The 56,981-nt window shown below is 68.7% G+C and carries 55 protein-coding genes (2 of these 55 only partly in view); 42 read left to right on the top strand and 13 right to left on the bottom strand.

What is annotated here, in order from left to right; translation table 11 throughout:
- The 7 genes in view from ABD231_RS06065 to hrpB are tightly spaced (at most 24 nt apart) and all read left to right on the top strand, a layout consistent with a single transcriptional unit that may run on beyond the window.
- Nucleotides 1-564: the 3' portion of a VgrG-related protein gene (locus ABD231_RS06065; protein WP_344146283.1), read on the top strand. It extends 1,269 nt beyond the left edge of the window; 564 of the gene's 1,833 nt are visible here — the last part of the coding sequence; its start codon lies beyond the left edge, outside the window; its stop codon occupies nt 562-564.
- Between the two features lie 10 nt (nt 565-574).
- Complete coding sequence (locus ABD231_RS06060; protein ID WP_132401897.1) at nt 575-850, top strand: PAAR domain-containing protein; 276 nt, start codon at nt 575-577, stop codon at nt 848-850.
- A 1-nt stretch (nt 851) separates the two neighbouring features.
- Entirely contained in the window at nt 852-1,274 is a 423-nt protein-coding gene (locus ABD231_RS06055) for a GPW/gp25 family protein (RefSeq protein WP_344146276.1), read from the top strand.
- Entirely contained in the window at nt 1,271-3,217 is a 1,947-nt protein-coding gene (locus ABD231_RS06050; RefSeq protein WP_344146273.1) for a putative baseplate assembly protein, read from the top strand. Before ABD231_RS06055 ends, ABD231_RS06050 begins: the two co-directional genes overlap by 4 nt.
- A gap of 5 nt (nt 3,218-3,222) precedes the next feature.
- Nucleotides 3,223-3,768 carry a phage tail protein gene (locus ABD231_RS06045; RefSeq protein ID WP_344146270.1) on the top strand — a complete coding sequence of 182 codons (546 nt, stop codon included), beginning with the start codon at nt 3,223-3,225 and terminating at the stop codon, nt 3,766-3,768.
- A complete protein-coding gene (locus tag ABD231_RS06040; RefSeq protein WP_344146267.1) occupies nt 3,752-4,909 on the top strand; it encodes a zinc ribbon domain-containing protein in 1,158 nt (385 codons plus the stop codon). Before ABD231_RS06045 ends, ABD231_RS06040 begins: the two co-directional genes overlap by 17 nt.
- A 24-nt stretch (nt 4,910-4,933) precedes the next feature.
- Entirely contained in the window at nt 4,934-7,438 is a 2,505-nt protein-coding gene (gene hrpB, locus ABD231_RS06035; protein WP_344146264.1) for an ATP-dependent helicase HrpB, read from the top strand.
- A 48-nt stretch (nt 7,439-7,486) separates the two neighbouring features.
- Here hrpB and ABD231_RS06030 read toward each other — a convergent pair whose 3' ends face one another.
- The 3 genes from ABD231_RS06030 to ABD231_RS06020 form a co-directional block, all read right to left on the bottom strand.
- Nucleotides 7,487-8,821: a COG1470 family protein gene (locus ABD231_RS06030; RefSeq protein WP_344146261.1), complete on the bottom strand. Its 1,335-nt coding sequence runs from the start codon at nt 8,819-8,821 to the stop codon at nt 7,487-7,489.
- Nucleotides 8,822-8,894: 73 nt separating this feature from the next.
- Entirely contained in the window at nt 8,895-9,524 is a 630-nt protein-coding gene (locus ABD231_RS06025) for an NAD(P)-dependent oxidoreductase (protein ID WP_344146258.1), read from the bottom strand.
- Between the two features lie 2 nt (nt 9,525-9,526).
- The gene (locus tag ABD231_RS06020; RefSeq protein WP_344146255.1) at nt 9,527-10,435 is read right to left on the bottom strand and encodes an EamA family transporter; all 909 of its coding nucleotides are present in this window, start codon (nt 10,433-10,435) and stop codon (nt 9,527-9,529) included.
- A 72-nt stretch (nt 10,436-10,507) separates the two neighbouring features.
- Between ABD231_RS06020 and ABD231_RS06015 the strand changes: the two genes are divergently transcribed.
- On the top strand, nt 10,508-11,005 hold the full coding sequence (locus ABD231_RS06015; protein WP_344146252.1) for a MarR family winged helix-turn-helix transcriptional regulator: 498 nt from the start codon (nt 10,508-10,510) through the stop codon (nt 11,003-11,005).
- A 2-nt stretch (nt 11,006-11,007) separates the two neighbouring features.
- Nucleotides 11,008-11,841, top strand: a complete 834-nt coding sequence (fxlM, locus tag ABD231_RS06010) for a methyltransferase, FxLD system (protein WP_344146249.1) — start codon at nt 11,008-11,010, stop codon at nt 11,839-11,841.
- Here the strand turns inward: fxlM and ABD231_RS06005 are convergent.
- Entirely contained in the window at nt 11,807-12,604 is a 798-nt protein-coding gene (locus tag ABD231_RS06005; protein WP_344146246.1) for a hypothetical protein, read from the bottom strand. The genes fxlM and ABD231_RS06005 overlap by 35 nt on opposite strands.
- A 129-nt stretch (nt 12,605-12,733) precedes the next feature.
- Between ABD231_RS06005 and efp the strand changes: the two genes are divergently transcribed.
- The gene (gene efp / locus ABD231_RS06000; protein ID WP_344146243.1) at nt 12,734-13,297 is read left to right on the top strand and encodes an elongation factor P; all 564 of its coding nucleotides are present in this window, start codon (nt 12,734-12,736) and stop codon (nt 13,295-13,297) included.
- A gap of 9 nt (nt 13,298-13,306) precedes the next feature.
- Entirely contained in the window at nt 13,307-13,717 is a 411-nt protein-coding gene (nusB, locus tag ABD231_RS05995; RefSeq protein ID WP_344146240.1) for a transcription antitermination factor NusB, read from the top strand.
- 270 nt (nt 13,718-13,987) lie between these two features.
- On the opposite strand, the gene bldD is transcribed toward nusB, so the two are convergent.
- Entirely contained in the window at nt 13,988-14,503 is a 516-nt protein-coding gene (bldD, locus tag ABD231_RS05990; RefSeq protein WP_132412303.1) for a transcriptional regulator BldD, read from the bottom strand.
- Between the two features lie 207 nt (nt 14,504-14,710).
- Between bldD and pyrR the strand changes: the two genes are divergently transcribed.
- From pyrR to ABD231_RS05945, 9 genes are all read left to right on the top strand, one after another.
- Nucleotides 14,711-15,277 (top strand): bifunctional pyr operon transcriptional regulator/uracil phosphoribosyltransferase PyrR, encoded by a 567-nt coding sequence (gene pyrR, locus ABD231_RS05985; RefSeq protein ID WP_344146234.1) that lies wholly within the window; start codon nt 14,711-14,713, stop codon nt 15,275-15,277.
- On the top strand, nt 15,277-16,218 hold the full coding sequence (locus ABD231_RS05980) for an aspartate carbamoyltransferase catalytic subunit (protein ID WP_344146231.1): 942 nt from the start codon (nt 15,277-15,279) through the stop codon (nt 16,216-16,218). Before pyrR ends, ABD231_RS05980 begins: the two co-directional genes overlap by 1 nt.
- On the top strand, nt 16,215-17,558 hold the full coding sequence (locus ABD231_RS05975; RefSeq protein WP_344146228.1) for a dihydroorotase: 1,344 nt from the start codon (nt 16,215-16,217) through the stop codon (nt 17,556-17,558). Before ABD231_RS05980 ends, ABD231_RS05975 begins: the two co-directional genes overlap by 4 nt.
- Nucleotides 17,555-18,046, top strand: a complete 492-nt coding sequence (locus tag ABD231_RS05970; protein WP_344146225.1) for a PH-like domain-containing protein — start codon at nt 17,555-17,557, stop codon at nt 18,044-18,046. Before ABD231_RS05975 ends, ABD231_RS05970 begins: the two co-directional genes overlap by 4 nt.
- On the top strand, nt 18,043-19,164 hold the full coding sequence (carA, locus tag ABD231_RS05965; RefSeq protein WP_344146222.1) for a glutamine-hydrolyzing carbamoyl-phosphate synthase small subunit: 1,122 nt from the start codon (nt 18,043-18,045) through the stop codon (nt 19,162-19,164). Before ABD231_RS05970 ends, carA begins: the two co-directional genes overlap by 4 nt.
- Entirely contained in the window at nt 19,164-22,466 is a 3,303-nt protein-coding gene (gene carB / locus ABD231_RS05960; protein ID WP_344146219.1) for a carbamoyl-phosphate synthase large subunit, read from the top strand. Before carA ends, carB begins: the two co-directional genes overlap by 1 nt.
- A complete protein-coding gene (locus ABD231_RS05955; protein WP_344146216.1) occupies nt 22,459-23,517 on the top strand; it encodes a quinone-dependent dihydroorotate dehydrogenase in 1,059 nt (352 codons plus the stop codon). Before carB ends, ABD231_RS05955 begins: the two co-directional genes overlap by 8 nt.
- A complete protein-coding gene (pyrF, locus tag ABD231_RS05950; protein ID WP_344146213.1) occupies nt 23,514-24,356 on the top strand; it encodes an orotidine-5'-phosphate decarboxylase in 843 nt (280 codons plus the stop codon). Before ABD231_RS05955 ends, pyrF begins: the two co-directional genes overlap by 4 nt.
- A gap of 113 nt (nt 24,357-24,469) precedes the next feature.
- Nucleotides 24,470-25,429, top strand: coding sequence for a DUF4037 domain-containing protein (locus ABD231_RS05945; protein ID WP_344146210.1), 960 nt, complete (start codon nt 24,470-24,472; stop codon nt 25,427-25,429).
- A 122-nt stretch (nt 25,430-25,551) separates the two neighbouring features.
- Here the strand turns inward: ABD231_RS05945 and ABD231_RS05940 are convergent, their stop codons facing one another.
- On the bottom strand, nt 25,552-26,403 hold the full coding sequence (locus ABD231_RS05940) for a LysR family transcriptional regulator (RefSeq protein ID WP_344146207.1): 852 nt from the start codon (nt 26,401-26,403) through the stop codon (nt 25,552-25,554).
- A 68-nt stretch (nt 26,404-26,471) separates the two neighbouring features.
- On the opposite strand from ABD231_RS05940, the gene ABD231_RS05935 reads away from it, so the two are divergent.
- The 10 genes from ABD231_RS05935 (at nt 26,472) to ABD231_RS05890 (ending at nt 36,022) form a co-directional block, all read left to right on the top strand.
- Nucleotides 26,472-27,575 carry an EamA family transporter gene (locus ABD231_RS05935; protein ID WP_344146204.1) on the top strand — a complete coding sequence of 368 codons (1,104 nt, stop codon included), beginning with the start codon at nt 26,472-26,474 and terminating at the stop codon, nt 27,573-27,575.
- Between the two features lie 69 nt (nt 27,576-27,644).
- A complete protein-coding gene (locus ABD231_RS05930; RefSeq protein WP_344146201.1) occupies nt 27,645-28,016 on the top strand; it encodes a hypothetical protein in 372 nt (123 codons plus the stop codon).
- 88 nt (nt 28,017-28,104) lie between these two features.
- On the top strand, nt 28,105-28,476 hold the full coding sequence (locus ABD231_RS05925) for a hypothetical protein (protein ID WP_344146198.1): 372 nt from the start codon (nt 28,105-28,107) through the stop codon (nt 28,474-28,476).
- Between the two features lie 83 nt (nt 28,477-28,559).
- Nucleotides 28,560-28,874 carry an integration host factor, actinobacterial type gene (gene mihF, locus ABD231_RS05920; protein WP_171678710.1) on the top strand — a complete coding sequence of 105 codons (315 nt, stop codon included), beginning with the start codon at nt 28,560-28,562 and terminating at the stop codon, nt 28,872-28,874.
- Between the two features lie 65 nt (nt 28,875-28,939).
- Entirely contained in the window at nt 28,940-29,551 is a 612-nt protein-coding gene (gmk, locus tag ABD231_RS05915; protein WP_344146750.1) for a guanylate kinase, read from the top strand.
- Between the two features lie 2 nt (nt 29,552-29,553).
- Nucleotides 29,554-29,856, top strand: a complete 303-nt coding sequence (rpoZ, locus tag ABD231_RS05910; protein WP_132166639.1) for a DNA-directed RNA polymerase subunit omega — start codon at nt 29,554-29,556, stop codon at nt 29,854-29,856.
- A 129-nt stretch (nt 29,857-29,985) separates the two neighbouring features.
- Entirely contained in the window at nt 29,986-31,257 is a 1,272-nt protein-coding gene (coaBC, locus tag ABD231_RS05905; RefSeq protein ID WP_344146193.1) for a bifunctional phosphopantothenoylcysteine decarboxylase/phosphopantothenate--cysteine ligase CoaBC, read from the top strand.
- Nucleotides 31,258-31,296: 39 nt separating this feature from the next.
- Nucleotides 31,297-32,397, top strand: coding sequence for a winged helix DNA-binding domain-containing protein (locus tag ABD231_RS05900; RefSeq protein ID WP_344146190.1), 1,101 nt, complete (start codon nt 31,297-31,299; stop codon nt 32,395-32,397).
- A gap of 187 nt (nt 32,398-32,584) precedes the next feature.
- Nucleotides 32,585-33,778, top strand: a complete 1,194-nt coding sequence (metK, locus tag ABD231_RS05895; RefSeq protein ID WP_344146187.1) for a methionine adenosyltransferase — start codon at nt 32,585-32,587, stop codon at nt 33,776-33,778.
- Between the two features lie 216 nt (nt 33,779-33,994).
- Complete coding sequence (locus ABD231_RS05890; protein WP_344146184.1) at nt 33,995-36,022, top strand: primosomal protein N'; 2,028 nt, start codon at nt 33,995-33,997, stop codon at nt 36,020-36,022.
- 258 nt (nt 36,023-36,280) lie between these two features.
- Here the strand turns inward: ABD231_RS05890 and ABD231_RS05885 are convergent, their stop codons facing one another.
- Nucleotides 36,281-37,270 carry an ArsR/SmtB family transcription factor gene (locus ABD231_RS05885; protein ID WP_344146181.1) on the bottom strand — a complete coding sequence of 330 codons (990 nt, stop codon included), beginning with the start codon at nt 37,268-37,270 and terminating at the stop codon, nt 36,281-36,283.
- 92 nt (nt 37,271-37,362) lie between these two features.
- On the opposite strand from ABD231_RS05885, the gene ABD231_RS05880 reads away from it, so the two are divergent.
- A complete protein-coding gene (locus ABD231_RS05880) occupies nt 37,363-38,577 on the top strand; it encodes an MDR family MFS transporter (protein WP_344146178.1) in 1,215 nt (404 codons plus the stop codon).
- Here ABD231_RS05880 and ABD231_RS05875 read toward each other — a convergent pair.
- On the bottom strand, nt 38,510-39,832 hold the full coding sequence (locus ABD231_RS05875) for an MFS transporter (RefSeq protein ID WP_344146175.1): 1,323 nt from the start codon (nt 39,830-39,832) through the stop codon (nt 38,510-38,512). The genes ABD231_RS05880 and ABD231_RS05875 overlap by 68 nt on opposite strands.
- Before the next feature lie 118 nt (nt 39,833-39,950).
- Between ABD231_RS05875 and ABD231_RS05870 the strand changes: the two genes are divergently transcribed.
- Together ABD231_RS05870 and ABD231_RS05865 are read left to right on the top strand one after the other, a co-directional pair.
- On the top strand, nt 39,951-40,901 hold the full coding sequence (locus ABD231_RS05870) for an Lrp/AsnC family transcriptional regulator (RefSeq protein ID WP_344146172.1): 951 nt from the start codon (nt 39,951-39,953) through the stop codon (nt 40,899-40,901).
- 10 nt (nt 40,902-40,911) lie between these two features.
- Complete coding sequence (locus ABD231_RS05865; RefSeq protein WP_344146169.1) at nt 40,912-41,529, top strand: HAD family hydrolase; 618 nt, start codon at nt 40,912-40,914, stop codon at nt 41,527-41,529.
- A gap of 3 nt (nt 41,530-41,532) precedes the next feature.
- Here ABD231_RS05865 and ABD231_RS05860 read toward each other — a convergent pair whose 3' ends face one another.
- Nucleotides 41,533-42,660 (bottom strand): hypothetical protein, encoded by a 1,128-nt coding sequence (locus ABD231_RS05860; RefSeq protein ID WP_344146166.1) that lies wholly within the window; start codon nt 42,658-42,660, stop codon nt 41,533-41,535.
- Nucleotides 42,661-42,665: 5 nt separating this feature from the next.
- Complete coding sequence (locus ABD231_RS05855; protein ID WP_344146163.1) at nt 42,666-43,955, bottom strand: C39 family peptidase; 1,290 nt, start codon at nt 43,953-43,955, stop codon at nt 42,666-42,668.
- Between the two features lie 159 nt (nt 43,956-44,114).
- Between ABD231_RS05855 and def the strand changes: the two genes are divergently transcribed.
- The 5 genes from def to ABD231_RS05830 all read left to right on the top strand — a co-directional run bounded on the left by def (nt 44,115) and on the right by ABD231_RS05830 (nt 49,076).
- Complete coding sequence (gene def / locus ABD231_RS05850) at nt 44,115-44,663, top strand: peptide deformylase (protein WP_344146160.1); 549 nt, start codon at nt 44,115-44,117, stop codon at nt 44,661-44,663.
- Between the two features lie 22 nt (nt 44,664-44,685).
- Nucleotides 44,686-45,612, top strand: a complete 927-nt coding sequence (fmt, locus tag ABD231_RS05845) for a methionyl-tRNA formyltransferase (protein ID WP_344146157.1) — start codon at nt 44,686-44,688, stop codon at nt 45,610-45,612.
- Nucleotides 45,590-46,984: an RsmB/NOP family class I SAM-dependent RNA methyltransferase gene (locus ABD231_RS05840; protein WP_344146154.1), complete on the top strand. Its 1,395-nt coding sequence runs from the start codon at nt 45,590-45,592 to the stop codon at nt 46,982-46,984. The genes fmt and ABD231_RS05840 overlap by 23 nt, the downstream gene beginning before the upstream one ends.
- Before the next feature lie 70 nt (nt 46,985-47,054).
- A complete protein-coding gene (locus ABD231_RS05835) occupies nt 47,055-48,044 on the top strand; it encodes a DMT family transporter (protein ID WP_344146151.1) in 990 nt (329 codons plus the stop codon).
- A 156-nt stretch (nt 48,045-48,200) separates the two neighbouring features.
- The gene (locus ABD231_RS05830) at nt 48,201-49,076 is read left to right on the top strand and encodes a type IV toxin-antitoxin system AbiEi family antitoxin domain-containing protein (RefSeq protein WP_344146148.1); all 876 of its coding nucleotides are present in this window, start codon (nt 48,201-48,203) and stop codon (nt 49,074-49,076) included.
- A 59-nt stretch (nt 49,077-49,135) separates the two neighbouring features.
- Here the strand turns inward: ABD231_RS05830 and ABD231_RS05825 are convergent, their stop codons facing one another.
- A complete protein-coding gene (locus ABD231_RS05825; protein WP_344146145.1) occupies nt 49,136-50,095 on the bottom strand; it encodes a DMT family transporter in 960 nt (319 codons plus the stop codon).
- A 122-nt stretch (nt 50,096-50,217) separates the two neighbouring features.
- On the opposite strand from ABD231_RS05825, the gene ABD231_RS05820 reads away from it, so the two are divergent.
- The 4 genes from ABD231_RS05820 to ABD231_RS05805 are packed head-to-tail and all read left to right on the top strand — an operon-like array spanning nt 50,218 to nt 55,503.
- Complete coding sequence (locus ABD231_RS05820; RefSeq protein WP_344146142.1) at nt 50,218-51,414, top strand: cysteine desulfurase-like protein; 1,197 nt, start codon at nt 50,218-50,220, stop codon at nt 51,412-51,414.
- Nucleotides 51,415-51,442: 28 nt separating this feature from the next.
- Nucleotides 51,443-53,005 (top strand): alpha-amylase family protein, encoded by a 1,563-nt coding sequence (locus ABD231_RS05815; protein ID WP_344146139.1) that lies wholly within the window; start codon nt 51,443-51,445, stop codon nt 53,003-53,005.
- Complete coding sequence (locus ABD231_RS05810; protein WP_344146136.1) at nt 53,002-54,225, top strand: ROK family transcriptional regulator; 1,224 nt, start codon at nt 53,002-53,004, stop codon at nt 54,223-54,225. Before ABD231_RS05815 ends, ABD231_RS05810 begins: the two co-directional genes overlap by 4 nt.
- Nucleotides 54,226-54,234: 9 nt before the next feature.
- Complete coding sequence (locus ABD231_RS05805) at nt 54,235-55,503, top strand: glycoside hydrolase family 125 protein (protein ID WP_344146133.1); 1,269 nt, start codon at nt 54,235-54,237, stop codon at nt 55,501-55,503.
- Here ABD231_RS05805 and ABD231_RS05800 read toward each other — a convergent pair.
- The gene (locus tag ABD231_RS05800) at nt 55,496-56,341 is read right to left on the bottom strand and encodes an ABC transporter permease (RefSeq protein WP_344146130.1); all 846 of its coding nucleotides are present in this window, start codon (nt 56,339-56,341) and stop codon (nt 55,496-55,498) included. The two genes, ABD231_RS05805 and ABD231_RS05800, sit on opposite strands and share 8 nt — an antisense overlap.
- Nucleotides 56,331-56,981, bottom strand: the 3' portion of a protein-coding gene (locus ABD231_RS05795; protein ID WP_344146127.1) for an ABC transporter ATP-binding protein. 270 nt of this gene lie beyond the right edge of the window; 651 of the gene's 921 nt are visible here — the last part of the coding sequence; its start codon lies beyond the right edge, outside the window; it ends in the stop codon at nt 56,331-56,333. Before ABD231_RS05795 ends, ABD231_RS05800 begins: the two co-directional genes overlap by 11 nt.

Raw genomic sequence — 56,981 nt, 5'->3', positions numbered from 1 at the left:
AACGACGAGGTGCTGGTCGCGTTCGACCACGGCGCCATCGACGCGCCGTACGTGCTGGGTGGTCTCTACAGCGCCAAGAACCTCCCGTACGCCGCTCAGTCGGAGAGCGTGGACTCGGGCGCGGGCCAGGTGAGCCGGCGCGCGATGGTCAGCCGCACGGGGCATTCGCTGGAACTGCTCGAGGCGGCGGCGCAGAACGGCATCTGGCTGCAGACCGGTGACGGCAAGCTGAAGGTCTCGATGGACGCCGGGAACGGACCAGTGATCACCGTGCACAGCGACGGCAAGGTCGTGGTGGAGGCCAAGGACAGCGTCGACATCACGGCCCAGAACGGCAGCGTCAAGATCACCGGCGGAGACAAGATCGCGCTCTCCGCGCGGTCTGGGATCACGCTCGACGGCGGGACCGGCGATGTGAACGTCAAGGGCGTCAAGGTCGCTCTGCAGGGGACCGCGGAGGCGTCGCTGTCGGCGGCGAAGGTCGGGGTCAAGGGCCAGGCCGCGACCGAGATCACCGGCGGCGCGGCACTCACCCTGCAGGCCGCACTCGTGAAGATCAACTAGGGAGCCGGGTATGCCAGGACCAGCCGCCCGGGTGGGCGACCCGACCGGACACGGCGGCGCGCTCGGACCACCGGGAGTGCCGACGGTACTGATCGGCGGGATGCCGGCCGCGACGGTCGGGACCCCGCACATCTGCGCGATCCCACTGCATCCGCCGTCGGCCGTCGTACCGCCGGGATCGATGACCGTGCTGATCGGCGGCCTGCCCGCCGCCCGGCTGGGGGACATGACCGCCTGCGGCGCACCCATCGCGATGGGCGCGCCCACTGTGATGATCGGAGGATGAGGTGAGCTCGGAGTTCGTCGGCGCCGGCTGGGCCTTCCCGTTGCGTACGGACGCGACCGGCCGGGTCGCGCTGGTCCGGGCCGACCGGGAGATCGAGGAGAGCATCCGGCTCATCCTCGGGACCGCACCCGGTGAGCGGCCGATGCGGCCGGAGTTCGGCTGCGGGATCCAGGACCACATCTTCGCGCCCGCGAACGCGACCACGGCCGGCAAGATCGTCGCCGACGTCCGGATCGCGCTGGACCGCTGGGAGCCGCGGATCGACCTGCTCGACGTCCAGGTGCACTTCGATCAGGTCGACGAGGGAGCGCTCTATATCGATCTGCACTACACGATCCGCGGCAGCAACAACCCGCGGAACCTGGTCTTCCCCTTCTACCTGATCCCCGAGCACATCGAGATCGACGCCGGAGCCAACTCATGACCTTGACTGCGCCGAATCTCGACGACCGCCGGTTCCAGCAGCTGGTGGATGATGCCAAGCGGATGATCCAGCAGCGCTGTCCGGAGTGGACCGACCACAACGTGTCCGATCCCGGCGTCACGCTGGTCGAGGCGTTCGCCACGATGGTCGATCAGTTGATGTATCGGCTGAACCGGGTGCCGGAGCGCAACTACCTGCGCTTCCTGGACCTGATCGGGGTGAAGCTGTTCGCGCCGGTCGCGGCTCGTGCCGACGTCACCTTCTGGCTGTCTGCGGCCCAGCCCGAGACGATCACTGTCCGGGCCGGTACCGAGGTTGCGACGCTGCGCACCGAGCACGACGAGGCGATCGGGTTCAGTACGGTCGACGACCTGCCGATCGTGACCACCGCGCTGCAGACCGTTGCTACCGGCAACGTTGGTGGCGGGGCGATGGACCGGACCGTCGAGCTGCAGGACGGTGTCGGGTTCGACTGTTTCCCCGAGCCGCCGACGCCGGGGAGCGCTCTCTACATCGGTCTCACCGAGGCAGCGCCGTCCTGCGCGGTCCTGCTCCGGATGGACTGCGAGGTCGAAGGAATCGGCGTCGACCCACTGGACCCGCCGCTGCGCTGGGAAGCCTGGAACGGCGAGGACTGGGTCCCGTGCGAGGTCGACCGCGACGGTACCGGCGGTCTCAACCGGGCCGGCGACATCGTGCTGCACATCCCGCGCGACCACGTTCCGTCCGTGATCGCGCAGCAGCGGGCCGGCTGGCTGCGTTGCGTTCTGACCGAGCCGGACGTCGATCAGCCGTTCTACAGCGAGTCCCCGAAGCTGCGTTCGGTCGAGGCCTCGACGATCGGCGGTACGGCGACCGCGGAGCACGCCGAGGCCGTCCTGTTCGAGGAGATCGGGCGTAGCGATGGCAGTGCCGGTCAGCGGTTCGTTCTCGAGCGTCGCCCGATAGCGCTCTCTGCGGATCCCGAGATCTTGCGCGTCGGAACCGACGACGGCTGGCAGGAATGGACGCTGGTCGACAGCTTCGCCGCGTCGACCGCCGAGGACCACCACTTCGCCCTCGACCGACAGACCGGACAACTGCTGTTCGGCCCGGCGGTACGGCAGCCCGACGGCGCACTCACGTCGTACGGCGCGGTGCCGCCGAAGGGCGCCGTACTGCGGATCGACCGGTATCGGATCGGCGGCGGCAGCGCGGGAAACGTCGCAGCACACGCTCTCCGCGTTCTGAAGAGTTCTCTCCCGTTCGTGTCCGAGGTCGACAACCGGCGCCCCGCGATCGGTGGCGTCGACGGTGAGCAGGTGTCCGACGCGATGCAGCGGGGACCGCTCTCTCTGCGTACGGCGTCGCGCGCGGTCACGGCCGAGGACTACGAACTGCTCGCCCGCGAGGCGACTCCCGAACTCGGCCGTGTGCACTGTGTTCCGGGGGACGAGAGTGAGCCGAATGTCGTTCGCCTGCTGGTGATTCCGCGTCTCTCTGGTGACCCGGAGGCCCAGACCGACTTCGGTGCGCTGCGACCCTCCGACGAGGTGTTGCAGCGGCTCGCCGAACACCTGGAACCGCGCCGGATGCTCGGCGCCCGCCTGCTGATCGAACCGCCGTACTACCGGGCGGTGACGGTCGTCGCCCGGCTCACGGCAGCAGCGGACGCGTCGTCGGAGCGAGTACGCCCGGCAGCGCTCTCTGCGGTCTACCGCCTGCTGCACCCGCAGGTCGGCGGTCCGCGCGAAGACGGCTGGCCACTCGGCCGCGCCGTACAGACCGGTGACATCCACGCTGCCCTGCAGCGCGTGCGCGGTGTCGAGTCGGTGGAGGACGTGCGGCTGTACCTGGCGGACCCGGTCCTCGGGACGCGCAGTGAGACGCCGGTCGAGCGGATCGACCTGGCCCGGACGGAGCTGGTGTTCTCGTTCGAGCACCAGATCCAGGTGCGGAGGTAGTACCGATGCGCGGCCTGGTCGACGGTCTGCACAACCCCCATCCCTTGCTGGCGATCCTGCCCGGCCTGTACGCCGAGGACGACCTCGCGGCGCGGCTGACCGGGGTCTTCGACGATGCGCTGGCGCCGGTGGTGTCCACACTGGACAACTTCCCGGCGTACCTGGATCCCGCACTGGCTCCAGAGGACTTCGTGGAGCTCCTCGGGTCCTGGGTAGCGGCGTTCACCGACCCACGTATCCCGGCTGACCGGCAGCGGTTGCTGGTCGCGGCCGCGGTAGAGCTGCACCGCTCCCGCGGCGCGGCCGCCGCGCTGCGCGAGACGCTGCGGCTGGCCTGCGGGGTGGAGGCCGAGGTGACGGAGTCCGGCGGTACGGCGTGGTCCGCGCGAGCGCAGTCGGCCCCACCGGGCTCGGATCGGCCGCGACTCGTCGTACGGGTGCCGCAAGAAGCAGAAGGCGCGGTCGTGCACCGCGTGGTCGAAGCGCTACGGCCGGCGAATCTGCCGGCCCGGATCGAGGTCATGGAGGTCGGCAATGATCTTGTGCAGTGATTGTGGAGAGCAGAACGAGGACGGGACTGTCTTCTGTGCGCGCTGCGGTGTCTTCCTGGAGTGGGAGGGCGAGAAGGTCGAGAAGCCGGGTGCTGTGCCGACGCAGGTCGTCGTACAGCCCCAAGAGACTCCGGCTGTCGCACAGCCCGCGGCGGAGGCACCAGTAGTGGCGCAACCCGCGGCGGCAGCAGTGGCGCAGCAGACCGCGCCGCTCACGACGGTGCCGGCTCAGGAGATCACTGGATCCCAGAGGCCGGTCCCGGTGCCCGCACCGGAGCAAGTGGCCAGGCAACCGGAAGTGCAGCAACCTGCGCGTCAGCCGGGCTCGCGGCAACCGCAGACGGTCAAGCGGAAGATGCCGCGGCGGTCCAAGTCGCCGGTGATCATTCCGACCGGCTCCCGGATCTGTGGCGGCTGTGGGATGCCGAACGAGGGCACCCGGCGGTTCTGCGCCAAGTGCGGGTTCAGCCTGGTCGATGCGAAGGTGATCAAGAAGACCGCTTGGTGGCGGCGCTTCCTCGGCCGCGAACGCATCTATGCCGCGGGCACCCGGTTCCGGCCGAGCAACGCGCGGCGCCGGTTCCGCGGTGCGACGCGAATTGGCGTCGTACTGGCGCTCCTGGCGGGTGGCGGCATCCTCGCGTTTCCCCAGCGCCCGCTGGTGATGCGTGCAGTGCATGCGGTGCAGGACATGGTGACTGATCCGCAGCCGGTGCATCTGACGAAGATCAAGGGCAGTGGAGCGGTGGGCAAGCAGGTGCCGGCGCTCGCGTTCGACGGCGCGAAGAACACGTACTGGGGAGCCCCGCGGGTCGGCAAGAACGCAGTGGTCGGGCCGTACCTGACCGGCACGTTCCAGCAGCCGGTTCGGCTCACACAGTTCGGGATCTACGCGGGGGTGTCGGACCAGACGCCGAAGTTCGTCGCAGGGCCGCGGCCGGCCGAGCTGGAGATCACGGTGTTCACTGGCGACAAGCCGGTGATCAAGCGGTTCCGGCTCGCGGACAGCTCGAAGTACCAGAAGTTCAAGCTGAAGGTCGACGATGCGCGCGGTGTGCAGATCGCTGTCGTCCGGAGCACCAATCCGAGCCGTGCGACGCTGACTGCGATCGCTGAGATCGAGCTCTTCGGTAAGCCCTGACAGGCGGTCGGCTAGCGTCAGGGCGTGCTGCTGCCTGACTTGTCGGTGCCTGGGGCGGATCTGCCTGTCCGGGCGGTTCTGCCTGCCACGGTTGAGGCGGTGCGCTCGCACGGTACGGCGGTGCTGGTCGCGCCGCCCGGATCGGGGAAGACATCGCTGTTGCCGCTGGCGCTGGCCGACGCGCTTGGGGGGACCGTCATCGTCGCCGAGCCGCGGCGGATGGCCACTCGGGCCGCTGCGGCTCGGCTGGCGACGCTGGTCGGGGAGCCGCTTGGTCAGCGGATCGGTTACGCGATGCGGGGTGAACGCAGCGGCGGTAGTGGAGTCCGGGTTGAGGTGGTGACGACAGGGCTTCTGGTACGGCGTTTGCAGCAGAACCCGGAGTTGCCGGGCGTGGCCGCGATTGTGATCGACGAGTGTCACGAGCGGCACCTGGATGCGGATCTGCTGCTCGCGTTCTGCCTTGATATTCGGGCGAATCTTCGCGAGGACCTGGCGATCGTGGCGACGTCGGCGACGGCGGACACGGTGAGGTTGAGTCGTGCGTTGGGTTCGGCGCCGGTGGTCACTGCGTCGGCTGCGCTGTTCGACGTAGGGGTCGAGTGGGCGCCGCCGCCGGTCGCAGTGCCGCTGCTTCCGGGTGGGCGGGTTGATCCGCGGCTGCTGGATCACGTTGCGGCCGTCGTACGGCGTGCGCTGGCGGAGAACGAGGGGGATGTCCTCGTGTTCGTGCCGGGGGAGGGCGAGATCAACGGGGTGACTCGGCGGCTGGCCGGCGAGAATGTGCTGCCGTTGTTCGGTCGGCAGTCCAGGGCGGAACAGGAGCGGGCGTTGGCGCCGGGCGCTGCTCGGCGGATCGTGGTCACGACGTCGGTGGCGGAGAGTTCGCTGACTGTGCCTGGGGTGCGGGTGGTGGTCGACTCGGGTCTTGCCCGGGAGCCGCGGACTGATCAGCCGCGTGGTCTTGGGGCGTTGGTGACTTGCCGGGTTTCGCGATCGTCGGCTGAGCAGCGTGCGGGTCGCGCGGGGCGTGAGGCGCCGGGGCGGGTGTATCGGTGCTGGTCTGCTACCGATCACACACACCTCGACGATCATCCGGCGCCGGAGATCGCGATCGCCGATCTGGCTGCTTTCGCTCTGGACCTCGCGGCGTGGGGTGCGCCTGCTGGTGCTGGTCTGACGCTGCTCGAGGCGCCGCCGGCGGTGGCGATGAACGCGGCCACTGACTTGTTGCGTCGTCTGGATGCCGTTGACGACGACGGGCGGATCACTGAGCGCGGACGGCGGATGGCGGCGGTCGGGGCACATCCGCGGTTGGCGCGCGCGTTGCTCGACGGTGCGCCGCGGGTTGGTGCTGACCGGGCTCGCGAGATCGTCGCGATGCTGTCGGACGACTCGGGCCGCGACTTCGGCGAAGACCTACCTGCCCGCTGGCGATCCCTCCGCCGAGGCGACGACCGCGGCGCGACGGCCCGCTGGCGAGAAGAAACCAAACGCCTCAGCCGAGGCACATCGAGCGCCGAGCCGGTGGGTGGGGGGAGTGAGGGCTCGGTGGCTGGAGGGGGCGGCGTGCCTGACGATCTTGAGGTGGGGGTGGTGGTGGGGCTGGCTTATCCGGATCGGATTGGGCGGGTTCGGGGGGCCGAGTCGGCGTCGTACCAGATGGCGGGTGGGACGGGGGCTGTGTTGGATGAGCAGTCGGCGTTAAGGACGAGCGGCTGGTTGGCGATTGCGGTTGCTGATCGGGCGCCTGGGCGGGCTGATGCCAGGATCCGGTCGGCGGCGCCGATTGATGAGCAGACTGCGCGTGATGTTGCCGGTGATCTCGTGTCGACGACTGACCAGGTTCGGTGGGAGGGCGGGCGGGTTGTGGCGCGGCGGGTTGAGGCGCTGGGGGCGATTGTGCTGAGCGATGTGCCCTTGGCGAAGCCTGATCCGGTGCTGGTGCAGGCGGCGGTTCGTGAGGGTATTCGGCGCAGTGGGCTGTCGGTATTGCGTTGGTCGGAGGCTGCGGTCGCTTTGCGGGAGCGGCTGGCGTTCTGTCATGCGCACCTGGGCAGTCCGTGGCCGGCGGTTGACGACGAAGCGCTGTTGGGCAATCTCGACGAGTGGCTGGGTACTGAGCGGGATCTCGCTCGCATCGACGTGGCGTCGGCACTCCGGCGACTGCTGCCGTGGCCGGCGGCAACCAGGTTCGATGAGCTCGCACCGGAGAAGCTGCAGGTGCCCTCGGGGTCCGAGGTGCGGCTCGTGTACGACGGTGTGGAGCCGCCGGTGCTCGCAGTGAAGCTGCAGGAGGTGTTCGGCTGGACTGCGACTCCAGCTGTCGCAGATGGTCGTGTGCCGGTCGTACTGCACCTCCTGTCGCCCGCACGGCGTCCGGTCGCGATCACTAGCGACCTTGCGTCGTTCTGGAAGCAGGGCTATCCGCAGGTGCGGGCTGACCTGCGGGCGCGCTACCCGCGCCACCCGTGGCCGGAGGACCCGCTGGCCGCCGTACCGACCAAGCGAGTGAAGCCACGCAAGTAGAAGCCCGGCCCTCGACGAGGAGGACCGGGCTTCTGGTGGGGAGTGGGGTCAGCTGGTGGCGGCGGGCTTCGCCGGCGGTACGGCGACCAGGTTGCCGCCGACCATGATCGCGTTCTCGCAGATGGTGGCGCCCGGCGCCGGTGCGTCGCACTTCAGGTGGACGACGACCTTGTCGCCGGGCTGCAGGATCGCCAGCGGCGCGATGTAGCGGTAGTCCTGGATGTTGCGGAAGTACTGCGGAGCGACGCCGCCCAGCGACTCCTTGTTCTTGCGCAGGTCGAGGTAGCCGGTGCTGCCCTGGGACTCGAAGTTCACGTCGGTGATCCGCAGGATCTTGCCCTTTGGGACGATGTACGTCGCCTGATCGGACCCGCCCGCTTTCGCACTCAGCGGCCAGCGCTGGGCGAACGGCGTACCGACGGCTGCGGCGGCCTGGGCGGCCAGCTGCTTGTCGCGCTCGGTCTGGGCCTTGTTCTGGTTGTTCTGGCCGTTCTGGGTGTTATTGGACTGCTGCTGCGCGACCTGGGCCTTCTCCTCGGCCTTGACCGCCACTTCCTTCGCCACGGCAGTCTCCTTCTTCACCGCCGCCAGCGGCTTCTCGATCGCGTTCTGCGCGACGGACTCCACCGACGGCCGCAGTACGGCGAACCACAGGCCGGTCAGCAACGCAGCCGCGGCGAGTGCGCCGACGATCGCCTTGCCGGTCCACGACGGCAGGATCGGGTCCTGGACCATCATGCCTTCGACCTTGGTGATGGTCGCGCCGGGTCGATTGCCCCGCGCCACCTGCGTGACGACGATGCTGAACTGCCGCGTCTTCGGCGTACCGCGCCAGATCCGGTCCAGCGGCCGCGCCTTCACCTTGGCGAACGCGGCAGCACCGGGCTGCACCTCGATCGTGCTGGGGGAGAAGCGGATGTCCATCACGGCGTCCGGGTCCTTGCCGGTCAGTTCCACCGTCACCGGCTGGTTGCCGCGGTTGTCGATCGACACCGTGTGCCGGCCGACGCGCGAGCCGTGCGACGTCCGCGGTGTGAGCTCCGCAGACAGGTCGCTGAACGGTTCCACATGAACCATGGCCTCCGGCACCGCAGTGTCGGCCGGGTGCTCCTTCGGCTCGACCAGTACGCCGAACGGCACGTCACCGGCCTGTACGACGGCCTCCTGGGGGACCGTGATCGTCACCGTGGCGCTGCCCTCGGCGTCCGGGTACAGCGACAGCACGGCGGGTTCGATCACCGCATACGCGGCCAGATCGCCGACCGGCGTCAGCGTGTAGGCCTCGACCACAGAGCCGCGGTTGGCCACCGTGACCCGGCACTGAGCCGCCACACCTGGCACCACGACGAGTTCCGCAACATCCAACCGCGCTGAAGTAGACACCCATCAAGCATCGAGTCAGACGCGCCCCAGCGCAGCGAGCCGCAGTGCAGCCAATCGGGCAGCCCGAATAGCCCTAGTAGCCCACTGTGAACCGGCGACCACGGTGATCCGCCAGCTCTGCCTCGTCGACGAGTGCGATGGCGAAGTCCTCCAGCGAGATGGACGAGGTGCCGTCCGCAGCGACCACCAGCTCGTCGGTACCCAGTCGATAGTTGCCGGTCCGGGCGCCTGGTTCAAGGAGGTCCGGGGGACTGACGTAGGTCCAGTCCACGTCAGCGGAGGCCCGGACCAGGTCGAACTGCTCAAGGCAGGCGTCCGCAATCGGACGGTACGCCGCAGGGAAGTCCGGCTGCTCGACCAGCGTCCGACCGGTGCCAGGGACCGTCAGACTGGCTGCACCGCCCACCACGATGAGACGGGGGCCGCCGGATCGCAGTCCGTCCAGGAGGCCCTTGGTGGCGTGAGCCAGCTCGCCTTCGTGGCCGGCTCGGGGCCTGGTCGCGCTGATGACCACGTCGTGGCCCTGTGCCAGCTCTGCCACGGCGGTGGCGTCAGAGGCGTCGCCCTGCCGCGTGTGAACGGTGGATGGGAACGTGCCGGGTGTCGTGCGGCTCACAGCGGTGACCTGATGTCCGCGGTCAGCGGCTTCGTGGGTGACGCGGGTGCCGACTGCGCCCGTGGCGCCGAAGACGAGGATGCGCATGGTCAGCACCTTCCAGAAGTCGCTAGGAGCACCGGAGTGCTGGGCTGAACTGGGCGCTCGCGCTTGCGGAGCTGGGCGGTGGTCAGAGCGACCAGGACGATCAGACCGCCGACTAGCTGGGCGGTGGAGAGGCGCTGGTCCAGTACTAGCCAGCCGAGCAGGGTGGCGACCACTGGGCTGAGTAGGCCGAGGAAGGTCGCGTCGGTCGGGCCCAGGGCGCGCAGTCCACGGAACCAGAGGGCGTAGGCCAGTGCTGAGCCGATGATGGTCAGGTAGGCGTAGCCGCCGACGTTCGCGAGGGTCAGATGGGCCGGGGGTGCGCCTTCGACCAGGTAGGCGACCGGGAGCAGGACCAGGCCGCCGGCCACGAGCTGCCAGCCAGTGGTGGCTAGCAGAGGAGCGGGAGACGTCCAGCGCTTGCTCAGTACGACGCCGAACGCCATCACGACCGCACCACCGAGTGCCGCGAGCACGCCCCAGGTGTCGAGCCTCGCATCCGCCCGCAGCACCAGCAGGCTCACTCCGAAGACTCCGGCGATCGCAGCCAGCACCTTCCGCGTCGAGAGCCGCTCTTTGAGCAGACCGGTCGACAGCATCATCACCACGAGCGGCTGGATCGCACCGACCGTGGCGGCGACGCCGCCGGGGAGCCGGTAGGCGCCGACAAACAGCAGGGCGAAGAAGGCGCCGATGTTCAGCGTGCCCAGCACGAGGGAGCGCCACCACCAGTTGCCGCGGGGCAGCGTCCGGGTGATCGCGATCAGCAGCAGGCCGGCCGGCAGCGCGCGGATGACGGCGGCGAGCAGCGGGCGGTTCTGCGGAAGCAGTTCCGTCGTGACCAGGTACGTCGTACCCCACAGGATCGGCGTGATCGCTGTGACGAGAAGGAGAGCCAGTCGATTGTTTAGCACTAAGATAAAGTAGCTCAGCGCTAAGATAGATTCAATAGCTCAGCGCTAAGCAATCTGGACTACTCTGGAGCCATGCCCGATCACGTCGACCTGATCCTCGAGCAGTGGGGTGAGCAGCGCCCGGACCTGGACGCCTCACCGATGGCCGTGGTTGGCCGGCTCAAGCGACTGGCCCAGGTGGCCGACACCGAGCTCCGGCGGAACTTCGCCCGGCACGACTTGGACTCGGCATCGTTCGACGTGCTGGCGACACTGCGCCGGAGCAACTCCGAGCACCGCCTCACGCCGGCCGGTCTGATGCGGTCGTCGATGGTTACCTCTGGGGCGATCACCCAGCGGCTGGACCGCCTGGAGGCGCGCGGTCTGGTCACCCGCACGCCCAGTGAGACCGACGGGCGCGGCGTGCAGGTGACACTCACCGCCGAGGGACTCCGGCTGATCGACGATGTCCTGCCGGGGCATCTGCAGACCGAAGAGACTCTGCTCGCCGCACTCTCCAAAGCCGAGCGCGAGCAGTTGGCGGACACTCTGCGGACGCTGCTCGAAGCGCTCGGCGACAGAACGGACTGACCATGACTGCGCGCAGGGACACCCCAGGACGGGCTGTCTCGCTGCGCGCGCGGCTCACTCGGCACCTGATCGCCGAGGGCGCCATCCGGGACGAGCGGGTGGCCGACGCCTTCCGGGCAGTCCCACGACACCTGTTCGTCCCGCGCGTGCCACTCCGGATCGCGTACGCCGACGACGTGGTGCTGATGAAACGCGACGCCGAAGGCATGGTCATCAGCTCGGTGTCGCAGCCAAGCATCATCGCGGTCATGCTCGAGCAGGCCGCGATCCGGCCGGGGGACCACGTTCTGGAGATAGGTTCTGGCGGCTACAACGCCGCACTGCTGCGTGAGCTGACCGGACCGGCCGGACAGGTGACCACAGTCGACATCGACCCGGATGTGGTCGGGCGGGCTCGCGAAGGACTACTACGAGCCGGGTACGACGATGTCCACGTCATCCAGGCGGACGGCGAATTTGGTGCACCCGGCAACGCGCCGTACGACCGGATTGTCGTGACAGCGACCGCCTGGGACATCCCGCCGGCATGGGTCGACCAACTGCGGCCGGGCGGGCGCATCGTCGTGCCGCTGCAGTTGGGAAGGCAGACACGAGCCATCGCGTTCGAGGAGGTCGGTGGACATCTGGAGAGCTCGTCTGCCGTGATGTGCGGGTTCGTGAACATGCAGGGCGTCGGTGCGCACCCGGAGGACGACGTACCGGAGTTGGCTGTGTGGCAGGGCGCTGCGTTGTCGGTGCAGGCGCATCGGGTCGGTGCCGAGGTGCCGCCGGGATTCCACCTGGTCCGGCGGCATCACATCTTTACGGTGCGCCGGTTGGCCGGGGCGGGTTCCTGACGGTCTGCCAGAGCTCGTCGATGTCGCTGCGGTCCTCCGGCTCCGGAGTGTCCACCCAGCCGCTGGCCCAGGTGTCCTCCTCCGGGTCCAGGTTGAAGATCGACTCCGCGAACGCCGCCGAACCGACGTACCGCGACTCTTCTTCCGCCGCCGGTGCGGCAGCGGCCTCGGTGGCGGTGCCTGGTGAGACCAGGCTGCGCGCGTACTGCTGGGCTTCGAGCAGACCGAGGTCCCGCTCGTCCGACAGCAGCCGGACCGCGCCCACCTCGTTGCCGGCCTGCATCAGCTCGCGCACCCGGGCGTCCAGGTTCGGCTTCGGCGTCGGCCCGCGCTGCTGGTACGACGGCTGCTGGTACGCCGGTTGCCACGTCGCCGGCGGCTGATAAGTCGGCTGGTACGGCCCCGGCTGGTAGGGCTGGGGCTGGTACTGCTGAGGCTGGCCGGGGGACGACCACTCACCAGGACGGGCAGGCTGCCGCCCGGCCTGCATCAGCGCCTGCAGCGCGGCCGCGACCTGCTGGCTGCCCTGCACCTGTCCGGGGATCTGCCCCGGCGGCGGGCTCTGCACATGTCCGGGCTGGCCCTGCGGCTGGGTGAACTGGCCCTGGAACTGGATCGGCTGGTTCCCGCCCTGCTGGGCCTGGATGCGCTCGATCAGCTTCTGCACGCGCGGGCTCGGAGCGCCGTCCGGCCCCCGCTGCTTCTTGGCGGCGCTCACGATCGCGACGACGATCATGATCACGACGAAGATCGCGAATTCCACGCCCGGCCTCCCGGTGGTCAAGGTCCCGGACCTCAGCGTAAGCGCTGCGAGTGGCGCAAGTCGGAAGATACGGTCCGCGACCGCTACAATCCGGTGTTACCGCTGATCGATTTCGAAGGGTATACCCGCGTGGCTTCGACGAACGACCTCAAGAACGGCATGGTGCTCAACCTGGATGGGCAGCTGTGGTCTGTCGTCTGGTTCCAGCACCACAAGCCCGGTAAGGGCGGTGCGGTCATGCGCACCAAGCTCAAGAACGTGCTGAGCGGCAAGGTCGTCGACAAGACCTTCAACGCCGACGTCAAGGTCGAGGTGGCCAACGTCGACAAGCGCGACATGACGTACCTGTACAACGACGGCGGCTCCTACGTCTTCATGGACAGCTCCACCTACGAGCAGGTGCACATCACCCCCGAGGTCGTCGGCGACGCCTCGCACTTCCTGCTGGAGAACCAGGACGCCATCGTGGCCGTCCACGAGGACCTCCCGCTGTACGTCGAGCTCCCGGCCTCGGTCGAGCTGACCGTCGAGTACACCGAGCCCGGCCTGCAGGGCGACCGCTCGACCGGTGGCACCAAGCCGGCCAAGCTCGAGACCGGGTACACGATCAACGTGCCGCTGTTCCTGACCACCGGCGAGAAGGTCAAGGTGGACACCCGGACGGGCGACTACCTCGGCCGCGTCACGTCCTGATCCGCGGCGATGTCGGCCCGGAGCAAGGCCCGGAAACGGGCACTGGACGTCCTGTTCGAGTCCGAGGTCAGGGGGCTGCCGGTCGGCGGCACCCTGCCTGACCGGATCGAGGACAACGACCCGCCGGTGAACGAGTTCACCGTCGCACTGGTCGAGGGCGTCGCGAAGAACATCGGTGCGATCGACGACCTGCTGTCGGCGCACTCGGTGGGCTGGACGCTGGACCGGATGCCGGCCGTGGACCGCAACATCCTGCGGATCGGCGCCTACGAGCTGCTGTACGACGACCAGGTGCCGGACGTGGTCGCGGTGAGCGAGGCGGTGGCGCTGGCCCGGGATCTGTCGACCGACGAGTCCCCGGCCTTCGTGAACGGGCTGCTGGCCCGGCTGCTGCAGCTCAAGCCGACGCTGGGCATCTGAGCTCAGCCAAGAATGTGAAGGGATGAGGGGGGCGAGCCCTCTGACACTCCTTCTTCGGTGGCCCGGTGACCGTCTCGGTACGGTCCCGGGCCGGCGCTTGCGTCCCCGTTCTGATGGCGCGGGGGGAACGGCCCCGGCCTCGGTCGGCAGGTGAGGTGGAGATCCTGCCGATTGATGGTGCTGGTACTGCGGTGTTTCGGGGTTACTGCGGTTGAGCGGAGCGGGCGGCCGCGGGCAAGCTGCTACGAGCCCCGACCGACACTACGCCGCTCAGGCGCCGGCAGCCTCGGCTGCGTCTTCGACGTCACCCTTCGCCTCGGGGTTCAGAACTCCCCAGGAGATGAAGCGCTCGGTCAGAGTCGTCGGCGACTCGTCGTAGATGACCGCCAGGGTGCGCATGTCGTCCTGACGGATCGACAGCACCTTGCCGTTGTAGTCGCCCCGCTGCGCCTGGATGGTGGCTGCGTAACGGGTCAGCGGACCCGCCTCGCCGGCGTCCAGGTGGTGCAGGGCCTCCAGGTCGAGGATCAACCGGGGCGGAGCCGCCGCGGCAGCTGCCGCCTTGGCCGAACCCGGGAGCAGTTCGCCGACCGGGACGCCGTAGAAATCGGCGAGCTCGGCAAGCTTCTGGACGGTGACAGCACGGTCGCCCCGCTCGTACGAGCCGACCACTACCGCCTTCCAGCGACCCTTGGACTTCTCTTCCACGCCATGCAGCGACAGCCCTTGCTGCTGGCGGATGGCGCGTAGCTTGCCACCCAGTGTCTTCGCGTATTCGCTCGGCACTCTGGTTCTTCCCTCCGACTAGTTTCTTATGGTCCGGACCGCCGGAACGGAACCCGGATGGTGAAACCCCCCTCGGTTACACAGAGTAACAATATTCCGGGCCAGAGGCCAGAGTCAAGACGGCGTGTCACATCCGATACCATGTCAAGCGGTCCGAACGTCCTTTAAAGACCTGTCCCGAGAGGCAGGAAAGGAGGAACGGTAGCGATGAGCCCTGCCCCGGTACCCGTACCGCGCACAGTGCTGGATGCTTCCGACATTTCCCGGGCACTGACCCGGATCGCGCACGAGATCCTCGAGCGCAACCGGGGTGCCGACCCCGTCGTACTCCTCGGCATTCCCACCCGCGGGGTGGGACTGGCCGCCCGCATCTCCGAGCGGATCGCGGCCGTCGAAGGGCAGAGCGTGCCCACAGGGTCACTCGATGTGACGATGTACCGCGACGACATCGGGCTGAAACCGGCCCGCGCCCTCGAGCACACCGACATCCCGCCGGGCGGGATCGACGGCAAGGTCGTGGTCCTGGTGGACGACGTGCTGTTCTCCGGCCGCACCATCCGCGCCGCGCTCGACGCGATCGGCGACATCGGTCGGCCGAAGGCGGTCCAGCTGGCGGTCCTGGTCGACCGCGGCCACCGCGAACTGCCGATCCGCGCCGACTACGTCGGCAAGAACCTGCCCACCTCACTGCTCGAGCGGGTCACCGTGCACCTGACCGAGTACGACGGTGCCGACGCCGTACTGATCGCCGACAAGACGGGAGCGACGGTCTGATGCGCCATCTGTTGAGTGCCGGCGACCTGAGCCAGGACGAGGCCACTCTGATCCTGGACACCGCCGAAGAGATGCGGTCGCTGGCCGACCGCCCGATCAAGAAGCTGCCGGCCCTGCGCGGCCGGACCGTGGTGAACCTGTTCTTCGAGGACTCCACCCGGACCCGGATCTCGTTCGAGGCGGCGGCCAAGCGGCTGTCGGCGGATGTGATCAACTTCTCCGCCAAGGGCTCTAGTGTGAGCAAGGGCGAGAGCCTGAAGGACACCGCGCTGACCCTGCAGGCGATGGGCGCCGACGGTGTCGTCTGCCGGCACGGCTCATCCGGTGCGCCGCACCTGCTGGCCACCTCCGGCTGGATGACCGGTGCGGTCGTGAACGCCGGTGACGGTACCCACGAGCACCCGACGCAGGCCCTGCTGGACGCCTTCACCATGCGCCGCCACCTCGGCTCGCTGGACGGCCGCCGGATCACGATCGTCGGCGACGTCCTGCACTCCCGGGTCGCACGGTCCAACGTGCTGCTGCTCTCCACGCTCGGCGCCGAGGTCACGGTGGTCGCTCCGCCGACCCTGCTGCCGGTCGACATGTCGCGCTGGCCCTGTACGACGTCGTACGACTTCGACTCGGTGCTGCCCAAGAGCGACGCGGTGATGATGCTGCGCGTCCAGCGCGAGCGGATGGGCGACGCGTACTTCCCGAGTGCGCGCGAGTACACCCGCCGCTACGGCCTCGACGTGCACCGGATGGCGCAACTGTCCGACGAGGCGATCGTGCTGCACCCCGGCCCGATGAACCGCGGCATGGAGATCAGCGCCGAGGTCGCCGACTCGACCCGCTCGGTGATCGTCGAACAGGTCACCAACGGCGTGGCCATCCGGATGGCCGTCCTGTATCTGCTGTTGTCAGGTAGCAACGAAACGAACGAGGAGCAGACCGCATGACCGCGTACTTGATCACCGGAGCCAAGATCGTCGGCGGTGAGGTGGCGGATCTGCTGATCGACAACGGGGAGATCGTTGCCGTCGGCACCGGCCTCACGGCGGCGGGCCGCGGCGGAGCCGGCGACGGATCGGGCGGAGCGGCAACCGGCGGGCCGGCCGACGTGACGACCATCGACGCGACCGGCTTGATCGCGCTTCCCGGGCTCGTCGACCTGCACACCCACTTGCGTGAGCCGGGTCGCGAGGACGCGGAGACGGTTCTCACTGGGACCAGGGCCGCCGCGCTTGGCGGGTTCACGGCGGTGTTCGCGATGGCCAACACCGACCCGGTCGCCGACACGGCCGGTGTCGTCGAGCAGGTCTGGCGGCTCGGGCGCGAGGCCGGGTACGCCGACGTGTTCCCGATCGGCGCGGTCACGGTCGGCCGCCAGGGCACGCAGCTGGCCGAGCTCGGCGCGATGGCGGACTCGGCGGCCCGGGTGCGGGTCTTCTCCGACGACGGCGACTGTGTCTGGGACGCGGCGCTGATGCGGCGCGCGCTCGAGTACGTGAAGGCCTTCGGCGGCACGATCGCGCAGCACGCGCAGGAGCCGCGGCTGACCAAGGGCGCGCAGATGAACGAGGGAGCGCTCTCCGGCGTTCTCGGACTGACCGGCTGGCCGAGTGTCGCCGAAGAGGCGATCATCGCCCGCGACATCCTGCTCAACCACCACGTCGGCTCCAAGCTGCACATCTGCCACCTGTCCACGAAGGGTTCGGTCGACATCGTCCGGGCCGCGAAGAAGCGCGGGCTGGAGGTGACGGCCGAGGTCACGCCGCACCACCTGCTGCTGACCGAGGACCTGGCCAGCTCCTACAACCCGGTCTTCAAGGTGAACCCGCCGCTGCGGACCAAGGAGGATGTCGAGGCGGTCCGCGAGGGCCTGGCCGACGGCACCATCGACATCGTCGCCACCGACCACGCGCCGCACCCGGTCGAGGACAAGGACTGCGAGTGGAGTGCGGCCGCGTTCGGGATGCTCGGCCTGGAGACCGCTCTCTCGGTCGTTCAGCACGCGATGGTCGACACCAAGTTGCTGACCTGGGCCGACGTCGCCGACCGGATGAGCTACCGCCCGGCCGCGATCGGCCAGATCAGCGACCACGGTCAGCCGCTGGTGGCCGGTGCCCCGGCGAACGTCGTACTGGTCGATCCGGCCGCGCAGCGCGTGATCGTCTCGGCGGAGTCCGCGTCGCTGTCGCGGAACACGCCGTTCGACGGGATGACGCTGCCAGGCAAGGTCGTCGCGACCTTCCTGCGCGGCGAGCCCACCGTCCTGGACGGCAAGGCCGCCAAGTGAAGGCTTTCCTAGGCATTACCGGCACGCTCGTGGTGATCGCCGCGGCGTACTACGGCATGTTCCGGGGCTGGCGCAATCGCCAGGCCCGGCAGTCCGCGCTGGCACCGCTGCCCGAGGTGCCGGCCGACACGACCCGCGGGGTGGAGGGCGTGTACGTCGCCACCACCTCCGCCGGCGACTGGATGGACCGGATCGCCGTGCACGAACTGGGCGTCCGCAGTACCGCGGACCTGGCCGTCAGTGAGGCCGGCCTGATCTTCCACCGGCAGGGAGCGGCGGATGTCTTCATCCCCGCGGACCATCTGACCGGCGTCCGGACCGACCGTGGCATCGCCGGCAAGGTGACCGCGGAGAAGTCCGGCCTGGTGGTGGTCACCTGGAGCCACGACGGGCGGGAGCTGGACACCGGCTTCCGGCCCCGTCGCAAGGCCGACACGGAACCCCTGACCGCATCCATCGCAACATTGATCGGAGCCGAGCAATCATGAGCCAGCCCGCACTCCTGGTCCTTGAGGACGGCCGGTCGTTCGCCGGTACGTCGTACGGGGCCACCGGCGAGACCTTCGGCGAGGCGGTGTTCACCACCGGGATGACCGGCTACCAGGAGACGCTGACCGACCCGTCGTACCACCGTCAGATCGTCACCCAGACGGCGCCGCACATCGGCAACACCGGGATCAACGACGAGGACGACGAGTCGCAGAAGATCTGGGTCTCCGGGTACGTCGTCCGCGACCCTGCCCGCGTCCCGTCGAACTGGCGCGCGACCCGTTCGCTCGACGACCAGCTGAAGTCGCAGGGCATCGTCGGGATCTCGGGGATCGACACCCGCGCCCTGACGCGGCACCTGCGCGAACGTGGCGCGATGCGCGCCGGGATCTCGACCGACGTCCTCGACCCGGCCGAGTTGCTGGCGAAGGTGCTCGAGCAGCCCGCGATGGCCGGCTCCGATCTGGCCTCGGAGGTGACGGCCGCAGAGGCGTACGTCGTCCCGGCCGAGGGGGAGAAGCGGTTCACCGTGGTCGCCCTCGACCTCGGGATCAAGGCGATGACGCCGAAGCGGATGGCCGAGCGCGGTATCGAGGTACACGTGCTGCCCGCCACCGCAACGCTCGCGGAGGTGCTGGCGGTGAACCCGGACGGCATCTTCATGAGCAACGGCCCGGGCGACCCGGAGACCACCGAGCACCCGACCACGCTGCTGAAGGAACTGCTCCAGCGCGGCAAGCCGTACTTCGGGATCTGCTTCGGCAACCAGGTGTTCGGGCGGGCGCTCGGACTGGGGACCTTCAAGCTCAAGTACGGGCATCGGGGGATCAACCAGCCGGTGCTGGACCGGGCTACCGGCAAGGTCGAGATCACGGCGCAGAACCATGGGTTCGCCGTCGACGCGCCACTCGATTCGGTGGTGGAGACACCGTACGGAACGGCTGAGGTCTCGCATGTCTCGCTCAACGACAACGTGGTCGAGGGGCTGAAACTGACTGGCCGGGACGGGAAGCTCCTGGCGTTCTCGGTGCAGTACCACCCGGAAGCGGCCGCCGGCCCGCACGATTCGGCGTACTTGTTCGACAGGTTTGTTGAGCTGATGGAGGGGCGGGCCTGATGCCACGTCGTACAGATATCGAGTCGGTCCTCGTCATCGGCTCCGGCCCGATCGTGATCGGTCAGGCCTGCGAGTTCGACTACTCCGGTACGCAGGCCTGCCGGGTGTTGCGCGAGGAGGGTTTCCGGGTCGTCCTGGTCAACTCCAACCCGGCCACGATCATGACGGACCCGGAGTTCGCCGACGCCACCTACGTCGAGCCGATCACCCCCGAGTACGTCGAGAAGGTCATCGAGAAGGAACGTCCGAACGCGCTGCTCGCGACGCTCGGCGGCCAGACCGCTCTGAACGCAGCAATCGCTCTCCACGACTCCGGCGTACTGGAGAAGTACGGCGTCGAGCTGATCGGCGCGTCGGTCGACGCGATCCAGCGCGGTGAGAACCGCGAGTCGTTCAAGCAGATCGTCGAGGGTCTCGGCGCCGAGGTCGCACGGTCGGTCATCTGCCACACCATCGAGGATGTTCTCGGTGCGGCCGCGAAGCTGGGCTACCCGCTGGTGGTGCGGCCGTCGTTCACGATGGGCGGCGTCGGCTCCGGGATGGCGTACGACGAGGCCGATCTGACCCGGATCGCGGGGGCCGGACTGCACGCTTCGCCGACCACCGAGGTGCTGATCGAGGAATCGATCCTCGGGTGGAAGGAATACGAGCTGGAGGTGATGCGCGACAAGGCCGACAACGTCGTGATCATCTGCTCGATCGAGAACGTCGACCCGATGGGCGTGCACACCGGCGACTCGGTCACGGTCGCACCGGCGATGACGCTGACCGACCGCGAGTACCAGATCATGCGGGACCTCTCGATCGGCATCATCCGCGAGGTCGGCGTCGACACCGGCGGCTGCAACATCCAGTTCGCGGTGAACCCGGTCGACGGCCGGCTGATCGTGATCGAGATGAACCCGCGGGTGTCCCGCTCGTCCGCGCTGGCGTCGAAGGCGACCGGCTTCCCGATCGCGAAGATCGCGGCGAAGGTTGCCATCGGCTACACGCTCGACGAGATCCCGAACGACATCACCAAGCAGACCCCGGCCAGCTTCGAGCCGGTGCTCGACTACGTCGTGGTGAAGGTGCCGCGGTTCGCGTTCGAGAAGTTCCCGGCCGCGGACGCCACGCTGACCACGCACATGAAGAGCGTCGGCGAGGCGATGGCGATCGGCCGCAACTACACCGAGGCGCTGCAGAAGGCGCTGCGGTCGCTGGAGAAGCCGGAGGCCCGGTTCTCCTGGGCCGGTGAGCCGTCGACCGATCTGGAGTCGTTGCTGGAGGCAATCAAGACGCCGCAGGACGGGCGGCTGCGGATCATCATGGACGCGATCCGCGCCGGTGCGACGCCGGAGCAGATCTTCGATGCGACGAAGATCGATCCGTGGTTCGTGGACCAGCTGTATCTGATCCACGAGACCGCTCTCCAGGTTGCTGCGGCGCCGCGGCTGACGCCGGAGGTGCTGCGGTTGGCCAAGCGGCACGGGTTCTCGGATCTGCAGCTGGCCGAGATCCGCTCGCTGACCGAGGACGTGGTTCGCGGGGTCCGCCAGGCGCTCGGGATCCGGCCGGTCTACAAGACCGTCGACACGTGCGCGGCCGAGTTCGCGGCCGAGACGCCGTACCACTACTCGTCGTACGACGAGGAGAGCGAAGTCGCGACCCGCACCGAGCCCGCCGTACTGATCCTCGGCTCGGGGCCGAACCGGATCGGGCAGGGCATCGAGTTCGACTACTCGTGTGTGCACGCGTCGATGGCACTGCGCGACGCCGGCTATTGCACGATCATGGTCAACTGCAACCCGGAGACGGTCTCGACCGACTACGACACCTCCGACCGGCTCTACTTCGAGCCGCTCACCTGCGAGGACGTCCTCGAGATCGTGTACGCCGAGATGCAGGCCGGCCCGGTGGCCGGAGTGATCGTGCAGCTCGGCGGCCAGACCCCGCTCGGACTGGCGCAGCGGCTCGCGGATGCCGGCGTACCGATCGTCGGGACGTCACCGACCGCGATCCACCTCGCCGAGGAGCGGGGTGCGTTCGGCAAGGTGCTCGCGGACGCGGGGTTGCCCGCTCCGAAGCACGGGACAGCGCTCTCTCCGTCGGAAGCTCATGGGGTTGCCGAGGAGATCGGGTTCCCGGTGCTGGTGCGGCCGTCGTACGTGCTCGGTGGTCGCGGGATGGAGATCGTCTACAGCGCCGACGAGTTGTCGGCCGCGCTGGAGCGGCTGGGCGGCGGCGAGGCGTTCGAGCACCCGGTGCTGATCGACCGCTTCCTGGACGACGCGGTCGAGATCGATGTCGACGGGCTGTTCGACGGTGATGAGCTGTTCCTCGGTGGCGTGATGGAGCACATCGAGGAGGCCGGGGTGCACTCGGGCGACTCGTCGTGTGCGCTGCCGCCGATCACGCTCGGGAATGCCGACATCGAGAAGATCCGGCAGTCGACCGAGGCGATCGCGCGCGGCGTCGGCGTACGGGGTCTGCTGAACGTGCAGTACGCGCTTGCCGGTGATGTTCTCTACGTGCTCGAGGCGAACCCGCGGGCGTCGCGGACGGTGCCGTTCGTGTCGAAGGCGACGGCGACTCCGTTGGCCAAGGCCGCGGCCCGGGTGATGCTCGGGGCTTCGATCGCTTCGTTGCGTGCGGAGGGAATGCTGCCGGCCGTTGGCGATGGCGGGACGCTGCCGCCGACCGCGCCGATCGCGGTCAAGGAAGCCGTGATGCCGTTCAACCGGTTCCGGACTGTCGACGGGCGGTCCGTGGACACGGTGCTCGGGCCGGAGATGCGGTCGACCGGCGAGGTGATGGGCTTCGACGACACCTTCGGGATCGCGTTCGCGAAGTCGCAAGCCGGGGCGTCGCAGCCGCTGCCTGGGTCGGGCAAGGTGTTCGTGTCGGTGGCGAACCGGGACAAGCGGCACATGATCTTCCCGGTCAAGCGGCTGGCGGATCTGGGCTTCCAGATTTATGCGACCGAAGGTACGGCGGATGTGCTGCGGCGCAACGGGGTCGAGGCGGTGACTGTTCGCAAGAGCAGCCAGGGTCCGGGCCCGAACGGCGAGCCGACGATCGTGCAGATGGTCCAGGACGGTGAGCTCAACCTGATCGTCAACACGCCGATCGGGATCACGCAGGGTGGATCGCCGCGACTGGACGGGTACGAGATCCGGTCGGCGGCTGTTGCGCGGAACATCCCTTGTATTACGACGGTTCAGGGACTGGCGGCCGCCGTACAGGGGATCGAGGCGCAGCAGAGCGGCGGGATCGGCGTGCGGTCCTTGCAGGACTGGGTGCCGAGGATCCTCGGTGTATAGGCGGTTCGTCCGGCCTGTTTTGTACCGGCTGGGCAAAGGTGACGCGGAGATCGCGCACGAGCAGACGCTGCACGGGTTGCGTCGGCTCGGGCGCGTTCCCGGCGCAGTGAGCGCTCTCTCGCGTTCTTACGGCGCGATCCCGGCGGGTGCGGCACGGACGGTCTTCGGGATCCGTTTCCCGGGCCCGGTCGGGTTGGCCGCGGGGATGGACAAGAACGGGATCGCGTTGCCGGCTTGGCGAGCGCTCGGCTTCGGCTTCGTCGAGGTCGGTACGGTGACCGCGCAACCGCAGCCGGGGAACGAGAAACCGCGGCTGTTCCGGCTCGTCGAGGACGAGGCCGTGATCAACCGGATGGGCTTCAACAACCTGGGTTCGGCCGCCCTGGCCGAGCGGTTGGAGGGGTACGGACCGCTCGGGTATCCGCTCGGCGTCTCGATCGGCAAGTCGAAGGTCACACCGCTCGACAAAGCCGTCGACGACTACGTGATCTCGCTGCGGAGGCTCTACCAGTACGGCGACTACTTCGCCGTCAACGTCTCGTCGCCGAACACGCCGGGCTTGCGCTCTCTCCAGGACGCAGGCCAACTCCGCGAACTTCTCACCGCCCTGCACATGGAAGCTTCTGCCCTGGCTGAAGCAGGAGGAGGCAGCGGTGGCCAGCCGAGTGCCAAGCCGATCCTGGTGAAGATTGCGCCCGACCTCACCCCCTCCGCCATCGACGAACTCCTCGGCGTCTGCACCGACGTCGGAGTCGCCGGGATCATCGCCACGAACACCACGATCGGCCGGGCGGGTGTGGAGAACCATCCGCTCGCATCCGAGGCCGGTGGGTTGTCTGGGCGACCTTTGACTGAGATCGCGGCCAAGACGGTTGCGCACATTCATGCGGAGACCGGGGGAGCGCTCCCCGTGATCGGGGTTGGCGGGATCCTCGACCCGGACGACGCGGTACGGCTGCTGGATTCCGGGGCCAGCCTGGTGCAGGTCTACTCCGGTCTGATCTATCGCGGGCCCGGTCTGATCCGGAGCATCAACAGGAGGCTGACATGAAGCACGAACCCTTTGGCACCCGACTTCGGGCTGTCATGGAAGCGCGTGGTCCGTTGTGTGTCGGCATCGACCCGCACCAGCATCTGCTGGACCAGTGGGGCCTGCCAGACACGGCTGAGGGCCTGGCGTCCTTCACCTACACGGTGGTCGACGCACTGGCCGACCGCGTTGGTGTGTTCAAGCCGCAGTCCGCGTTCTTCGAGCGGTTCGGGTCGGCGGGCGTCGCCGTACTGGAGCAGGCCACGGTCCGGCTGCGGGAAGCCGGTGCGCTGGTGATCATCGACGCGAAACGCGGTGACATCGGTACGACGATGGCCGGCTACGCGTCGGCGTACCTGTCGGAGAAAGGGCCGCTGGCGTGTGATGCGCTGACGGTCAGCCCGTACCTCGGGTTCGGCTCACTGCAGCCGGCGATCGACGAGGCGCGGACCGCTGGCGCCGGACTGTTCGTGCTGGCGCTCACCTCCAACCCGGAGGGACCGCAGTTCCAGTCCGCGCGGACAGTGGACGGCCCGACGGTCGCGGGCGCCGTACTGGATGGGTTGCGTGCGCTCAACGACGCGGACGGCGCTGAGTTCGGATCGTTCGGTGCGGTCGTCGGTGCGACGATCTCGCGGACCGACGAGGACCTGGACATCCGCGGCCCGCTGCTGGCCCCGGGACTCGGGGCGCAGGGCGGAACCGCCGAGGCGCTGCGGGCCGTGTTCGGCGAGGCGGCGGCACGGAACGTCGTACCGTCCAGTTCTCGCGAGATCCTCGGCGCCGGGCCGGCCGCGGCCGGTCTGCAGGACGCGGCCGATCGGGCGAACGACGCGTACCGAACGGCCCTCGGCTACTGACAACCACCCGGAATTACCGGTAGAATATGAATCGGTAAATGGCGTGGAGGAATTCCGCGCCATTTTCTGATTTCTGTTGAATTCTCCGTTGCCGGTATGCGATCTTCGTCGGCATGGGAATTTCGGGGATCGAGTTGTGCCGGCGGTTCTACGCCGAGGTGGTGGGTCCGCAGTTGACCGTTCCGCACAGTGCGGCGCTGATCGGGCGGGGTTCGGAGGTACTCGGGTTCGACGACGCGATGTCGGCGGACCACAACTGCGAGGCCCGGGTTGTGCTGTTCGTCGGGGACCCGTCGTGGACGCCGCCCGAGGTACCGGGGGAGTTTCTCGGGCGGACGACGCTGCTCGAGGTGCACACGGTGAGCGGATTCTTCACCGAGCAACTCGGGTTCGATCCGTCGGCCGGGCTGCGGGTCGAGGACTGGTTCACCCTGCCGGAGCAGACGTTGCGGATGCTCACCGCCGGGGAGGTCTTCCACGACGACCTCGGTTTGCAGGCCGTGCGGGACCGGTTGACGTATTACCCGGATGACGTCTGGCACTATTTGCTGATTTCGGCCTGGTGGCGCGTTCATCCCGAGCTGAATCTGGCCGGCCGCGCCGGTTATGTCGGTGACGAACTCGGATCGGCATTGATCGGCGCACAGCTCGTCGAGGACCTGATGCGGCTGTGTTTCCTGATGGAGCGCCAGTACGCGCCGTACTCGAAATGGTTCGGTGCGGCGTTCGCCCGGCTCACCTGCGGTCCCGAACTGGAACCGATCCTGCACGCCGTCCTCCGCGCCGACGGCTGGCAGGACCGCGAGAAGGCGCTGATGGCCGCCTACGAGGCGGTCGCCGGAGTGCACAACCGGCTCGGCATCACCGCACCGGTCGAGCTCGGCATCGAGCAGATGTGGGGTCGCCCGTTCAAAGTCGTCTGGGGCGATTTCCCCGGCGCCCTGTCCGCCACGATCACCGACCCAACCGTCCGCGCCATCGCCGACCGCTGGCCCGTCGGCGGCATCGACCGCCTCCGCACCGTCCTCTGGAAACCCGCCGACCGCCCCACCATCGCCACCTTCCTCCCCTGACCAGCCCCACGGGGCGACCCCCCATCTGAGCGGTTATCCCTTCAGTTGGGGGGTTGCCCGTCGAGAATCTGAGTGGGCAACCCCCCAACTCGACGGGCAACCCGGCGCGTGGGCACGGTGGGCTACGGGGTGTAGAGGGTGGTGAGGAGGTCTACTGCGGCTTGGGTGGCGGGGTGGGGGTCGTGGCGGTGCCAGATGAGGTGGACGTCGACCGGGGGAGCGTCGCGGAGGCGACGGTAGGTGACGCCGTCGCGCCGGTACTGCGTGGTGGTCGCCTGCGCAGTGACGCCGACACACCGGCCGGACGCGATGGCGGTGAGCCAGTCGTCCACATCCTGGTTGAACTCGGTCCGCGGCCTAGCGTCCGCCGGCCACAGGTCGATCGTCGTGCTGCCGGTACGGCGATCAATGCTCAGCACGCGGTCCCGCAGCTCCGCGAGGGTGACCGTGCGCTTGCGAACCAGCGGGTCGTCGGCGGGCAGAGCGGCGTACCGGTCCTCCTGCGCGATCGTGATGTGCGCGAACCGCCGCAGATCAAGCTGCGTCCGGACCACTGCGAGATCGCACAACCCCTCAGCCAGACCACCGGTCGTCGTGTTCGTGCGCACGAGCTGCAGTTCGATGCCGGGATGCTCCGCGGCCCACCGCCGCTGGAACTCAGCCGTATGCCGCCCCAACGCCGACCATGCATGCCCCAGGCGCAACCGCGTATGCCCACTGGTCGCCTCCCGCACCAGCTCCTCGACATCAGCCAGCACCTGCCGAGCCCGCGCCAACACCCGAACCCCCGCACTGGTCGGCGTCACCGACCGACTAGTCCGGTGCAACAGCCGCACTCCCAGCCGCCCCTCCAACGCCAGCACGTTCCGAGACACCGCCGCTTGGCTGACCCCCAGCTCGATCCCCGCATCCGTAAACGTCCCCGTCTCCGCCACAGCCACCAAACACCGCAACTGCCGAAGCTCCACATCCATAACCCCAGCGTATAGATCGCCGCATCGATGCATTTTGCCCAGCCACCCACCAAGCGCACGCTGCCCCCATGAGCACCCCGCCCGCTCCCACCCCCACGGCTGCCTCGGCGCTGGGCGCCTCCGCCGCCATCCACCCATGCGCCCCAGGCCCGGGTGCCCTAGGCGACGCCCGCCTGCCCGCCCCGGCGCCGGGCCCGGCAGCCGGCGCCCCGGGTGCCTCAGCCGTCGAGGCGGGGCTGGCGATCGCACCCTCTCCCCGCGACAACCACACCGGCGATCGGAGGTTGGGTGGGGTGCTTCTGATGGTGGCCAGCGGACTCTCCAGTCAGGTGGGTGCGTCCGTCGCTGCCCAGGCGTTTCCTGTCATCGGACCGGTTGGTGTGGTGGCGGTTCGGCAGTGGATGGCGGCTGTGGTGCTGTTCGCGATCGGGCGACCACGCCTCCACAAACTGACCGCACGCCAGTGGCGACCAGTGCTAGGGCTAGCCCTCGTGTTCGCGGTGATGAACGTTTCGCTCTACACAGCAATCGACCGCGTAGGACTCGGCCTAGCCGTCACACTCGAGTTCCTCGGCCCACTGGCCGTCGCGCTACTCGGCTCACGGCGGCTGATCGACCTGATCTGCGCTCTCGCCGCAGCACCCGCCGTACTGGTACTCACACGTCCACAAGCAACCACCGACTACTTGGGTGTAGCGGCCGGACTACTCGCCGCAGCCTGCTGGGCGTCCTACATCCTCCTCAACCGCACAGTCGGCCGCGAACTACCCGGAGCGACCGGAGCAGCAGCCGCCGCGACGGTCTCCGGAATCGCCTACATCCCGGTCGGAATCGTCGTACTGCATCACCACCCGCCATCCACCGCGGCCATCGCCTACGCGTTAACCGCCGGCGTCCTGTCCTCGGCCGTCCCGTTCCTGCTCGACCTGCTCGCACTGCGCCGAGTACCCGCCCAGTTCTTCGGGGTGTTCATGAGCATCAACCCGGTGCTCGCGGCGCTCGTCGGGTACGTCGTCCTGCGGCAGCACCTCGCCGTACCGGACTGGGTCGCCATCGGCGTCATCGTCGCCGCGAACTGTGTCGCCGTGGAAGCAGGCCGACGCGCCACATCACGGACCGGTTCCAGTCGCGGGGTGCGAGGTTCTTCACGGCGTGCCGGACAGACCAGATGACCCTGTGGTTCGGGAGGGTGTCGGTGACGGGGAACGATGGGTTGCCCGCGGTGGAAAGTAAGGATTGCGATGCGGAAGCTGGGAGCCCTGGCGGCGGCGGTGACGATGAGTGCTGCCGCCCTGACGGCCTGTTCGGGTGGCGACTACTGCGGCGAGCTGAAGGCCTACGCGACGTCGGCGAAGAACCTCGACGCCAAGAACACCGAGCAGGTCGGCAAGGCGCTCAAGGACGCCGAGAAGGTCTCGAAGTCGGCGCCGTCGGAGCTGAAGGACGACTGGGCGACGCTGATCTCGTACGCCAAGAAGGCGCAGGACGCCAAGGGCGACACCACCAAGCTCGCCGAGCTCGGCAAGTCCGAAGGCGCGAAGATGGGCGAGGCCTCCGGCGCGATCGCCAAGCACGCCAAGGACACCTGCAAGATCGACCTCGAGAACCCGTGATCGAGTGGCCGGCCCGCCGCCTCGCGGCGGGCCGGTCTCGGAAAGTATCCGTTTCGGATCGTTTGATGACGGCCGGTAGCGTACTGACATGCGAACCATCGCCGCAGCCGTGACGCTGCTCGCAACGACCGCCCTGCTGACCTCGTGCACCGAGGAGCAGGCCTACTGCGTGGATCTGGCCGGCTACGCCGCCAACGCCACCGGGGTCGACCCGACGAAGCCCGCCGAGTACGTGAAGATCCTGGACGACGCGAAGAAGCTCCAGGAGTCCGCGCCGGCCGCCGTGAAGGACGACTGGGCGGTTGTCGTGAAGTTCGCCGAGCAGGCCCAGAAGGCGGGTTCGGACCGCGTCGAGCTGGCCCGGCTGAGCAAGCAGACCGGCACCGTGCTGACGGCGTACAAGGCGATCACCACGCATGCGAAGGACGCCTGCAAGGTCGACGTCCCGTCGCTGAACTGAGGGCTTGCCCCGACAGGGTCCTGCGGGTGGCCGGAGCCGTGTTAGGTTCCCTTGCGAAGCCATACAACGGGACAGGTGAAACGGTGCCACTTCCTTCTTTGACCCCGGAGCAGCGAGCGGCGGCTCTGGACAAGGCCGCGGCGGCGCGGCGCGAGCGAGCCGAGATCAAGAACCGGATCCGGCACTCGGGAGCGTCTCCGACGGAGGTGCTCCACGAGGGGCAGACCAACGACGTGATCGGCAAGATGCGGGTCAGCGCCCTGCTGCAGTGCATCCCCGGCGTGGGCAAGGTGCGCGCCCAGCAGATCATGGAGCGGGCCGGAATCTCCGAGACGCGGCGGGTCCGCGGCCTCGGGTCCAACCAGATCGCCGCGCTGATGCGCGAATTCGCCGAGTGAGCCGCACCGAAACCCTGGCCGGCTCGTTGGACACTGGTGTGACGATGACCACGCACCCCGAGAACATGAGCCACGATCCAGAGACTCCGGTCCCCGATGCCGGTGGCCCGGCGCGGCTGACCGTGCTGGCCGGACCGACCGCGGTCGGCAAGGGCACGGTCGCGGCCGATATCCGCGAGCGGTTCCCCGACATCTGGATCTCGGTCTCGGCCACCACGCGCAAGCCGCGGCCGACCGAGGTGCACGGCGTGCACTACCTGTTCGTCTCCGACGCGGAGTTCGACCGGATGATCGCGGCCGGTGAGCTGCTGGAGTGGGCGGTCGTGCACAAGGCGGCCCGGTACGGGACGCCCAAGCAGCCGGTGCTGGACAAGCTGGCCGAGGGCCGCCCGGCGCTGCTGGAGATCGACCTGCAGGGTGCCCGGCAGGTGCGCGAGACGATGCCGGAGGCACATTTCGTGTTCCTGACCCCGCCGTCGTGGGACGAGCTGGTACGGCGCCTCGTCGGCCGCGGGACCGAAACGGCCGAGGAGCGCGAGCGCCGGCTGGAGACCGCGACCCTCGAACTGGCCGCCGAGAAGGAGTTCGACGTGACGATCGTGAACGCCTCGGTTCGGGAGGCGGCCGATCAGTTGGTAAAGTTGATCCGATCACCCCATATCTCTGGAAAGAGCTGAACTTGTCTGGCAACCAGCCTGTCGCCATCGGTATCACCTCTCCGCCGATCGACGACCTGCTCACCCACACTGATTCCAAGTACAAGCTCGTGCTGTACTCGGCCAAGCGTGCGCGGCAGATCAACGCCTACTACTCCCAGCTCGGCGAGGGCCTGCTGGAGTACGTCGGTCCGCTGGTCGAGACCCACGTCCAGGAGAAGCCGCTCTCGATCGCGATGCGCGAGATCAACGAGGGCGTCCTGACCTGCACGGACATCGACCCCGAGGCCGAGGCGGAAGCCGCGGCCGCGGAGAAGACCGCCTAACAACCCCGCGATGACCACCGGTGATCGGCGCCTCAGGGTGTCCGTGTCCGGTTCCACCCCCGGCGAGGCAACCGCCCCGGGGGTTTCGGGCGTTCCCGACCCGACCTCGACCACGGCTCGGAGGCTCCCGTGAGCGCTTCTTCCCCCTCATCACAGTCGCCTGCGACCAAGCCTCGGCCGAACGTTGTTCTCGGGGTCGGCGGCGGCATCGCGGCGTACAAGGTTTGTGATCTGCTGCGGCGGCTCACCGAGTCGGGGCACAGCGTGCGGGTGGTGCCGACCGCGGCGGCGCTGGAGTTCGTGGGTGCCGCGACCTGGGCGGCGTTGTCCGGTCAGCCCGTCACTTCGGATCCGTTCGACAACGTGCAGGAAGTGCCGCATGTGCGGATCGGCAAGGCGGCCGAGCTGGTCGTCGTCGCCCCCGCCACGGCCAACCTGATCGCCAAGGCCGCGCACGGCCTCGCCGACGACCTCCTCACCAACACCCTGCTGACGGCCCGCTGCCCGATCCTGTTCGCGGCCGCCATGCACACCGAGATGTGGGAACACCCCGCCACCCAAGCCAACGTGGCGACCCTGCGTTCGCGCGGGATCACCGTCCTGGAGCCCGCCGTCGGCCGACTGACCGGCACCGACACCGGCCGCGGTCGGTTGCCCGAGCCCTCGGAGATCTTCGCGATCAGCCAGCTGATGCTCGCCGACGAAGCGGCTCGCGCGGCCGGCCAGTCGGTCGCCGACCTGACCGGCAAGCACGTCCTAGTCAGCGCAGGCGGCACCCGCGAGCACCTCGACCCGGTCCGCTACCTCGGCAACTCCTCGTCGGGCAAGCAGGGCTACGCACTCGCCCGGATCGCGGCCGCCCGCGGCGCCAAGGTCACCCTGGTCGCGGCGAACTCCGAGCTCCCCGACCCAGCCGGCGTACAGGTCGTCCCGGTCACCAGCACCCGCGACCTGTACGACGAGATCACCGGCCGCGCCGCGGATGCGGACGCGATCGTGATGGCGGCCGCCCCGGCCGACTTCCGCCCGGCCGATGTCGCCGAGCACAAGATCAAGAAGACCGCCGACGGTTCGGTCCCGGCGGTCAATCTCGTGCAGAACCCGGACATTCTGCAGACCGTCTCGCACGACCGCCGCCGTACCGGTCAGGTGATCGTCGGCTTCGCCGCGGAGACCGGGGACGCGGAGCACTCGGTGCTCGACCTTGGCCGGGCCAAGCTTGAGCGCAAGGGCTGCGACCTGCTGGTCGTGAACGACGTCTCCGGTGGCAAGGTCTTCGGCAGCGACAACAACGAGGCCGTCATCCTGGATCGCTCGGGGAGCGCTCTCCCGGTTCCGTCCGGCAGCAAGGACGCCCTGGCCGGCGTGATCTGGAACCTGGTCGCCGCCCACTGGGAGTGAGGACAGTTCCTGACCGCTACTCGACCTAGGGTCGTGGTCATGGAGATCTCTTGGCAGGCGGTCGTGGCACGGCGGATGCGCCGGCATTACCTGACCGAACCCGCGGCGAGCCCGGTCGGCGCCGTACGGGCGATGTGTGGAGCGCATGCTCAGGTCCTCACGGCGGGGGAGACATCCGTGGCGCTGCGGGTCGAGGGCGCGACCCGCGAGACAGTCCAGAACGACGAAGGCCTGGTGAAGACCTTCGGCCCGCGCGGAACCGTGCACCTGCTCCCGCTCGAGGATCTGCCGATGTGGACGGGAGCGCTCTCCGCGTTGCTCGGAGGTCCGCCGCCGCCCGAGACCATGCGGATGACCGCGGATCAGAAGGCCGAGGTGATCGCGGCCATCGGGGAAGCGCTCTCTGACGCGGAGCTCACCGTCGACGAACTCTCGGACGAGGTGGTCCGCCGTACCGGTCCCTGGGCAGGCGACCTGGTGATGCCCGCGTTCCAGACCTGGTGGCCGCGCTGGCGGCAGGTCATTCCCGACGCGGCCAACGCGGGCGTGCTCTGTTACGGCGCGAACCGCGGCCGAGTCACGACGTACACGACTCCGCAGCGGCGTGGAGTTTTCGCGCCGATGGATCCGGAGAGAGCGCTCCCTGCGTTGCTGCACAGCTACCTGTACGCATACGGACCCGCGACCCCGCAGCAGTTCGCGCGCTGGATCAAGTCCACGGTCACCGTCGTCAGGCCGTACTTCGATGGCCTCCCGGAGACGGAGTTCGGCTTCGTGGCGCCGGGCGACGAGGAGTTCACCGACGAGCCGGTGGAGGGCGTGCACCTGCTGCCGTACTTCGATGCGTACGGCGTCGGCTGCTTCCCGCGTGAGCTCGTGTTCCCGGGGAAGGCGCTCGAGCGCGCTACGAACCGTGGTCAGGCCGGTAACTACCCGTTGTTGCTGATCGACGGTTCCGTGGCCGGGGTCTGGCACCAGAAGAAGAGCGGCCGCAACCTCCAGGTGACCGTCGAGCCGCTGGTCCGGCTGAACCGCCGGCAGCAGGCCGCGCTGGCCGCCGCGGTGGACCGCGTGGCGACAATTCAAAGCACTAAGGGTACCCTAACAGTGGGCGAGATCACGGTAGGCCCGCACGCCTGAGGATCGTTGGATTGTCTAGAATCTGGACAACGATCCCGGGATCCGGACGGAATCGGTGCGTCCCCGGGACTCTGCCCGGAAACGCTGGCATACTCGCCGAAGATGCATCGTCAACCGCCGGTGCATGGGGGGATCGCGTGGTCGTGGGGTCGGTCACGCGGCACAAAGAGGAATCCGAGGGAGAATTGTGGGCAGGCGCCTTTTCACGTCCGAGTCCGTGACCGAGGGTCACCCGGACAAGATCGCTGACCAGATCAGCGATTCCATTCTCGACGCGCTGCTGACGGCGGACCCGAAGAGCCGCGTGGCGGTCGAGACGCTCGTCACGACCGGCCTGGTCGTGGTGGCCGGTGAGGTCACCACCTCGGCGTACGTCGACATTCCCGGGATCGTGCGCAAGCGCATCCTGGAGATCGGGTACGACTCGTCGCTGAAGGGGTTCGACGGCGCGTCCTGTGGGGTGTCGATCGCGATCGGCAGCCAGTCGGCCGATATCGCGCAGGGCGTCGACACGGCGTACGAGACGCGTTCGGACGCGTCGAAGGACGAGCTGGACCTGCAGGGGGCAGGCGACCAGGGGCTCATGTTCGGCTACGCGTCCAACGAGACGCCGGAGCTGATGCCGCTGCCGATCACCATCGCGCACCGGCTGTCGGCGCGGCTGTCCGAGGTCCGCAAGGACGGCACGCTGGCCTACCTGCGCCCGGACGGCAAGACCCAGGTCACGGTCGAGTACGACGGTGACAAGGCGGTCCGGATCGACACCGTGGTCGTGTCCAGCCAGCACGCGGCGGACATCAATCTCGAGTCGATGCTGGCGCCGGACATCAAGAAGCACGTCGTCGACCCGGTGCTCGAGCAGTTCGACATCGACTCGGCCGACTACAAGTTGCTGGTCAACCCGACCGGCCGCTTCGAGATCGGCGGCCCGATGGGCGACGCCGGCCTGACCGGCCGCAAGATCATCATCGACACCTACGGCGGGATGGCGCGGCACGGCGGTGGCGCGTTCTCCGGCAAGGACCCGTCGAAGGTCGATCGGTCCGCGGCGTACGCGATGCGCTGGGTGGCCAAGAACATCGTCGCGGCCGGCCTGGCCGACCGCGTCGAGTGCCAGGTCGCCTACGCGATCGGCAAGGCCGCTCCGGTCGGTTTCTACGTCGACACGTTCGGGACCGAGAAGATCCCGGTCGCCCAGATCGCCGACGCCGTCGCCGAGGTCTTCGACCTGCGCCCGGCCGCGATCATCCGCGACCTCGACCTGCTCCGCCCGATCTACACCCAGACCGCCGCCAACGGCCACTTCGGCCGCACCGGCGCGGACTTCACCTGGGAGCGCACCGACCGCGTCGAGGCGCTGAAGGCCGCAGTCAACAAGTAAGCACGGCGTACTCCCGGCCCGGCTGCCCCCTCGGCGGCCGGGCCGTCGCCTTGTCCTGCGGACCTACAAGCCATCACAAATGGCCGCCGTCGCCGGCTCCCCGGGTGCGGCTCTTCGTGGACTGCAGTTGTGATGGCCCCTGGGTCCGCGGCGCGTTATCCACAGGCTGCGGGCCGCCTGCGACGAAGTGTCGGCCGGGGCGACTAACCTTTCCCGGTGACATCGGATCCGCCGGAGCAACTGACGCTGCTGCGGGACACCGTGCGCAAATCCCGGACCAAGGAGCCGGCCGGGATCACGTCCTCGTTGCCGGTGGCCCGGATCGCGGTCGATGTCTCGTTGCCGCACCTGGACCGGCCGTTCGACTACCTCGTCCCGGACGACCTGGCCGATGCCGCGCAGCCGGGTGCCCGGGTGAAGGTGCGGTTCGCCGGCAAGGACCTGGACGGGTTCGTGCTGGAGCGGCTGGCCGAGTCCGATCACGACGGCAAACTCGCCCGGATCCGCAAGGTCGTGTCGCCCGAGCAGGTGCTGACCCCGGAGATCGCCGACCTGTGCCGCGCGGTCGCCGACCGGTACGCGGGCGTCCTCCCCGACGTCACCCGCCTGGCCGTCCCACCCCGCCACGCCAAGGTCGAGGCCGAGCCGCTGCGCTGCGACCAGCCACCGCCCCCGCCGCTCTCCACCTCGCGATCGGCCTGGTCGCCGTACCCGCCGGGGTTTCTTGACGCGATCGCACGTTCGGAGACGCCGCGCGCGATCTGGACCGCCGTACCGGGTGCTGATTGGCCGCTCGCCTTCGCCCAGGCGGCCGCGGTGTGTTCCGCGGCGGGCCGCGGTGCGTTGCTGCTCGCCCCGGACGCACGTGACCTCAAACGACTCGAAGACGCCTGTACGGCGGTCCTCGGCGACGCCGGCTTCGTCACCTTGTCGGCCGACCTCGGCCCGACCGCGCGGTACCGAGCGTTCCTCGCGGCACTGCGTGGCAACGCGCGCGTGGTCATCGGCACTCGCGCAGCCGCGTTCGCCCCGGTCGCGAACCTCGGTCTCGTGGCCATGTGGGACGACGGCGACGACTCGTACGCCGAAGCGCGAGCGCCATACCCGCATGCCCGTGAAGTCCTGCTGCTGCGCGCGTTCAAGCAGAACTGTGCTGCGTTGCTCGGCGGATTCGCACGGTCGGCCGAGGCGGCCGCGGTGATCGAGTCAGGCTTTGCGGGCGAACTCATCGCCGACCGTACGGCGATCCGCGCAGCCGCGCCCTCGGTGCACATCACGGGTGAATCGGACACCGACCTGGCCCGAGACCCCGCCGCGCGCGCGGCTCGACTACCGCACCGCGCCTTCGAGATCGCCCGCGAAGGGCTGCTGTCCGGACCGGTCCTGGTTCAGAATCCGCGAGCCGGCTACCTGCCGAGCCTGGTGTGCCAGACCTGCCGGGCGCCATCGCGGTGCGCAACCTGCTCAGGGACCTTGCGGCTGATGGGCAGATCTGGACCGGCGAGCTGCAGCATCTGTGGCCGCCCGGCCGCCGACCACCGCTGCCCCGAATGTGGTGACCCGAGGATGCGCGCCGCCGTCGTGGGAGCACGCCGTACGGCGGAGGAGTTGGGGCGGGCGTTTCCCGGCATCGTCGTGCGGACATCGGGCGGCGAGCACATGCTCGATCGCGTGTCCGACCAACCGGCGCTGATCGTGTCCACGCCGGGTTCGGAACCAGTCGCCGACGGTGGCTACACCGCGGCCCTCCTGCTCGACACCTGGCTGATGCTCTCGCGCCCCGACCTCCGGGCCCCCGAAGAAGCCGTCCGCCGCTGGCTCAATGCAGCCGCACTCGTCCGCCCGGCGCGCGACGGCGGCATGGTCATCCTCGTCGGCGACCCATCGGCCCTGCCCCTGCAGGCGGTCGTGCGCTGGAGCCCGGAGGGATGGGCGACTCGCGAAGTGGAAGAACGCCGTACCGCCCGCCTCGCCCCGGCTGCCAAACTCGCCGAACTGACCGGCCCTTCCGCCGCAGTCGCCGACCTGATCGAACGCCTCCGCGCTCTCCTCCCACCCGAGGCCGGCCTCGAAGTCCTGGGCCCGGTCGACGTCGACGACGAAACCGTCAAAGCCGTGGTCCGCACTCCGCGGGCCGCGGGCACCCAACTCGTCCGCGCCCTCAAGGAAGCCCAAGCCGCCCGCACCACCAAAAAGAACCCCGGCTCGGTCCGCGCCCAAGTAGACCCACCCAGCTTCGGCTAACCCCCGCCGCTCCCACCCCGCTCCGCAACACCCCCGCCGCTCTTTGTGCACCTAGCTCATCTTTGTGCACCCACCAACCACGCGGGGCTCGCGAAAATGACTGGTGGGTGCACAAAGTTGGATCTCGTGCACAAAGAGAAGGCGACCCACCTTTGGGCATGAGGAGGTGGACACGGGCACCACCCACCGATCGACGTTGCAGGGAGCATCCCCGGCCCGCGACGCTGGCGTGGCCTCGCCCTCGAACGGCAGCGCTCGTCAGGCGGTGTTGGCCAGGGGAGTGGAGGCGGTCAGCAGCTGCGTGCCCAGGCTGGTGCGGTGGTAGAGGACTGCTCGGCCGTCGCGGCGGGAGTCGACCAGGCCGGCGTTGCGGAGGATGCTCAGGTGGACGCTGAGCGTGGGAGCCGACACTCCTAGCTGGTGGGCCAGGTGGGTGGTGGACATCGGCAGGTCCAGGTGGCTGACGATGGCGGCCCGGGTACGGCCGACCAGGTCGGCCAGCGGGGAGTCGGTGGTGTCCTGGCGGTCCTCCCACAGGCGGCCGAGGCCGCGGGGTGGGTAGGTGATGGTCGGAACGTGCGGTGCGCCGGTGACCGGCAGCGCGGCAGGCCAGGTGAAGACACAAGGGACCAGCAGCACGCCCTGCCCGGTTTGCGGTTCGCCGTGACAGCAGAACGGCCGGTCGATCTCGATCAGGCCGCCGTGGAACCGCACCGACGGGTGCAGATTGCGGAACAGCCGCTCGATCCCACCGCTCGCCAGTTCGTCCAGCCGGTAAGCGAGGTCCTCCTGCAGCAGGGATCGCATCCGCCGCCAGTCCGGTTCGATCGCGCGCCGGAAGTACGACGAGATCGCGGCCGTGATCTCCGAGAGCGCTCTCTGCGGATCCGCGATCAGCGCCGGTACCAGCGGATCCGGATTCTCGTCGTACAGCTTCTGGAGCTCGCGCACGACCAGATCGGGTGGCGTCCCGGCGATCGCGGCCAGTCCGGACTCGAGGCTGGTCGAGCGGCGCGGGGGTGCCGGCGTGATGAAGTCCGGGATGTAGCCGACCGGCGGAATGAGTGCCCTGAGCAACGTCAGGTCGGGCCCTTCGATGGTCGGCCGGACCTTCTGCAGCCACGGTCCGTGCACACTGCGTGCCGTGTTGTTGCTCAGCGCCCGGACACTGGTGACCGCCTCCCAGATCGGGGAGAGCGCGAACCGGATCCGGCCGACGTCACCCGCGTTCAGCCTGAGTGTGATCACCCGACCATCGTAAAACCGGTTGGGTCCACCGCAGAGGATTAGTTCTGAGGCTAATCATCGACAGTGACCCTCGAAGTTCGGACAGTTGTCTCATGAGTGCAGCCCCGATCACCGAACCCAGCGCGTCCCGAACCCTGCCGCGGGCGTTCTGGGCACTCTGGGTCTGCCAGCTGGTCAACCGGCTCGGCAGTTTCGTCCAACCGTTCCTCGTCCTCTACCTGACCCAGGACCGGCACCTGTCCGCCGGTACGGCGGGTGCCGTGGCGGCCGCGGTTGGCGCCGGCAGCGTGGTGTCGCAGTTCGTCGGCGGCTGGTTGTCGGACCGGGTCGGTCGCCGGGCGACGATGCTGATCTGCTTCTTCGGGACCGCGGTGGCGCTGGTCCTGCTGGGTTCGGCCCGGTCGATGCCGATGATCTGGGCAACCGCCTTCGCGGTCGGGCTGCTCGGTGATCTGTTCCGGGCGGCGGTCTCGGCGACGGTGGCCGATCTCCTGGAACCGGGAGAGCGCGTTCGCGCGTACGGACTGCTGTTCTGGGCGATCAACCTCGGGTTCTCGGTCTCGACCGTGAGCGCGGGTGTGCTGGCGTCGCTCGGCTACGGCCTGCTGTTCTGGCTGAACGCGGGGACCTCGGTGGTCGCGGGCATCGTGATCTGGACGATGGTGCCGGAGACCCGGCCGAAGCTCGAGGAAGGTACGAGCCGCCGGCCGCTGCTGCCGGTCGTGCTGCGGGACCGGATCTTCATCGGGATGGTGCTGATCCAGATCGGGTACGCGACCATCTACTTCCAGGGTTACTCGACGTTGCCGCTGGCAATGGCCCGCGACGGTCTGCCGTCGTCGCTCTACGGGACGGTGATCGGGCTGAACGGGGTCGTGATCGTGATCCTGCAACCGCTGCTGGTGAAGCGGCTGGCGACCTTCGACCGGCCGAAGCTGGTGGGAGTGTCGATGCTGATCGTCGGACTCGGGTTCGGGCTTGGCGCGGTCGTGCACAACTGGTGGGGCTACGCGTTGTCGGTGGTGGTGTGGTCGATCGGGGAGATCGGTTTCGCCGCGGTGATCGGGGCGGTGTTCGCCGACATCGCCCCGACCGATCTGCGCGGTGGCTACATGGGGATCTTCGGGATGTCGTTCGGGTTCGGCTCGGTGATCGGGCCGCTGGCCGGGCCGAACGCGCTCCAGCACCTCGGCCCGACGATGACCTGGATCGGCGTCGCCCTGCTCGGCGTAGTCATCTTCATCGCGCAGTACGCGCTCTCTCCCGCGATCCAGGCCCGGACTGCCGAGAACGCGGCGACCGCATGAGGTGAGTGGTTGCGACCGTGACGACGATGACCGCGGTCGCGACCAGGAACGCCCGCTGCGGGGCCGCCGGGTGGTGCAGAAAGATCGTGCCCAGTACGGCGACGCCCAGCGTGCCGCCGAACTGCTGAACCGCGTTCAGCAGGCCCGCCGCCGATCCGGTCTCCTGCGGCTGCACGCGATGGAGTGCCTCGGTGAAGAACGCTGTCGTGAACAGCCCGACGCCGGCGCCGCAGATCCCCAGTGCCGGTACCAGTGAGATCCGCGTCGCGAGCAAACCGATCAGGAGCACGCCGAGGCCGACGTACATGAGGCGTGAGCCGAAGCGCTGGATCAGCCACTGTCCGGCGCACCAGGACGCGATCCCGGAGACCGCCGACCAGGGGAGTAGTACGAGACTCGCGCGCATGACGCTGTGGTGCAGCGTGAGTTGCTGATGCAGGACGACGACCAGCGTCAGGCCGCTCATCACTGCGAAGAACAACGCCGACGTCCCGAGCGCCGCCCCGAAACCGCTTCTCCTGAACAGACTCAGCTCGAGCAACCGGCTTCCGCTTCGGCGCTGCTGCAGGACGCAACCGCCGAGAACGGCGATCCCGAGCGGCAGCAGGATCCAGTCCCGCGACTGCAGGATCGGGAACACCAAGAGAGCGCTCCCCGTGATCAGCAAGACCGTTCCGGCCAGATCGAGCGACGGCCGTTCCGGAGAACGCGACTCGGGCAGCAGCCGCGCGAGCGCGAGCACGGCGATCCCGAGCGGCACGTTCACCAGAAACACGACCCGCCACGAGGTCGCCTCGGTGATGACTCCGCCGAGGAGTGGTCCCGAGATCCCGGCCAGTCCCATCACCGGCCCGATGAGCCCGAGTGCCTTCGGCAGCTCCGGACCCGAGAACGACGATCGGATCAGCCCGATCGTCTGCGGGATGATCGTCGCCGCGGTCAGACCTTGGACGGCCCGAGCACCGATCAGTACGCCGGACTGGGTCGCCAGCGCACACGCGGTCGACGCGAGCACGAAGCCGACGACCCCGAGCCGGAACAGCCGCCGCCGTCCGTAGATGTCGCCCAGCCGCCCGCCGGTGATCAGCAGCGCCGCGAACGGCAAGGTGTACGCCGCGCTGAACCACTGGATGTCGGCCGTCCGCCCACCAAGATCGGTGTGGATCACCGGAGCGGCGACCTGGACGATCGTGGCGTCGAGCAGATTCATCGCTTCGGCCACCAAGAGCGCGACCAGTCCCACCCATTTCCGCATTGCTGCCTCCCAGATGTCGGTAGCAGCACGGTCGCGGTTCGCTCCGCATCTGTTCCAGCCAGGCAGATGAATGTGCAGAGATCTTCCCTCGGAGAGCGCTCTGCGTGATGATCTTTCCATGCTGGACGAGATCGATCGCGCCCTGATCCACGCGTTGCAGCTCGCCGGACGAGCGCCGTACAGCCGGATCGGCGCGGTCCTCGGGGTGTCGACGCAGACCGTCGCGCGGCGCTACCAGCGGCTGCGCGCCGAGGCCGGCCTGCGCGTGATCGGACTGCCCGACCCACATCGGGCCGGCCGCTCCCAGTGGCTCGTCCGCCTGACCGCGACACCGCGAGCGGCGCAAGATCTCGCGAGCGCGCTCTCTCGCCGTACCGACACCAGTTGGATCAAGCTGGCCTCCGGCGGTACGGAGATCGTGGCCATCGTCCACACCACCCCAGCCGACGGCAACACCCTCCTGCTGCATGACATCCCGCGCACCGCGGGCATCACCTCGGTTTCCGCCCACTACCTCCTGCATCTGTATGTCGGCGGTCCAACCGCCTGGGGCGCTCGGGCAACGACGCTCACCCAAGATCAGGAGAGAGCGCTTTCTCACCCGTTCTCAGGCGGCACAGCCGAGGTTCTCCCGACAGATCGGAAACTGCTGACAGCGCTCGGCGCCGACGGCCGCGCCACCGTCGTCGATCTCGCCAACCAGACTGGCTGGGCGCCGGCCACGGTCGCCCGCCGCCTCGCCGATCTCGAGGCGAGCGGCGCGATCTTCTTCGACGTGGACGTCGACCCGAATGCCTTCGGCGCCACCACCGCCGCCATGCTCTGGCTGTCCGTCCCGCCCGCGCATGCCGACAAAGTAGCCCGAGCACTCGCCAAGCACGACGAACTCGCCTTCGTCGCCGCCACCACCGGCCGCACGAACCTCGTCGCCCACGCCCTCTGCCCCAGCCCCGACGCCCTCCACACCTACCTGACCGAACGCGTCGGCGCGATCGAACCCATCACCGCCCTCGAAACCGTGCCCGTCCTGCGAACAGTGAAGTCAGCCGCTCCCGCGCGTGCCACGTAGGGTTGCGAGCATGACTGAGCGGACGATCGACGCGGTGGTGTTCGACATCGGTGGGGTGTTGCTGGACTGGAGTCCGGACTACCTGTACGCCGACCTGATCCCGGATGAGCAGCAGCGAACGCACTTCCTGACCAACGTCGCGACCCGGACGTGGAACGCGCAGCAGGATGCGGGCCGGACCTGGGCCGAGGCGGTCGCCGAGCTGGCCGGCCAGCACCCGGAGCACGCTGAGTGGATCGAGGCCTACGACACAGGCTGGCTCAAGATGGTCAAGGGCGTCTACGAGGACACGGCCGAGCTGCTGACTGAGATCCGCGCGCTCGGTCTACCGACGTACGCGCTGACCAACTTCTCGCACGAGAAGTGGGAGGTGGCGCAGGAGGCGTTCCCGATTCTGACCACGTTCGACGGCGAGGTCGTCTCCGGGACCGAGCAGACCGTCAAGCCCGGCGAGAAGATCTACCGGATCCTGCTGGAGCGCTACAAGCTCGACCCGGCGCGGACCTTCTACACCGACGACATGCAGCACAATGTCGAGGGCGCCCGCGCAGTCGGGATGATCTCCGAACGCTTCACCGGCGCAGCCGATCTCCGCGTACACCTCCGGAACCTCGGCCTCGCGGTCTGACCCTCAGCTGGCAGAAGCGGAGATGGCTTCGGTGTACGTCGGGCTCGCGGACAGATCGGCGGCTTCGACGTACACCGTGTTGTCCTGGCAGGTCATCGGGGTGAGCGCGATCCCGGGTTTCCCGGTGTAGATGCGCTGCGGCTTGGCCAGCCCGGCCGTCCAGCGGTTGATCTGGAACGACTCCTCGCCGCTCTCACCGACCGTCCGCGTCTCCCACAGAATCCAGTTGCCACAGGCAAGGATCGTGTCGGTTGCCACCGCGCCGAGCGCGCGGGCCGGGGCGTCCGCGGACTCTCGCAGATAGGCCTTGCTCTGGTACTGATCCGGATCCGACGCAGCCACCTCGGACCAGATCGTCGCGCCGCCCACCGAAGCGCCACTCCACTGGATGCACTTGGTTGCCGCCGGCACCGGCCGAGCCGGACCGCCCGACAACGACGCGCTCAGCACTCGCTTGCATCGACCGGCCGTCTCCGGTGCGGTGATCTCGCTGAACGTCACCGAGTCCGCCGACACCACCGGATCGGCGATGTACCCGGGCGCGGCCACGCACGCCACCGTCCGGGACGACAACTCGGCCAGCGATGCGACGACCAGGCACGACCGGTTCTTCGCATCAGTCGAGCTGTAGGCGAACGTCCCGTCGTACGCGCCGATCTCCGGTTCCGAGACGCGCGGGAGCTTGCCGACCCCGCCGACGCGACCGCTGCCTAGGTCATACCGGACGACTCTGATCTCCGGGTCTGATCCCTCCGACCGGATGTCCTCGATCAGCGCCCAACGATCATCGATCACGACCGGCGACTGCGCCACGAAACCCTTGGCGGGCACGTGCCGCACGATCACCTTCTTCAGCGACTTGTCGGCAATCGTGGTGGTGCCGGCCTCGTCGCTGCCGCGCGTCACGACGTACTTGCGCTGCTGGGTGACGAGGTGCTGCCCGTCGACCGGCTGCCGCAGCACCTTCGCCCAGACCGGTACGGCGGTGTTGGTCTGCGCCGGCGGCGTCGCCGAGCTGGGCGGCGCCGGGGGAGTGCCGACCGGCGGCTTCCCGGACGTGTTGTCGGAGGATGAGCAACCGGCCACACCCAACAGAATCAAGATGCCGACGGCAACGGTGGTACGACGCATTCAGGTCACAGTCCGATGTTCTGGAAGGAGTTGGCCAGCGTCGCGTTGAACAGGGCCGAGGCCGGGATGTTCTTCGGTCCGTCGGTGACGTTGCCGCGACTGTTGAAACGACGCTCGTTGAACACCTCGAAGATCGCGATGGTGCCCTTGGCCCGGTCGTACCCACGGCCGACCTGGTAGTGCCCGCTGTGGTTGAAGGCGAGGTACGGGAAGTACCGCTTGAGCAGCTGCACGTGCTCGATCACCGGCGCCGGCTTGCCGTCACCGAGGTGCTTCTGGTGCACGGTGAAGAACTTCTGCGTGTTCCAGTGCGAGACGTTCTGCACGATGTAGGTGCCGGCGGCAACATCCCAGTCGGTCTTCAGGTTGGTCTGCTTCACCATCGCGGTGATCCCGGTCCCGGAGCTGGTCGACCCGAGGTCCTTGGCCCACGACTTCTGGGTGTCCTTCTGCCGGTCGTCGGCCCAGTCGATCGACTGGAACGTCGCCGGACCGCACCAGAACCCCTTCTCCTGCGAGGTCTGGAAACCCTTCATGATGTACGCCGACTTCGGCAGCTTCACCACCTGCACCGGCGGCTGCGGAGCAGGGGTCGGCACCGGCACCGTCGGCGTGGTTCGCGTCGGTGTCGCGGTCGGTGTGGGAGTCGGCGTCGGCGTCGGGGTGGCATCGGAAGCCGTGCGCTCATCCGCGGAGGCGTCGAGCAGCCGAAGCGCACGCGCCTTCTCCCGGCCTTCCCACGCGGCCTTCATCTCGTCGAGCTCGACGTCGACCCGCTCGCTGCGAGGCAAGGCCGCCCGCTCCGCCACGAAGGACTGCGGTGTCTGGTCGCCAGTGTCGATGTCCTGCTCAACGCCGTCGTCCGCGTTCGCCGAGACATCCGGCGCGGTCACCGTCTCCTCGATCTGCGCACCGGTCGGCAGTTGGTCCACGAACCCGAGCCCGAGGCAGTATTTCTCCTCCTCGAGCTTGAAACACCGCAGCATCGAGGCCACCTGCGTCGAGGTGTCCGAGGCTTGCAGATCGTCCGGTGACGTCTCGACCACCTGCTCGCTCAGCTCGCTCCACGACTCCGCGGCCGGGGGCGTCGCAACCGTCGTACTGGCTGGCGCCGGTCCAGGGACCGAAGGGGTCGGTACGGCGGTCGGCAGGATCGTCGGCGGGGTCGACGGGCCAGGAGTGGCCGGCCGGGCCAGCTCCGGGTCGCGGGGCTGATAGGCGGAAGCGTTCAGTGGCGCCTGGGTCAGAAGTGCACCCAGGACGATCAGAGTGGCCCCCCGTGCTGCTGTGCGCATTGTGTCTCCCGTTAGGCGTGGGACGACAGTGACTGTAGGTACGCCTGGGACCACAGTACGTGTTTGAGGCAACTAACGGGAGCCCCCTCCGGGCCCGGGCCTCGGGGCCAGGCGCACTAGACTTGCTCAGTCCTGGTCAGTGAACGTTGTGGAGAGTCTGTGTCGGTCCAACCCATCCGCCTGTTCGGCGACCCCGTCCTGACCACCAAGGCGGTGCCGGTCGTCGACTTCGACGCCGAACTGCGCCGCCTGGTCGCGGACCTCGCGGACACCATGCAGGCGGCGCCCGGTTCCGGCCTGGCCGCGCCGCAGATCGGCGTCGGACTGCGCGTCTTCACCTACCACGTCGACGGCGAGCTGGGTCACCTGGTGAACCCCGAGCTCACCCTGTCCGACGACGAACAGTTCGGCCCCGAGGGCTGCCTGTCCATCCCAGGCCTGTACTTCGACTGCCGGCGCGCGCAGTCCGTGATCGCCCGCGGCTTCAACATGTACGGCGATCCCGTGGTGATCGAGGGCTCCGAGTACCTGGCCCGCGCGATCCAGCACGAGACCGACCACCTGGATGGCATCCTCTTCGTCGACCGTCTGGACACCGCAACCCGCAAGCAGGCGATGAAGGCGATCCGCGAAGCCGAATGGTCCGGCCTCTCCGGCCCACCGCAGATCAAGATCTCCCCCCACCCCACGAACGGCTTCGGCCTGTGAGCTCCGCGAACGGATATGCCCTGTGAGAGTCGTCTTCGCCGGTACGCCGGAACCCGCCGTGACCGCTTTGCGCGCGATCGTTGCCAGCCGCCACGAACTCGTTGCCGTGGTCACCCGTCCGGATGCCCCGGCCGGGCGCGGGCGCAAGCTGGTCGCGTCGCCGGTCGCGCAGTACGCCGAAGAGCTCGGCGGGATCGAGATCCTGAAGCCGGTGAAGCCCAGCGACCCGGAGTTCCTGGCCCGGCTCGCCGAGATCGCCCCGGATTGTTGCCCGGTCGTCGCGTACGGCGGTTTGTTGCCGCAGGCAGCGTTGGATATCCCGAAGCACGGGTGGGTGAACCTGCATTTCTCGGTTCTGCCGGCTTGGCGTGGTGCCGCGCCGGTGCAGCACTCGATCATCGCCGGGGACGACGTGACCGGGGCCAGCACGTTCCGCATCGTGAAGGCACTGGACGCCGGCCCGGTGTTCGGCGTACTGACTGAGCCGATCGGGCCGACGGACACGTCAGGCGACCTGCTGGCACGGCTGGCCGAGTCGGGATCGAAGCTGCTCGTGGACACGCTGGACGGCATCGAGGACGGGATCCTGCAGGCGCAGGAGCAGCCGGCCGACGGTGTCTCGCTGGCGCCGAAGATCAACGTCGAGGACGCCGAGCTGGACCTGACCGCGCCCGCGCTGCGCGTGGACCGGCTGGTCCGCGGCTGCAACCCGGCGCCGGGTGCATGGACGACCTTCCGCGGTGAGCGGCTGAAGGTGCTCGCGGTCCGGCTGACCGAGGACGAGCTGAAGCCAGGGGAGTTGCAGGCGACGAAGTCCAGTGTCGTGATCGGCACCGGCAGTAAGGCGGTCGAGTTGCTGACCGTCCAGCCGCAGGGCAAGAAGCCGATGGCCGCGGCCGACTGGGCACGCGGTATCCGTCTGACAGATGAGGATCGACTCGGTGAGTGACCGCACGCCGCGCAACCGGGATCCGCAGAAGAAGGCGGACAAGGTGCGGCAGGTTGCCTACAAGGTTGTCCGCCAGGTCACCTCCGAGGGCGGCTACGCGAATCTCGTGCTGAACAAGGCGCTTCGCGACGCTCGACTTGCCGGCCGCGACGCCGCGTTCTGCACCGAGCTCGTGCACGGCACGCTGCGCTGGCAGGGCACGTACGACGCCTTCCTCGCGCGCTGCGTCGATCGTCCGCTGAACGAGCTGGACCCGGAGCTGCTCGACGTCCTCACCCTCGGCACCCACCAGCTGTTGCGGATGCGCGTCGACTCGTACGCCGCTGTCGACGAGATGGTGACGCTGACCCGGGTGATGATCGGCCACAAGCGCAGCGGCCTGGTGAACGCCGTACTGCGCAAGATCAGTCAGCGCACGTTCGACCAGTGGATCGACGCGGTCGCGCCGTCCATCGAGGAGAACCGGCTGCTGCATCTCGCGGTCGCGAAGGCGCATCCGACCTGGGAGGTCGAGGCGTTCGCGCGATTGCTGGGTGACGACGAGCTGGAAGACCTGCTCGACGCCGACAACGAGCCGCCGCGCGTCACCCTGGTCGCGCGACCCGGGCTGTCCACGGTCGACGAACTGATCGAGGCCGGCGCCAGTCGCGCGAAATGGTCGCCGTACGCCGCGGTTCTGCAGAGCGGCGGTGATCCGGGCCGGATCGCGGCCGTGGCGACGGGTCGGGCCGGGGTTCAGGACGAGGGCTCGCAGCTCGTCGCGCTGGCGTTGGCGAACGCGCCGATCGAGGGTTCCGACACCGCGTGGCTCGACCTGTGCGCGGGGCCGGGCGGGAAGTCGGCGCTGCTCGCGGCGCTGGTCGAGAAGCGTGATGGTGCGTTGACCGCGGTTGAACCGCTTGAGCACCGGGCCGAGCTCGTTCGCGCGAATCTCCGTGCGATTCCGGGTGATCACCAGGTGCTGGTCGGCGATGGTACGAAACCGACTTGGGCGGAAGGCTCCTTCGACCGAGTGTTGGCCGACGTACCGTGCAGTGGACTCGGTGCGCTTCGCCGCCGCCCGGAGGCCCGCTGGCGTCGTACGCCGGAGGACGTCGAGGAGCTCCGACCGCTGCAGGAGGATCTGCTCGATTCGGCGATCACGTCGGTCCGCTCGGGTGGAGTCGTTGCTTACGTCACCTGCTCACCGCATCCGGACGAGACCCGTGCAGTCGTCGACGCCGTCCTGGCCAAGCGGGACGACGCGACTCTCGAGGACGCTCGGGAGCTGTTCCCGGACGTGCCTGAACTCGGCGACGGTCCCGACGTACAGCTGTGGCCGCATCGGCAGGGCACCGACGCGATGTATCTGGCGCTGATCCGCCGCAGCTGATCCGATGTAGCTGAGCCCACCAGCTGGACCTGCTGTCAGGTGCATCAGGTGGAACGATCATGATGGTCACGTGACTGTTATCGCTAACCGCCCCGTGTCGGCCCGTCGGCAACAGGCAGCCGGGCTGGCCGCTGCCTTCGGCATCGGGGCGTTGTTCGCGATCCAGTCCCGGCTGAACGGCGGACTGGGCGAACTGCTCGGCGATGGGATCCCGGCCGCGCTGATCTCCTTCGGCAGCGGCTCGGTGATCCTGGCGATCGCGGCGGCCCTCGTTCCGGGAATCCGCCGTTCGCTCGGCAACGTCTGGCACGCGATCCGTGACCCCCTGAACGCCGGCGGCCTGCGCTGGTGGCAGTGCATCGGCGGCCTCTGCGGCGCCTGGGTGGTCTCGGTGCAGTCGATCACCGTGCACGTGACCGGTGTCGCGGTCTTCATCGTTGCGATGATCGCCGGGCAGGCCGGCAGCAGCCTCGTCGTCGACCGCCTCGGCTTCGGCCCGGCTGGACGGCAGGAGTTCACGACCCTGCGGATCGTCGGCGCCGCCATCGCGCTGGTGGCCGTCGTGCTCGCGGTCTCCGAGCAGTTCGGTCACGCGAGCGGGTTCCTGCTCGCGATCCTCCCAGCCCTCGGCGGCATCGCAACCGCAGTCCAGCAAGCCATCAACGGCCGAGTGGCCCAAACCGCCGCAGGTGGCCCCTACGGCGCCGTCGCCGCCGGCGCAATCAACTTCGGCGTCGGCTTCGTAGCCCTGGTGGTCGTCTTCGCCATCGACCTAGCCCTCCGCGGCGCCCCCAACGCCCTCCCGAGCAACCCCTGGCTCTACCTCGGCGGCGCCTGCGGCGTCATCTTCATGAGCGTCGCCGCAGCCGTCGTCCGCGTAGTCGGCGTCTTCATCCTCGGCCTAGGCACCATCGCCGGCCAACTAGTCGCCAGCCTCGCCATCGACCTCCTAGCCCCCGCCGCCGACAAGGCCGTCACGCTGCCAGTCATCGCCGGCACCATCCTCGCCTTCGCCGCCGTCGTAGTAGCCGCCATCCCCAACCTCCGCCGCAGCAGGTAGGGGGCGGACCGCCCCCACTCACTAACCTCGCCGGGAGACATCGCCGCACGCTCAGCCGACCCGCCGCGACGGCCGGTTCGGGAGGTTGGTGAGTGTTGGCGGTCCGCCTGTGGATAACGCCCGACGCTCGACGGCGGAAACGCTCACCATGAAGGCATGACCGAAGTTGCCGAATTGCTGGATCGGCGGGGCGGAGTCGCGACCTTCGGCGACCTGCGCGCAGTGATGTCCGGACGAGCAGTCCGCACCGCGTTGGCCGACGGTGAGATCCGTCGAGTAGCCAAAGGTGTTTACGCCTTGCCGACGTCTCCCGTCGCGCTGACAGCGGCCCGGAGTCACGGCGGCGTGGTGTCCCACCTGAGCGCGGCGCAGCACTGGGGCTTTGGCGTGATCGATCGGCCCGTACTGCCACACGTCACCCTGCCGCCCGGCCGCGTTCGGCGGCTGACCGGGCTTCCGTGCAGACTGCACTGGGCCGAGGTCGCCGCCATCGATGACGTCACGACGCCGATCCGTACCGTGCTCGACTGCATTCGCACCCTGCCCCTCGCGGAGGCACTGGCCGTCGCCGACTCGGCGCTGCGCATGGGTGCCTTCGATCACGACGAACTGCTGCAGGCTGCGGCCGCGATCCGCGGCCCGCATCGACGACGCATCCTCTACGTGGCGGGACTCGCTGACCTGCGTGCCGAGTCGGTGCTGGAATCAGGACTGCGGTCGCTGACGATCGAAGCAGGCCTCGAAGGCTTCGTACCCCAGTGGGAGGTTCGGGACAGGGAGTTCTCGGCCCGGATCGATCTCGCGCACCCCCGTCTCCGGCTCGGACTCGAAGCCGACGGGTTCGAGTTCCACGGCAACAGGCAGGCGTTCACCCGAGACTGCCGGCGGCAGGTCGCCCTGACGGTTCGCGGCTGGCGCATCCTCCGCTTCAGCTGGGAGGACATTCGCTACGACGGACGGTGGGTGGTGAGGTCGATTGAAGGGGCGAGCGGACTTCCCCCACTCACTAACCCGCTCCTGCGCGCAGCGTGACCACTGCGCTGAGCGTGCGGCGCGTGCGGCTGCCGAGGTTGGTGAGTGGGGGCGGTCCGCTAAACCACTTCGGGAACGCCGACCACCGGCTTCGGCTTGGTGCGGAAATTGAAGACGCCTTGGGAGATGGCTACGCCGAGGAGGACTACTAGGCCGCCGACTGGTTGGTACCAGGTGATGTGTTCGCGGAGGACGATGACGCCGACCAGGATGGAGAAGATCGGCATCAGGTAGGTGACCATCGCGGAGCGGCTGGCGCCGATCAGGCGGATGTTGCGCATGCTGAGGACGAAGGCGATGCCGCTGCCTAGGGCGCCGAGGGCCAGGACGCTGCCGAGGACCTCGATGGACAGGGACCAGGGGGCGGGCGGGGCCTGGCGGGTGACGAGGGGGGCGACGATCGCGAGTTGGAGCATGGCGCACAGCAGCAGGGTTGCCGAGAGGGCGGTGCCGGAGATGCTGCTGCCGGCGAGGAAGCGCTTCTGGTACGGGACGGCGATGCCGTAGCAGACGGCGGCGAGCATACAGAGGATCTGGCCGGTCAGGTCGGCGCCGCCGCTGACGTTCCAGGCGCCGAGGACGACGAGCATGCCGACGAACCCGACCACCAGGCCGAGGCCGCGCTGCAGTGAGAAGAGCTCGGTGCGGAAGATCAGTACGGCGATCGGCAGCACGACGAGCGGGGTGATGCCGTTCCAGATGCCGGCGAGCAGGGACGGGATGCGCTCCTCGCCGTACCCGAACAGGGTCCACGGGATGGCCGATCCGACCGCGCCGACCACGAAGGAATGCGCCCACAGGCGGCGGTCGCGGGGGAGTGACTCGCGCTTGATCGCCAGGAAGACCAGCAGCACGATCGCGCCCGCGGTGACCCGGCCGAGGGCCAGGTAGAGCGGCGGCAGCTCCCGGACGCCGACCGAGATGAACAGGAAGCTGCAACCCCAGATGGCGGCCAGGGTCAGCATGGTCGGAAGCCAGGCTCGCGTCGGAACCTTGTCAGTAGTCGTCGGGGTGCTCACTCCTGACATCCTGCACCACGTCACGGACAATTCGTACTGCGATTTCTGGATCCGGGCACAGGTTTGTCCGGACACGGGCACGCGCTGGCTCAGAACCGGTTCGGCGGGAGAGGATGACGTGCATGGGTGCCTTCGATGTCATTGCGGTCCGCAAGCAGTTCCCGGCACTCAGTGAGGGGGCCGCGCACTTCGACGGCCCCGGTGGTTCGCAGACCCCGCAAGTGGTCGCCGACGCGGTCTCGGCCACCCTCACCTCGGCCCTCGCAAACCGCGGTCAACTCACGCCTGCCGAGCGTCGCGCCGACGGCATTGTCCACGACGCCCGTACGGCGATGGCCGACCTGCTCGGGTCTACTGCAGACGGCATCGTGTTCGGCCGCAGCATGACCCAGCTGACCTACGACTTCTCCCGCACTCTCGCCAAGGTCTGGGGCCCCGGCGATGAGATCGTTGTCAGCCGTCTCGACCACGACGCGAACGTCCGCCCCTGGGTCCAGGCCGCCGAGGCTGCCCAAGCGACGGTCCGCTGGCTCGAGTTCGACCGCGAGACCTCGGAGCTCGACGACCTCACGCCGTTGCTCTCCGACCGCACGAAGCTGGTCGCCGTCACCGGCGCCTCCAACCTGCTCGGCACTCGCCCCGACACGGCCCAGATCGCCGACCAGGTCCACGAGGCCGGCGCCCTCCTGTACGTCGACGGCGTGCACCTGACCGCCCATGCCCCGGTCGACACGTCGTACGCCGACTTCTACGTCTGCTCGCCGTACAAGTTCTTCGGCCCGCATCTCGGGGTGCTCACCGCACGCCCTGAGCTGCTCGAGACGCTGCGCCCGGACAAGCTGCTCCCCGCGACCGATGTCGTACCGGAGCGGTTCGAGCTGGGGACCCTGCCCTACGAACTGCTCGCCGGTACGACGGCCGCTGTCGACTTCCTGGCCAGTCTCGGCGGTGACGGCGCAACCCGCCGCGAGCGGCTGAACGATTCGCTCGCCCTGGTCGAGCAGCACGAGGACGCCCTCCGCGACGACCTCGAAGCTCGCCTCCAGGCGGTTCCCGGCCTGGTGCTTTACGGTCACGCAGCCCGCCGTACGCCGACCCTGCTGTTCACCCTGGACGGTCACACCCCGGGTGAAGTCGCCCAGCACCTAGCCGGGGCCGGAGTGAACGCCCCGGCCGGCACCTTCTACGCCTACGAACCCGCCCGCCACCTCGGGCTCACCGATGGCGCGGTCCGCGCCGGGCTCGCGCCGTACACGGACCAATCCGACGTAGACCGCCTGGTAGAGGCGGTCTTGACGCTCGTCGGCCGCACTAACTAAAGTCAATGGGGAAAGTCGAGGGGGTCGAGTGAGGGAACCCAGCGCGGTCTTCGTCCAGCGGGACGACGACCTGATCGAGGCCCGGCGGGACGGCACCTGGTCGGCCGCCGGTATCGACGTCGGCTGGAACGACGGCACGGTCGAGGTCACCGCCGACACGATCATCCGCGTCGCCCTCCGCTGGCGTGAACCCCTCAAACCTGACGCCCTGATCCTCGGCGACGCCTGGGAACGCTCGTACGGCGACCTCCAGTGGCGGCATCAGCAGCCCGAACGACTACTCCCGTGGTACTTCCTCGTCCACGACCCAGCCACCGGCCGCACCACCGGCGCCGGGGTCGAGGTCCAGCCGAACGCCTTCGCCGCGTGGACGGTCGACGCCGACGGTTTCACTCTCTGGCTCGACCTTCGCAACGGTGGCGGTTCGACCAGGCTTAACGGCCGGACCCTCACAGCAGCTACGGTCAAAGCATTCGAAGACGGCGGCACCCCCTGGCAGACCCTCCACGCAGCGGTCGCCACCATGAGCTCCCGACTGCCGGCGCGACCTGAGCCCGCGCCGGTGGTCGGGGCCAACAACTGGTACTACGCGTACGGCGAGAACTTCGACGAGAAGGCCGTCCTCACCGACGCCGCCACCATCGTCGAGCTCGCCGACGGTCACGCGGTCAAGCCGTTCAGCGTGGTCGACGACGGTTGGTACCCGGGCGGTATCGCCTCCGGCGGCCCTTGGGACCAGGGCATCCCGGGCGTCTTCGACGACCTCGCCGGTACGGCGGCCGCGATCGCGGCGATCGGCGCCCGGCCCGGACTGTGGTTCCGTCCACTCCTGGTCCGCGAGCCCGGCCGCCACGCCAGCTCTGGTCCGCACGACAAGCCCGGCCGGGCCCTCGACCCGTCGTACCCGGAGGTCCTGGACCTGGTCCGCGCGGACCTGACCAGGTTCAAGGAGTGGGGTTTCGAGCTCGTCAAACACGACTTCAGCACGTACGACGTCTTCGGCGCGTTCGGTCCCGCGATGGGCTCGCGGCTCACCGAGAGCGGTTGGCAGCTGCACGATCCGAGCCGCACGACGGCCGAGATCGTGCTCGCGTTCTACCGCGCGATTCGCGACGCCGCGCAGGACGTCGTACTGATCGGGTGCAACACAGTCGGCCACCTCGCGGCCGGGCTTGTCGATGTCCAGCGGACCGGCGACGACACGTCCGGGCGCGACTGGGAGCGGACCCGCAAGATGGGCGTCAACACGCTCGCCTTCCGGCTGCCGCAGCATGGGCGCTTCTTCACGGTTGACGCCGACTGTGTGCCCTGTACGCCGCAGACTCCCTGGGAGCTGAATGAGCGGTTCCTCGATCTGATCGCGAGGTCGGGTACCGCGCTGTTCCTGTCGATCGATCCATCAGCTCGCACCGAGCGCACGGACCGGGCGCTGCGGGCCGGGATCCGGCTGGCGCTCGACGGCGGCGACGTGGGCGGGATCGAACCAACCAACTGGTTGGTTAACACGACCCCGACGGAATGGCGCAGCGGGGGAGACACGATCCAGTACGACTGGTCGCAGCCCTGGGGAGCGGACCCGGTCGCGGGATGAGCATCCGCAGGGGGACGAATCTCGATCGTGTCGGTGGGTACAACGACGCCGTGGTCCTGGACGCGATTCGCCGCAGCGCGCAGCTCAGCCGGGTTGAGCTCGCTGCCGCCACCGGCCTGTCCGGGCAAGCCATCTCGAACATCATCCGCCGGCTGCTCGACGCCGGTCTGGTCCGCGAGGCCGGTCGCCAGAAGAGCACCGGCCTGGGCAAACCGCGCACCTTGCTGGAGCTCGAGCCCGGCGGCCAGTACGCCGTCGGTGTCCACCTCGACCCCGCGGTCGTCACCGTCGTACTGCTCGACCTGACCGGCGGAGTCGTCGCCCGCCGGCAGCTCGCCCCGCCCGAGGACGACGATCCCGACGTCCTGATCGCCGCGATCGCGGACACCGTCGAAGCCGTCATCGACGAATCCGCCGCTCTACGCAGCCGCGTGATCGGCGTCGGCATCGCCGCCCCCGGCCCGATCGACGCCGAACGCGGAGTGGTCGTCGACCCGCCAAACCTATCTGCCTGGCACCTAGTCCCTCTCCGGGACGAACTGCGTGAGCGAACCGGACTGCCAGTCCTGCTCGACAAGGACGTCACCGCGGCGGCCGCGGCCGAGAAGTGGGTCAGCGGACCAGGCAACTTCGTCTTCTTCTACCTCGGAACCGGCGTCGGCGCCGGCCTGGTCCTCGGCAACGAGGTGGTCCGCGGCTCGTCCAGCAACTCCGGTGAGATCGGTCATGTGATCGTCGACCCGGACGGACCGCTCTGCTTCTGCGGCCGCCGGGGATGCGTCGGCGAGACCAGTCGGCCACGGTACCTCGTGCACCAAGCGGTCCAGGCCGGAGTACTTGCCCAGAGCATCGACCTCGACGACCGCCAGGCGGTGGACGCCGCCTTCACCAGGCTGTGTACGCTGGCCGCCGCCAGGCCCGGGGCCGCGGCCGAGATCATCACGGCACTGGCCGAGCGGATCGCCAAGGTGGTCGAGGACGTGGCGAACCTGCTCGACCTGGACCGCGTGGTCTTCGGCGGCCCGTACTTCGAGCAGCTCGCCCCGCTGCTGACCGACCGGGTCCGGGCCGCTCTGCAGAGCCGCTTCACGGTCCGCACGATCCACGGGGTCGAAGTCACCGGTACGGCGCTCGGCGCGGATGCCGGGGCGATCGGAGCCGGCAGCCTGGTGCTGGACCACACGTTCTCGCCGGAACGCGAACTCGTTGCTGAAAGGTAGATGGAGAAGATGATCGATCCCGACGTGCTGGCCGGTGCCACCGAGAAGGTCCGCGCGGCCAGTGGGGACGACGTGATCGCGGAGATGTTCCGGCGGTCGATGGCCGAGAACCTGCCGGCCGTGTCCGAGCGGTTGCCGGACGGGACGACGTTCGTGCTGACCGGCGACATCCCGGCCATGTGGTTGCGCGACTCCGCGGCGCAACTGCGCCCCTACCTGCTGCTGTGCAAGGACGATCCGGGCCTGCAGGACGTGCTGATCGGCGTACTGCACCGGCAACTGGAGTACGTCGTACTGGATCCGTATGCGAACGCCTTCAACAAGGAAGCGAACGGCGCCGGGCACACGACCGACGAGACCGAGATGTCGCCGTGGGTGTGGGAGCGCAAGTACGAAATCGACTCGCTGTGTTTCCCACTCGACCTGGCCTACAAGCTGTGGCGGATCACCGGCCGTGCCGACGTGATCGACGCGCGGTTCCGCCCGGCGGCCGAGGCGATCCTCGAGCTGTGGACGGTCGAGCAGGATCACGAGGCGCGTTCGCCGTACCGGTTCCAGCGGCACGACGACCGCCCGTCCGACAGCCTGGTCCGTGGTGGCCTCGGGCGACTCACCCAGCCGACCGGGATGTCGTGGAGCGCGTTCCGGCCGAGTGACGACGCGACCGATCTCGGGTTCAACGTGCCGGGGAACATGTTCGCCGCGGTGGTGCTGGGCTACCTGGAGGAGATCGCCGCGTCGGTGCTCGACGACTCGGAGCTGGCCGCGCGGGCCAAGGAGCTGAAGGCCTCGATCGAGGACGGCATCGCTCAGCACGGGACGGTCGACCACCCGGAGTACGGGCGCGTCTACGCCTACGAGGTGGACGGGATGGGTGAGTCGCTGCTGATGGACGACGCCAACATGCCGTCGCTGCTGAGCGCTCCGCTCTCCGGGTTCGCCGCGCCCGACGACCCGACGTACCTGGCGACCCGCAAGCTCCTGCTGAGCCCGGAGAACCCCTACTACTACACCGGTACGGCGGCCTCCGGCATCGGCAGCCCGCACACCCCGCCCCGCTACATCTGGCACATCGCCCTTGCCGTGCAAGGCATTTCGAGCACTTCAGCGGAAGAACGCCAGCAGTTGCTGGAGCTCCTCCGCGACACTACCGGCGGCACCGGACTCATGCACGAAGGGTTCGATGTCGACGACCCGACCCAGTTCACCCGCGAGTGGTTCTCCTGGGCCAACGCGATGTTCTGCGAGCTCGCCCTCGTCCACGCCGGCATCAGGTGACGTCTCGCCGCCTCGTCGTCCATGCGGCGACTCCGGCAAAGATCAGGCAGTAGGCCAGCAAGGTTGCGAGGGCCCGGCCGCCGTCGACCGCATCCCGTACGCCGGGAGGCGCGTCGCCGGTGGCCATTCCGGTCACCGCGAACACCAGCGAACCGGCGTTGGCTCCCGGTAGCGCGTTGGACAGGAACTTGAGGTCGGGCAGCAGGCTGTTGACCACGCCGGCCAGCAAGGTCTCGATACCGAGGATCCACACGACCCCGAGTCCGATCGGCAGCGCAACGTTGCGGAAGGCAACGGCCAGGGCGGCGCCGGCCAGGCACCAGGTCATCAGGACCAGCCAACCGCCGGCGAGCCCCTGCAGGATGTCGACCAAGCTGGGCCAGCTCATGGATCCGCCTTCTGCTGCTGCGATTCCGATACTGCACAGGGCGCAGGCGGTGAAGATCCCGAGCACCCACAGCGCGATCATCGTGGCGAGTCCGAGGAACTGGGCACCGAGAATCGAGGCACGCCCCGGCCGCTGGGTGAAGATCGTCTTCAGCGTGCCCCAGGTGTACTCGCCGCCGATCACGATCGCGCCGAGGACCAGCGCGAGCGCACCCGCGAAGATCGGGTAGCCGCCGATCGTGTTGTCGATGACTCGTGCCGGGAGCATCCCGGCCAGAATCGCGTCCCGGGGGACGCCGGTGGTCTGCGGATTCTGATCGCCGGTCGCGTAGCCCAGGTAGGGGAGTAGGTAGCCGAAGATCAGGCTCAGGACCAGACCGGCGCCGAACAGTACCCAGACCGCGGAGCGCTTGCGGAGCTTCAACAGTTCCGCGCGATAGCTACCCAACATCAGCCTTCTCCTCACTGGTCGTCAGCTCGAAGAACAGGTCCTCGAGAGCGCGTTCGGTGCTGTGCAACTCGGACACGGCGACCCCGGCCTCGACGAGAACCCGGTTCACCTCGGCCGCCCGCCCCGGATCCACTTGCACGCGGAGCGTTTCGTCGTACCGGTGCACGGCGTTCGTGCCGAGCAGCTTGGTCAGTACGGCGTACGCGGCCGGCTGGGGTTCGGCGCGGACCAGGAGTTCCTGGTTGCCGAGCAGGTCCTCGACGTTGTGCTCGGCAACCATCCGGCCGGAGTCGATGATGCCGACCCGGTCGCAGATCTGCTGCACCTCGCCGAGCAGGTGGCTGGAGAGCAGCACGGTGCGTCCGTCGGACCCGAGTTCGCGGATCAGCCGACGCATGTCGCGCATACCCGCCGGGTCGAGACCGTTGGTCGGCTCGTCCAGGATCACCAGCTCCGGATCCTTCAGCAGCGCGGCCGCCACCCCGAGCCGCTGCTTCATCCCCAGGGAGTACGTCGAGAACCGGTCGCGGGCGCGATCCCGCAGGTCGACAAGCTCCAGCACCTCGTCGATCCGCTGTCGCGGCACCTCGGCGTACTCGGCGAGCAACCGCAGGTTGTCCAGCCCGGACAGATACGGGTA

This window comes from Kribbella yunnanensis, assembly GCF_039529655.1.
Taxonomy (GTDB): Bacteria; Actinomycetota; Actinomycetes; order Propionibacteriales; family Kribbellaceae; genus Kribbella; species Kribbella yunnanensis.
Note: the sequence above shows the minus strand (reverse complement) of the source record. Positions and strands in the feature narration are given on the sequence as shown.

Excerpts from the sequence above, each read along its gene's own strand:
- ABD231_RS06060 (WP_132401897.1), top strand. The coding sequence starts at position 575 with ATGCCAGGACCAGCCGCCCGGGTGGGCGACCCGACCGGACACGGCGGC.
- ABD231_RS06050 (WP_344146273.1), top strand. The coding sequence starts at position 1,271 with ATGACCTTGACTGCGCCGAATCTCGACGACCGCCGGTTCCAGCAGCTG.
- ABD231_RS06045 (WP_344146270.1), top strand. The coding sequence starts at position 3,223 with ATGCGCGGCCTGGTCGACGGTCTGCACAACCCCCATCCCTTGCTGGCG.
- ABD231_RS06040 (WP_344146267.1), top strand. The coding sequence starts at position 3,752 with ATGATCTTGTGCAGTGATTGTGGAGAGCAGAACGAGGACGGGACTGTC.
- ABD231_RS06025 (WP_344146258.1), bottom strand. The coding sequence starts at position 9,524 with ATGCGCATCCTCGTCTTCGGCGCCACGGGCGCAGTCGGCACCCGCGTC.
- ABD231_RS06015 (WP_344146252.1), top strand. The coding sequence starts at position 10,508 with ATGCCCGATCACGTCGACCTGATCCTCGAGCAGTGGGGTGAGCAGCGC.
- fxlM (WP_344146249.1), top strand. The coding sequence starts at position 11,008 with ATGACTGCGCGCAGGGACACCCCAGGACGGGCTGTCTCGCTGCGCGCG.
- nusB (WP_344146240.1), top strand. The coding sequence starts at position 13,307 with ATGTCGGCCCGGAGCAAGGCCCGGAAACGGGCACTGGACGTCCTGTTC.
- pyrR (WP_344146234.1), top strand. The coding sequence starts at position 14,711 with ATGAGCCCTGCCCCGGTACCCGTACCGCGCACAGTGCTGGATGCTTCC.
- ABD231_RS05980 (WP_344146231.1), top strand. The coding sequence starts at position 15,277 with ATGCGCCATCTGTTGAGTGCCGGCGACCTGAGCCAGGACGAGGCCACT.
- ABD231_RS05975 (WP_344146228.1), top strand. The coding sequence starts at position 16,215 with ATGACCGCGTACTTGATCACCGGAGCCAAGATCGTCGGCGGTGAGGTG.
- carA (WP_344146222.1), top strand. The coding sequence starts at position 18,043 with ATGAGCCAGCCCGCACTCCTGGTCCTTGAGGACGGCCGGTCGTTCGCC.
- carB (WP_344146219.1), top strand. The coding sequence starts at position 19,164 with ATGCCACGTCGTACAGATATCGAGTCGGTCCTCGTCATCGGCTCCGGC.
- pyrF (WP_344146213.1), top strand. The coding sequence starts at position 23,514 with ATGAAGCACGAACCCTTTGGCACCCGACTTCGGGCTGTCATGGAAGCG.
- ABD231_RS05945 (WP_344146210.1), top strand. The coding sequence starts at position 24,470 with ATGGGAATTTCGGGGATCGAGTTGTGCCGGCGGTTCTACGCCGAGGTG.
- ABD231_RS05940 (WP_344146207.1), bottom strand. The coding sequence starts at position 26,403 with ATGGATGTGGAGCTTCGGCAGTTGCGGTGTTTGGTGGCTGTGGCGGAG.
- ABD231_RS05935 (WP_344146204.1), top strand. The coding sequence starts at position 26,472 with ATGAGCACCCCGCCCGCTCCCACCCCCACGGCTGCCTCGGCGCTGGGC.
- ABD231_RS05930 (WP_344146201.1), top strand. The coding sequence starts at position 27,645 with ATGCGGAAGCTGGGAGCCCTGGCGGCGGCGGTGACGATGAGTGCTGCC.
- ABD231_RS05925 (WP_344146198.1), top strand. The coding sequence starts at position 28,105 with ATGCGAACCATCGCCGCAGCCGTGACGCTGCTCGCAACGACCGCCCTG.
- gmk (WP_344146750.1), top strand. The coding sequence starts at position 28,940 with ATGAGCCACGATCCAGAGACTCCGGTCCCCGATGCCGGTGGCCCGGCG.
- ABD231_RS05900 (WP_344146190.1), top strand. The coding sequence starts at position 31,297 with ATGGAGATCTCTTGGCAGGCGGTCGTGGCACGGCGGATGCGCCGGCAT.
- ABD231_RS05880 (WP_344146178.1), top strand. The coding sequence starts at position 37,363 with ATGAGTGCAGCCCCGATCACCGAACCCAGCGCGTCCCGAACCCTGCCG.
- ABD231_RS05875 (WP_344146175.1), bottom strand. The coding sequence starts at position 39,832 with ATGCGGAAATGGGTGGGACTGGTCGCGCTCTTGGTGGCCGAAGCGATG.
- ABD231_RS05870 (WP_344146172.1), top strand. The coding sequence starts at position 39,951 with ATGCTGGACGAGATCGATCGCGCCCTGATCCACGCGTTGCAGCTCGCC.
- ABD231_RS05865 (WP_344146169.1), top strand. The coding sequence starts at position 40,912 with ATGACTGAGCGGACGATCGACGCGGTGGTGTTCGACATCGGTGGGGTG.
- ABD231_RS05860 (WP_344146166.1), bottom strand. The coding sequence starts at position 42,660 with ATGCGTCGTACCACCGTTGCCGTCGGCATCTTGATTCTGTTGGGTGTG.
- ABD231_RS05855 (WP_344146163.1), bottom strand. The coding sequence starts at position 43,955 with ATGCGCACAGCAGCACGGGGGGCCACTCTGATCGTCCTGGGTGCACTT.
- ABD231_RS05840 (WP_344146154.1), top strand. The coding sequence starts at position 45,590 with ATGAGGATCGACTCGGTGAGTGACCGCACGCCGCGCAACCGGGATCCG.
- ABD231_RS05830 (WP_344146148.1), top strand. The coding sequence starts at position 48,201 with ATGACCGAAGTTGCCGAATTGCTGGATCGGCGGGGCGGAGTCGCGACC.
- ABD231_RS05820 (WP_344146142.1), top strand. The coding sequence starts at position 50,218 with ATGGGTGCCTTCGATGTCATTGCGGTCCGCAAGCAGTTCCCGGCACTC.
- ABD231_RS05810 (WP_344146136.1), top strand. The coding sequence starts at position 53,002 with ATGAGCATCCGCAGGGGGACGAATCTCGATCGTGTCGGTGGGTACAAC.
- ABD231_RS05805 (WP_344146133.1), top strand. The coding sequence starts at position 54,235 with ATGATCGATCCCGACGTGCTGGCCGGTGCCACCGAGAAGGTCCGCGCG.
- ABD231_RS05800 (WP_344146130.1), bottom strand. The coding sequence starts at position 56,341 with ATGTTGGGTAGCTATCGCGCGGAACTGTTGAAGCTCCGCAAGCGCTCC.